At 61.8% G+C, this 56,335-nt stretch carries 52 protein-coding genes (2 of these 52 running past the window's edge); 16 read left to right on the top strand and 36 right to left on the bottom strand.

The annotated features are described in order from the left end of the window. Positions 1 to 652, top strand: the 3' portion of a protein-coding gene (locus tag ABVQ20_RS07040) for a YopT-type cysteine protease domain-containing protein (RefSeq protein WP_354458819.1). It extends 56 nt beyond the left edge of the window; the window shows 652 of its 708 coding nt (coding positions 57-708); the start codon falls outside the window, past its left edge; its stop codon occupies positions 650 to 652. Between the two features lie 881 nt (positions 653 to 1,533). Here the strand turns inward: ABVQ20_RS07040 and ABVQ20_RS07035 are convergent. The 12 genes from ABVQ20_RS07035 to ABVQ20_RS06980 all read right to left on the bottom strand — a co-directional run bounded on the left by ABVQ20_RS07035 (position 1,534) and on the right by ABVQ20_RS06980 (position 14,672). Next, entirely contained in the window at positions 1,534 to 1,740 is a 207-nt protein-coding gene (locus tag ABVQ20_RS07035; RefSeq protein WP_354458818.1) for a hypothetical protein, read from the bottom strand. A 58-nt stretch (positions 1,741 to 1,798) separates the two neighbouring features. Next, a complete protein-coding gene (locus tag ABVQ20_RS07030) occupies positions 1,799 to 2,104 on the bottom strand; it encodes a DUF1236 domain-containing protein (RefSeq protein ID WP_354458817.1) in 306 nt (101 codons plus the stop codon). A 458-nt stretch (positions 2,105 to 2,562) separates the two neighbouring features. Beyond that, the gene (locus ABVQ20_RS40685) at positions 2,563 to 2,892 is read right to left on the bottom strand and encodes a hypothetical protein (protein ID WP_494337952.1); all 330 of its coding nucleotides are present in this window, start codon (positions 2,890 to 2,892) and stop codon (positions 2,563 to 2,565) included. 37 nt (positions 2,893 to 2,929) lie between these two features. Further along, a complete protein-coding gene (locus ABVQ20_RS07020) occupies positions 2,930 to 5,407 on the bottom strand; it encodes a GcvT family protein (protein ID WP_354458816.1) in 2,478 nt (825 codons plus the stop codon). A gap of 82 nt (positions 5,408 to 5,489) precedes the next feature. Beyond that, complete coding sequence (locus ABVQ20_RS07015; RefSeq protein ID WP_354458815.1) at positions 5,490 to 6,278, bottom strand: DeoR/GlpR family DNA-binding transcription regulator; 789 nt, start codon at positions 6,276 to 6,278, stop codon at positions 5,490 to 5,492. A gap of 275 nt (positions 6,279 to 6,553) precedes the next feature. Next, positions 6,554 to 7,540, bottom strand: a complete 987-nt coding sequence (locus ABVQ20_RS07010) for an ABC transporter ATP-binding protein (protein WP_354458814.1) — start codon at positions 7,538 to 7,540, stop codon at positions 6,554 to 6,556. Between the two features lie 8 nt (positions 7,541 to 7,548). Next, positions 7,549 to 8,508 (bottom strand): ABC transporter ATP-binding protein, encoded by a 960-nt coding sequence (locus ABVQ20_RS07005; protein ID WP_354458813.1) that lies wholly within the window; start codon positions 8,506 to 8,508, stop codon positions 7,549 to 7,551. Further along, complete coding sequence (locus ABVQ20_RS07000) at positions 8,505 to 9,476, bottom strand: ABC transporter permease (protein WP_354458812.1); 972 nt, start codon at positions 9,474 to 9,476, stop codon at positions 8,505 to 8,507. Before ABVQ20_RS07000 ends, ABVQ20_RS07005 begins: the two co-directional genes overlap by 4 nt. Beyond that, on the bottom strand, positions 9,476 to 10,498 hold the full coding sequence (locus tag ABVQ20_RS06995) for an ABC transporter permease (RefSeq protein ID WP_354458811.1): 1,023 nt from the start codon (positions 10,496 to 10,498) through the stop codon (positions 9,476 to 9,478). The genes ABVQ20_RS07000 and ABVQ20_RS06995 overlap by 1 nt, the downstream gene beginning before the upstream one ends. A 21-nt stretch (positions 10,499 to 10,519) precedes the next feature. After that, positions 10,520 to 12,181: an ABC transporter substrate-binding protein gene (locus ABVQ20_RS06990; RefSeq protein ID WP_354458810.1), complete on the bottom strand. Its 1,662-nt coding sequence runs from the start codon at positions 12,179 to 12,181 to the stop codon at positions 10,520 to 10,522. Between the two features lie 16 nt (positions 12,182 to 12,197). Continuing rightward, positions 12,198 to 13,103 (bottom strand): proline iminopeptidase-family hydrolase, encoded by a 906-nt coding sequence (locus ABVQ20_RS06985; protein ID WP_354458809.1) that lies wholly within the window; start codon positions 13,101 to 13,103, stop codon positions 12,198 to 12,200. 54 nt (positions 13,104 to 13,157) lie between these two features. After that, positions 13,158 to 14,672, bottom strand: a complete 1,515-nt coding sequence (locus ABVQ20_RS06980) for a leucyl aminopeptidase (RefSeq protein ID WP_354458808.1) — start codon at positions 14,670 to 14,672, stop codon at positions 13,158 to 13,160. A 276-nt stretch (positions 14,673 to 14,948) separates the two neighbouring features. Here ABVQ20_RS06980 and ABVQ20_RS06975 point away from each other — a divergent pair, with 276 nt between their 5' ends. Beyond that, positions 14,949 to 15,851 carry a LysR substrate-binding domain-containing protein gene (locus ABVQ20_RS06975; protein WP_354458807.1) on the top strand — a complete coding sequence of 301 codons (903 nt, stop codon included), beginning with the start codon at positions 14,949 to 14,951 and terminating at the stop codon, positions 15,849 to 15,851. Between the two features lie 81 nt (positions 15,852 to 15,932). Here ABVQ20_RS06975 and ABVQ20_RS06970 read toward each other — a convergent pair whose 3' ends face one another. After that, positions 15,933 to 16,100 carry a hypothetical protein gene (locus ABVQ20_RS06970; RefSeq protein ID WP_354458806.1) on the bottom strand — a complete coding sequence of 56 codons (168 nt, stop codon included), beginning with the start codon at positions 16,098 to 16,100 and terminating at the stop codon, positions 15,933 to 15,935. A 202-nt stretch (positions 16,101 to 16,302) separates the two neighbouring features. After that, on the bottom strand, positions 16,303 to 16,605 hold the full coding sequence (locus ABVQ20_RS06965; RefSeq protein ID WP_354458805.1) for a DUF982 domain-containing protein: 303 nt from the start codon (positions 16,603 to 16,605) through the stop codon (positions 16,303 to 16,305). Positions 16,606 to 16,909: 304 nt separating this feature from the next. On the opposite strand from ABVQ20_RS06965, the gene ABVQ20_RS06960 reads away from it, so the two are divergent. Next, positions 16,910 to 18,367, top strand: a complete 1,458-nt coding sequence (locus ABVQ20_RS06960; RefSeq protein ID WP_354458804.1) for an NCS1 family nucleobase:cation symporter-1 — start codon at positions 16,910 to 16,912, stop codon at positions 18,365 to 18,367. Positions 18,368 to 18,406: 39 nt separating this feature from the next. Here the strand turns inward: ABVQ20_RS06960 and ABVQ20_RS06955 are convergent, their stop codons facing one another. The 3 genes from ABVQ20_RS06955 to ABVQ20_RS06945 form a co-directional block, all read right to left on the bottom strand. Continuing rightward, complete coding sequence (locus ABVQ20_RS06955) at positions 18,407 to 18,946, bottom strand: DUF1697 domain-containing protein (protein WP_354458803.1); 540 nt, start codon at positions 18,944 to 18,946, stop codon at positions 18,407 to 18,409. Between the two features lie 20 nt (positions 18,947 to 18,966). Then, entirely contained in the window at positions 18,967 to 20,604 is a 1,638-nt protein-coding gene (gene pyrG, locus ABVQ20_RS06950) for a CTP synthase (RefSeq protein ID WP_354458802.1), read from the bottom strand. A 141-nt stretch (positions 20,605 to 20,745) separates the two neighbouring features. Continuing rightward, positions 20,746 to 21,873, bottom strand: a complete 1,128-nt coding sequence (locus ABVQ20_RS06945) for a L,D-transpeptidase (protein ID WP_354458801.1) — start codon at positions 21,871 to 21,873, stop codon at positions 20,746 to 20,748. 68 nt (positions 21,874 to 21,941) lie between these two features. Between ABVQ20_RS06945 and ABVQ20_RS06940 the strand changes: the two genes are divergently transcribed. Continuing rightward, positions 21,942 to 22,100 carry a hypothetical protein gene (locus tag ABVQ20_RS06940; protein ID WP_354458800.1) on the top strand — a complete coding sequence of 53 codons (159 nt, stop codon included), beginning with the start codon at positions 21,942 to 21,944 and terminating at the stop codon, positions 22,098 to 22,100. Here ABVQ20_RS06940 and secG read toward each other — a convergent pair. Next, a complete protein-coding gene (secG, locus tag ABVQ20_RS06935; RefSeq protein ID WP_354458799.1) occupies positions 22,082 to 22,576 on the bottom strand; it encodes a preprotein translocase subunit SecG in 495 nt (164 codons plus the stop codon). The genes ABVQ20_RS06940 and secG overlap by 19 nt on opposite strands. A 174-nt stretch (positions 22,577 to 22,750) precedes the next feature. Continuing rightward, positions 22,751 to 23,515: a triose-phosphate isomerase gene (gene tpiA, locus ABVQ20_RS06930; protein WP_354458798.1), complete on the bottom strand. Its 765-nt coding sequence runs from the start codon at positions 23,513 to 23,515 to the stop codon at positions 22,751 to 22,753. A 144-nt stretch (positions 23,516 to 23,659) separates the two neighbouring features. Here tpiA and ABVQ20_RS06925 point away from each other — a divergent pair, with 144 nt between their 5' ends. The 5 genes from ABVQ20_RS06925 to ABVQ20_RS06905 are packed head-to-tail and all read left to right on the top strand — an operon-like array spanning position 23,660 to position 29,082. Continuing rightward, a complete protein-coding gene (locus tag ABVQ20_RS06925; protein ID WP_354458797.1) occupies positions 23,660 to 25,552 on the top strand; it encodes a SurA N-terminal domain-containing protein in 1,893 nt (630 codons plus the stop codon). Beyond that, the gene (trpD, locus tag ABVQ20_RS06920; protein WP_354458796.1) at positions 25,549 to 26,559 is read left to right on the top strand and encodes an anthranilate phosphoribosyltransferase; all 1,011 of its coding nucleotides are present in this window, start codon (positions 25,549 to 25,551) and stop codon (positions 26,557 to 26,559) included. The genes ABVQ20_RS06925 and trpD overlap by 4 nt, the downstream gene beginning before the upstream one ends. 4 nt (positions 26,560 to 26,563) lie before the next feature. Then, positions 26,564 to 27,376, top strand: a complete 813-nt coding sequence (gene trpC / locus ABVQ20_RS06915; protein ID WP_354458795.1) for an indole-3-glycerol phosphate synthase TrpC — start codon at positions 26,564 to 26,566, stop codon at positions 27,374 to 27,376. 2 nt (positions 27,377 to 27,378) lie between these two features. Further along, positions 27,379 to 27,876: a cyclic pyranopterin monophosphate synthase MoaC gene (gene moaC, locus ABVQ20_RS06910; RefSeq protein ID WP_354458794.1), complete on the top strand. Its 498-nt coding sequence runs from the start codon at positions 27,379 to 27,381 to the stop codon at positions 27,874 to 27,876. Continuing rightward, entirely contained in the window at positions 27,877 to 29,082 is a 1,206-nt protein-coding gene (locus tag ABVQ20_RS06905) for a molybdopterin molybdotransferase MoeA (RefSeq protein WP_354458793.1), read from the top strand. It abuts the gene before it with no gap. A 48-nt stretch (positions 29,083 to 29,130) separates the two neighbouring features. Here ABVQ20_RS06905 and ABVQ20_RS06900 read toward each other — a convergent pair whose 3' ends face one another. Further along, positions 29,131 to 29,961 carry a hormone-sensitive lipase gene (locus tag ABVQ20_RS06900; protein WP_354458792.1) on the bottom strand — a complete coding sequence of 277 codons (831 nt, stop codon included), beginning with the start codon at positions 29,959 to 29,961 and terminating at the stop codon, positions 29,131 to 29,133. A 322-nt stretch (positions 29,962 to 30,283) separates the two neighbouring features. Here ABVQ20_RS06900 and ABVQ20_RS06895 point away from each other — a divergent pair, with 322 nt between their 5' ends. Together ABVQ20_RS06895 and kynA are read left to right on the top strand one after the other, a co-directional pair. Then, on the top strand, positions 30,284 to 31,909 hold the full coding sequence (locus tag ABVQ20_RS06895; protein WP_354458791.1) for an AMP-binding protein: 1,626 nt from the start codon (positions 30,284 to 30,286) through the stop codon (positions 31,907 to 31,909). After that, entirely contained in the window at positions 31,906 to 32,742 is an 837-nt protein-coding gene (kynA, locus tag ABVQ20_RS06890) for a tryptophan 2,3-dioxygenase (protein WP_354458790.1), read from the top strand. The genes ABVQ20_RS06895 and kynA overlap by 4 nt, the downstream gene beginning before the upstream one ends. Positions 32,743 to 32,826: 84 nt before the next feature. On the opposite strand, the gene kynU is transcribed toward kynA, so the two are convergent. The 4 genes from kynU to ABVQ20_RS06870 form a co-directional block, all read right to left on the bottom strand. Further along, positions 32,827 to 34,074: a kynureninase gene (gene kynU / locus ABVQ20_RS06885; RefSeq protein ID WP_354458789.1), complete on the bottom strand. Its 1,248-nt coding sequence runs from the start codon at positions 34,072 to 34,074 to the stop codon at positions 32,827 to 32,829. A 17-nt stretch (positions 34,075 to 34,091) separates the two neighbouring features. Further along, positions 34,092 to 35,015, bottom strand: a complete 924-nt coding sequence (locus tag ABVQ20_RS06880; RefSeq protein ID WP_354458788.1) for an ABC transporter permease — start codon at positions 35,013 to 35,015, stop codon at positions 34,092 to 34,094. Positions 35,016 to 35,020: 5 nt separating this feature from the next. Then, entirely contained in the window at positions 35,021 to 35,800 is a 780-nt protein-coding gene (locus tag ABVQ20_RS06875; RefSeq protein ID WP_354458787.1) for an ABC transporter ATP-binding protein, read from the bottom strand. A gap of 65 nt (positions 35,801 to 35,865) precedes the next feature. Continuing rightward, a complete protein-coding gene (locus tag ABVQ20_RS06870; RefSeq protein WP_354458786.1) occupies positions 35,866 to 36,852 on the bottom strand; it encodes an ABC transporter substrate-binding protein in 987 nt (328 codons plus the stop codon). 153 nt (positions 36,853 to 37,005) lie between these two features. Here ABVQ20_RS06870 and ABVQ20_RS06865 point away from each other — a divergent pair, with 153 nt between their 5' ends. The 3 genes from ABVQ20_RS06865 (at position 37,006) to lexA (ending at position 39,940) form a co-directional block, all read left to right on the top strand. After that, positions 37,006 to 37,779, top strand: a complete 774-nt coding sequence (locus ABVQ20_RS06865) for a GntR family transcriptional regulator (protein ID WP_354458785.1) — start codon at positions 37,006 to 37,008, stop codon at positions 37,777 to 37,779. After that, positions 37,776 to 38,750, top strand: coding sequence for a pyridoxal-phosphate dependent enzyme (locus tag ABVQ20_RS06860; RefSeq protein WP_354458784.1), 975 nt, complete (start codon positions 37,776 to 37,778; stop codon positions 38,748 to 38,750). The genes ABVQ20_RS06865 and ABVQ20_RS06860 overlap by 4 nt, the downstream gene beginning before the upstream one ends. A 467-nt stretch (positions 38,751 to 39,217) precedes the next feature. Beyond that, positions 39,218 to 39,940, top strand: a complete 723-nt coding sequence (gene lexA / locus ABVQ20_RS06855) for a transcriptional repressor LexA (protein WP_354458783.1) — start codon at positions 39,218 to 39,220, stop codon at positions 39,938 to 39,940. Here the strand turns inward: lexA and ABVQ20_RS06850 are convergent. Beyond that, on the bottom strand, positions 39,934 to 42,396 hold the full coding sequence (locus ABVQ20_RS06850; protein ID WP_354458782.1) for a ComEC/Rec2 family competence protein: 2,463 nt from the start codon (positions 42,394 to 42,396) through the stop codon (positions 39,934 to 39,936). The two genes, lexA and ABVQ20_RS06850, sit on opposite strands and share 7 nt — an antisense overlap. Before the next feature lie 101 nt (positions 42,397 to 42,497). Here ABVQ20_RS06850 and gltX point away from each other — a divergent pair, with 101 nt between their 5' ends. Together gltX and gltA are read left to right on the top strand one after the other, a co-directional pair. Continuing rightward, positions 42,498 to 43,922 carry a glutamate--tRNA ligase gene (gene gltX, locus ABVQ20_RS06845; protein WP_354458781.1) on the top strand — a complete coding sequence of 475 codons (1,425 nt, stop codon included), beginning with the start codon at positions 42,498 to 42,500 and terminating at the stop codon, positions 43,920 to 43,922. A gap of 183 nt (positions 43,923 to 44,105) precedes the next feature. Beyond that, positions 44,106 to 45,434 (top strand): citrate synthase, encoded by a 1,329-nt coding sequence (gene gltA, locus ABVQ20_RS06840; RefSeq protein ID WP_227347210.1) that lies wholly within the window; start codon positions 44,106 to 44,108, stop codon positions 45,432 to 45,434. Between the two features lie 33 nt (positions 45,435 to 45,467). On the opposite strand, the gene lpxB is transcribed toward gltA, so the two are convergent. From lpxB to pyrH, 11 genes are all read right to left on the bottom strand, one after another. Continuing rightward, positions 45,468 to 46,640, bottom strand: coding sequence for a lipid-A-disaccharide synthase (lpxB, locus tag ABVQ20_RS06835; protein WP_354458780.1), 1,173 nt, complete (start codon positions 46,638 to 46,640; stop codon positions 45,468 to 45,470). Next, complete coding sequence (locus ABVQ20_RS06830; protein WP_354458779.1) at positions 46,630 to 47,532, bottom strand: LpxI family protein; 903 nt, start codon at positions 47,530 to 47,532, stop codon at positions 46,630 to 46,632. The genes lpxB and ABVQ20_RS06830 overlap by 11 nt, the downstream gene beginning before the upstream one ends. Continuing rightward, on the bottom strand, positions 47,519 to 48,352 hold the full coding sequence (lpxA, locus tag ABVQ20_RS06825; RefSeq protein ID WP_354458778.1) for an acyl-ACP--UDP-N-acetylglucosamine O-acyltransferase: 834 nt from the start codon (positions 48,350 to 48,352) through the stop codon (positions 47,519 to 47,521). Before lpxA ends, ABVQ20_RS06830 begins: the two co-directional genes overlap by 14 nt. Positions 48,353 to 48,366: 14 nt before the next feature. Continuing rightward, the gene (fabZ, locus tag ABVQ20_RS06820) at positions 48,367 to 48,834 is read right to left on the bottom strand and encodes a 3-hydroxyacyl-ACP dehydratase FabZ (protein ID WP_354458777.1); all 468 of its coding nucleotides are present in this window, start codon (positions 48,832 to 48,834) and stop codon (positions 48,367 to 48,369) included. Then, positions 48,827 to 49,885, bottom strand: a complete 1,059-nt coding sequence (gene lpxD / locus ABVQ20_RS06815) for a UDP-3-O-(3-hydroxymyristoyl)glucosamine N-acyltransferase (RefSeq protein WP_354458776.1) — start codon at positions 49,883 to 49,885, stop codon at positions 48,827 to 48,829. The genes fabZ and lpxD overlap by 8 nt, the downstream gene beginning before the upstream one ends. Before the next feature lie 76 nt (positions 49,886 to 49,961). Then, positions 49,962 to 52,331 carry an outer membrane protein assembly factor BamA gene (bamA, locus tag ABVQ20_RS06810; protein ID WP_354458775.1) on the bottom strand — a complete coding sequence of 790 codons (2,370 nt, stop codon included), beginning with the start codon at positions 52,329 to 52,331 and terminating at the stop codon, positions 49,962 to 49,964. Positions 52,332 to 52,549: 218 nt separating this feature from the next. Next, positions 52,550 to 53,692 (bottom strand): RIP metalloprotease RseP, encoded by a 1,143-nt coding sequence (gene rseP / locus ABVQ20_RS06805; RefSeq protein WP_354458774.1) that lies wholly within the window; start codon positions 53,690 to 53,692, stop codon positions 52,550 to 52,552. A gap of 103 nt (positions 53,693 to 53,795) precedes the next feature. After that, positions 53,796 to 54,611: a phosphatidate cytidylyltransferase gene (locus tag ABVQ20_RS06800; protein WP_354458773.1), complete on the bottom strand. Its 816-nt coding sequence runs from the start codon at positions 54,609 to 54,611 to the stop codon at positions 53,796 to 53,798. Beyond that, positions 54,608 to 55,342: an isoprenyl transferase gene (locus ABVQ20_RS06795; RefSeq protein ID WP_354458772.1), complete on the bottom strand. Its 735-nt coding sequence runs from the start codon at positions 55,340 to 55,342 to the stop codon at positions 54,608 to 54,610. The genes ABVQ20_RS06800 and ABVQ20_RS06795 overlap by 4 nt, the downstream gene beginning before the upstream one ends. A 33-nt stretch (positions 55,343 to 55,375) precedes the next feature. Next, on the bottom strand, positions 55,376 to 55,930 hold the full coding sequence (gene frr / locus ABVQ20_RS06790) for a ribosome recycling factor (RefSeq protein WP_354458771.1): 555 nt from the start codon (positions 55,928 to 55,930) through the stop codon (positions 55,376 to 55,378). A 108-nt stretch (positions 55,931 to 56,038) separates the two neighbouring features. Further along, positions 56,039 to 56,335, bottom strand: the 3' end of a protein-coding gene (gene pyrH / locus ABVQ20_RS06785; RefSeq protein ID WP_354458770.1) for a UMP kinase. It continues 426 nt past the right edge of the window; 297 of the gene's 723 nt are visible here — the last part of the coding sequence; the start codon falls outside the window, past its right edge; it ends in the stop codon at positions 56,039 to 56,041.

Here is a 56,335-nt window from a genome sequence, read left to right as displayed (position 1 = left end):
CAATATCACCGACGAGGAAGTGGCCTACGGAGTCTGCGTCGGTCTGAGCGCTGACTGGATCGCGCGCCACAAGAACTTCAAGTCCGAAGGGTCGCAAAAGCGCATCGCCTTCATTGCCGCGCATGCCAAGGCGAGTTCGATCGTTCGCCAGAAGGCCTATCTGTCCGTTCTCAAGGCATCGCGTTCAGGCCCGATAGGTGGCCAGACGACCGAAATCGACGCGGCGCTGGCGGAAGTCGAGTGTGGGCTGGCCGCAACCTGCGTCGATTCGAGCGCATACAGCGGCAGCAGCGCCGACGACTCGCTGCATCCGCTCTTCACCCACACCTCCGGCATCCACAATTACTACATGATCCTGTTGAGTTTCGGCGGCGATCACCATTGCATCGCCGCCTATCACTCCAGCGGCAAGCTTTTCGGCTACGGCTCGCATCTCTATGTGTTCGAGCCAAATTTCGGCGAGATCAAGATTGCCGGCAGCGAAACCGCGGTGAAAGGATTCTTCAAGGCGCTTGCTGCGGCCTATATGGGATACGTCACCAGGGCCGGCGCGGCGAGCCCGAAGAAACTCGACCGCGTCACCATCAACACGCTCGCCGATGCGTTCGGAGGCAGCCGCGGCCGTTCTGCGACGGTCACAAGCCGCCGCTAACACCTGGGTTCGCGGCGCATCAATCTGTCGACCCTACCTGGCGTCAGTTGTCGGGCCGGACCCTGCCTTCCTTCGCAAAACCGCTGTCATCGACCATCTCGATGACTTTGGTCAGAAGCAGACCGGCACTGCCTAGCAGCCGGCTCCACCAGGCAATCACAACGAGCGGTCAGCATTGCGAATTGGCGAGACCGTGACCGACCGGCCTGCGATAGTGGTGAAGCAGGATCGGCAGGCCGGGCTTGACGGGGACATCGGCCGACTAAATACGCGTGATCGTCTCAAGCCCTAGTCGTAATCGCTGGTCCTCCGAACCATTCGCCGCAGGCTTCGACCACTTCAATTTTGGGGGATTTGGCATCGTTACTCTGGACGCTATCCATCGCAGCTCTCCTCAGAAGCAATGGGAAACGTCGGTTTTCATAAGGTCAGTTCGAGAGGGTTTTCAATATCCAGATTGAAGGGGCCGGTCAGAAGCGCGCATGCACATGAGCGTTAGAGCCGCACGGGGGCATGCGCGGACACCTGTAATCGCCAGCGATGTCGTCTGTGGATGGCTCCCGCGCAAGGGGAGACCGTTCGGCAATGTGGCGGGAACGATAAGAGCAGATAGCGAGATGACCTTCCCAATCAGAGTGCCCAAATTCAGTTGCGCCGAAGGAATAGAAAGTAAAAGGCTCCAAACGCAGAAACTATTCCAATATTCACGAACAACCGCTCCCAGAATCGATCCCTGAAGAACAGGAAATCTACGCCGATTATGATCAGTATCATCGCCACCACGTAAAGCGAGATAGCTACATGTCGGCCCATTACAGGAAACTCTCCCTATTAGGTCGTTCAGTAGGTGGTCACCTTCGCATATCGTGCATCATTGACCTTCAGTCCCGGTCGGACAAAACCGCGACACCGAAGACCGCTGCCTTTTTAGTGATCAAGCCCTCCAAATCCGCGTCTGACCGCTCCGTCCCGGTGCGTTCCCGCAGCATCGCAATTGCCGCCTTCATTGAAAGGAGAGCGCTACGCCGCTCGTTCAGGAGCTGGTCAACAGCGGCGGCCACCTCGCCCGTGTCAACATGATGCAACATTGGAATGGCTCCTCCATTGAGTGTACGCCTGCCGTTCTTGGAAACGGCGGGCGTATCGTCAGTCAATAACCTTCACAATCTTGCGTGTGCCGGGTTCGACAAGGGCCGTGTGATCGCCGACAACGACGTATCTGTATTTGACATCGGGAACATCGATCGGCCGAAGTTCGACCGTGTCAGGCAAAATGGAACCAACACTGAGTTCCACCCCCAGAAGGTTGATCGACGCCATTGGATGTTGGTGCACATACTCGCGGATGACCGTCTGCTGTTCGGGTGTAACAACCACCTCGTCCGCGATGGCGGCGCCAATGCCTCCCAGCAGAATTAACCCTGCCGTGGCGGGAATCAGGTGAATTTTCATTGTCTTCTCCTGTTCTTGGCCTCGGGCTTCGCCTTCCGCACTTTGTGAAAGGCGAACCATATTACCAACGCTCTCGGACCCCCCTTGTTCCGTGAGTGGTGACTAATGGAGGCGGTGAACAGGCCATTCTCTAGAGCGATGCGCCTGCCCCGGCAGATCGGGCCATATTGGAACTGTGTCATCGTAGAGGGCGGGCGTTGGCAGGCTTTCAGGCGAACTCCGCGATCGACGTCTCGCCGGGCAGAGGTTGTCTTTCGGCAAACCGCACGCAGGGAGGCGGTCATGAGCGATGATCGGCCCGACTGCGGTGATAGCGGGCACAGTGATGATGGACCTGTCTTTTCGGCGGAACAGGCACGACAGGTCAGGAACCTTAGCCAAGGCTCTTCCGTTGACCTGCGTCTGCCGCTGCGGACATCTCCCTCCAGCTGAAAGTTACTTCCGTTGGATGCGAAACCTCACACAACGATGCTCGTACGATAATCATCAGCGCCGAAATCGCTGGGCGTATCACCGACCTCGCGGTTATCGACAACCAACCGGTTCAGGCCGGTGACGTCCTCGTGCGCATCGACAACAGCGACTATCCGGCGAGCCTCAAACAGGCCGATGCCAGCACGGCCTTGGCGCAAGCGGGTATTGTCGGCGTCGGAACTCAGATAGTCGCACAAAACGCAAAGATCGACGTAGCGCAAGAACAAGTTGCACAGGCCCAGGCAGCAGTCGATTTCGCGACGGCAGAGGACCAGCGCAACCGTGAACTTCTGGCGAGGGGCGCGACCACCCAAGCAGCTGATCCGCTGCGTGTCCTGGGAGCTGACTTGCTTATGCCGCCACGCGAACCTCCAACACATCCGCTTTCACCCGCTCAGACTTCGGATCGTATGGACTGCGCAGATGCCCCGTTGCGGCATGGCGCACGCCGGCAAGGTCGATCTCGAAGCGCCCACCGGTGAGGAACGCGCCATCAACGCCGGCTTCGTTCTCGATCAGCGCGAGCGCCACCGACCGTCCCAGCGTGTGGCCATAGGCAGCGGAGCGGACTTCGCCCACGGGCTTGCCGTCGCGCAGGATGAGCTCGCCGCCCCACAGCATCGGCTCGGCATTGTCGAGCGTGAACAGCACGATGCGCCTGGCCGGCGCCGCCGCCGACTTCGCCTCGACAAGCGCATCGCGACCGATGAAGCCGCCCGGCTTGTCTATCGTGACGGCGAAGCCAAGCCCGGCCTGCCAGGGGTTGATATCCGGCGTCAGCTCCCGGCCCCAGGCGCGAAAACCCTTTTCGATGCGAAGGGCGTCGAGCGCGTAGTAGCCGGCATCGATCAGGCCGAACTCCCGCCCCGTCTCATGCAGCGCCTCGTAGACGCCGACGGCAAATTCGGTCGGCACGATCAATTCCCAGCCGAGCTCGCCGACATAGGTCATGCGGTTGGCGTAGGCGGTGGCGTAGCCGATATCGATCTCGCGGATGGTGGCGAAGGGGAAGCCGGCGTTGGAGAGATCAGCCGACGACAATTTGGCGAGCAGATCGCGCGAGCGCGGCCCCATCACAGCCAGCACCGCATAGGATGAGGTGACGTCGGTCAGGGTGGCATGGGCATCGGCTGGGATGTTCTTGACGATCCAGTCGGCATCGTGAACCGCCTGCGCTGAACCGGTGACGACGAGGAATTTTTCGGCGCCGAGCCGCATCACGGTGAGATCGCTTTCGTAGCCCCCGCGCGCGTTGAGCACGCCCGTGTAGACGGAGGTCCCCACCGGCACGTCGACATTGCCGGCGCAGATCCGGTTGAGCACGGCACAGGCATCGCGGCCCTGGACGAGGAGCTTGGCGAACGACGTCTGGTCGAAGATGGCGACGGCTTCGCGCGTCGCCTTCATCTCGCGCCTCACCGCCTCATGCCAGTTCTGGCGCCCGAAGGCGTATTCGTTCTCGGCCTTCTCGCCTGGTGCCGCGAACCAGTTGGCGCGCTCCCACCCCATCTTGGAGCCGAAGCAGGCCCCCTTGGCGGCGAGCCGGTCGTAGAGCGGAGAACGGCGGAACGGCCGTGCGGTGTCCAGTTCGCGGTTCGGCCATGGCATGGCGTAGTGCAGGCCGAGCGTTTCCTTGACCCGGTCATGCAGCCAGCGCGGATTGTTGTTGAACGAGGCGAAGCGGCGGATATCGACCGGCCAAAGGTCCATGGTCGGCGCCCTGTTGACGATCCACTCGGCCAGCGCCCTGCCCGCGCCGCCAGCACTGGCGATACCCATCGAGTTGAAGCCGGCGCCGACATAGAAGTTCTTCAGTTCGGGCGCCTCGCCGAGAATGAAATTGTTGTCCGGCGTGAAGCTCTCGGGACCGTTGTAGAATTTCTTGACCTCGGCCTGTGCCAGCTGCGGCACGCGGATAAGCGCGTTTTCCATCAGGATCTCGAACTGGTCCCAATCATCCGGAAGCAGTGCGAACTCGAAATTTTCGGGAATGCCGTTCATGCCCCAAGGCTTGGCATGCGGCTCGAAACCGCCCATGACCAGGCCGCCGACCTCTTCCTTGAAGTAGATGAAACCGTCGGGGTCACGCATCACAGGCAGATCCGGATGCACGCCCTCGATCCTGCCGGTGACGATGTACATGTGCTCGGCCGAATGCAGCGGCACCGAGACACCGCACATCAGCCCGATCTTGCGCGCCCATTGGCCGGCGCAGTTGACGACGATCTCGGTGGCGATGTCGCCACGGTCCGTCTCGACGCCGCAGGCGACGCCGTTCTTCACTTTGATGCCGGAGACCTTGACCCTCTCGAATATCTTGGCGCCACCGTTGCGCGCGCCCTTGGCCAGCGATTGCGTCAGGTCGGTCGGATTGGCCTTGCCATCGCCCGGCAACCAGACGGCGCCGACCAGATCGTCCGTGGCCATCACCGGCCAAAGATCGGCCGCCTCCTTGGGCGAGATGACGTCGATCTCCACCCCTTGAGCACGCGCCGAGGCGGCTGTGCGCTTCAGCACCGTCATGCGGTCGGCCGTGCGTGCCACCGACAGCGAGCCGCAATTCTTCCAGCCGGTGGCCAGCCCGGTTTCGGTCTCCAGTTCGCTGTAGAGCTGGGTGGAATATTTGATCAGGCTGGTCATGTTGGAATGGGCGCGCAACTGCCCGACGAGGCCAGCCGCATGCCAGGTGGTGCCGCCGCTGAGCTGCCCCTGCTCAAGCAGGACCACATCGGTCCAACCCAGCTTTGTCAGATGATAGGCCACCGAGCAGCCGATAATGCCGCCACCGACGATGACGACGCGTGCCTGCGTTGGGAATTCATGTGCCATGAGCGTTCCGCCATTTGAAGAATGGGCGGCACCCTAACACAGCAATGCAAAATATCAACTCAAAAAGTCACAAAACATCACATCACGTCGCAACAATAAGCTCAGGCCCCTTTTGCGAAAGCGCTTCCTCAAGGGCGAGGCCGGGATTGGCGTCGACGATCACGCCGGCGGCACGTTCGAAATTCCGAATCCTGAGCGGCGTCAGCTTGCCGAACTTGCTGCTGTCGAGCACGAAATAGGCCTTGCCGGCGAGCGTGATCATGCGGCTGCGCTGCTCGGCGCCAGCCCGGGTGAAATCGGTCACCTCGCCATCGGGTGAGAGCGCACCGCCGCCAAGGAATGCAATGTCGACGCGAAAGCGCGAAATGGCCTCAAGTATGTCAACGCCGGCGGCGGCTTCCTCGCTAGGGTCGATTTCACCACCCAGCATATGCACGCGCATGCCAGGGACGTGGCACAGCTGCAGCGCTATCTTCAGGCTGGCCGTGCAGATGGTGAGATCGCGCAGGTTGGTCATGGCCTGCGCGACGGCCAAAGTGGTGGTGCCGGAATCGAGAAAGACCACCATCCCATCTTTGATCAGGCCGGTGGCCGCCTTGGCGATCGCCGCCTTGCCCTGGGCATTTTCCTGGCTGCGCAAGGTCATCGCCGGTTCGCTCGGCTCGAAGCGGGCAGCACCACCATGCACGATGTCGAGTTGTCCCTGGTCCGACAGCAGCTTCAGATCACGACGGATGGTTTCGCGCGAGACATCGAAGAAGCCAGCGAGTTCAGCAATGCTGACTGACCCCTGGGCGCCAAGGCGCTTCAGAATCTCAGCGTGGCGACGGGGGGCAAGGGCGCGGCTGACAGCAGGTTGCGATTCAGACATGCTCCACTTTGGCCAAACCTTGGCAATGTTGCAAGATGCGGCATTGCGTGGAAAGCTTGACTTGTTTCCTTCCGCTATTGCCATGTCCGAATTCGCCAGGCAATTTTGCGGTGTGGTATGGGGAGTACGCTCACTCCCGTGCCTGCCGTATCTCAATGGCAACTAGCGTATCTTAGACTTTTTCCCTACATTTCGACGGCTGAATGCGCAGAACGCCACGAGGCGGCGCTTCACTTTGCCGAACGAGAATCTCTTCAGACTGTCCCCGGCCCTTGCTACATCGTCGGGAAGTGACAGGCCACTTTGCGACCGTGTCGATATTCCCTAACCTCTGGGCGCTCCGTACGGCAACGCTCCACCGCGACCGGGCATCTTGGATGGAAGCGGCACCCGGACGGGGGCTTGAGCGGGCTCGGCACGTCGCCGGTCAGGATGATGCGCTTGCGGGTCCCGCTGGGCGTCGTCTCCACGACGGGAACAGCAGAGATCAGCGCCTGGCTGTAGGGATGTGCCGGTGTTGCAAACACCTCTTCCGCAGGACCTTCTTCGACGATCGAGCCGAGATACATGACCGCGATGCGGGTCGAGACCTGACGCACCACCGACAGGTCGTGGGCGATGAAGATGTAAGTGAGGTTCAGCTTCTCCTGGAGGTCGGCAAGCAGGTTGACGATCTGCGCCTGCACCGACACGTCGAGCGCGGATACAGGTTCATCCAACACCACCAGATCGGGATTGAGGGCGATGGCCCGCGCGATGCCGACACGCTGACGTTGCCCGCCGGAGAATTCGTGCGGATATCGCATGACATGGTCTGGCAGCAATCCAACGAGGTCGAACAGCTCCGCGACCCGCCTGGTGATCTCGCGCGACGAAAGCCTGCTATGGATGCGCAGCGGCTCAGCCACCAGATCGCCGACGCGCCGGCGCGGATTGAGCGAGGCCGACGGGTCCTGGAAGACCATTTGCAGGCGGCGCCGCAGCGGCCTGAGTTCGGACAGCGATTTCGAGGTGATGTCGTCACCCTCGAAAAGCAGCTTGCCGTCTGTGATGTCGTAGAGCCTCACCAGGCAGCGCGCCAGCGTGGACTTGCCGCATCCGGATTCTCCGACCAGCCCGACCGTCTCGCCGCGCCGCACCGACAGCGAAACATTGTCGACAGCATGGACGGTGCGCTTTCCTTCGGCGGAAAACCGTGAGCCGATCGAGAAGCGCTTGCCCAGCGAACGCGTTTCGAGGATTGGCTGGTCTTTGTCGATCATCGGTCCGCTCATGCCTGTGCCACACGGAAGCACGCCGCGGCGTGCGTGCCGACGCCAAGGTCGGGCTTGCCGGTCACGCAGGGCTCGTATTGAGCCGGGCAACGCGGGCCGAAGGCGCAGCCTTGCGGCAATCGCAGCAGCGATGGCGGCGAACCGGGAATGGCCGGCAGGCGGCGCGGCTTTGCGCCGGTCAGCGGCGGGATCGAACCAAGCAGCGCTCGCGTATAGGGGTGTCGCGGGTCGGAAAACAGTTCCATGCGGCTGCCGCGTTCCACCACGCGTCCTGCATACATGACCATGACACGGTCGGCGAGCTCGGAGACCACGCCCATGTCATGGGTGATGAAGACCACCGCCGAGTTGTATGTCGCGCGCAGCTTGCGCACGAGATCGAGAATGCCGGCTTGCACCGTGACATCGAGCGCCGTGGTCGGTTCGTCGGCCACCAGAAGGGTCGGATTGCAGGACAGAGCCATGGCAATCACCGCCCGCTGACGCATGCCGCCGGAGAGCTGGTGCGGGTAGCGCGACATCGCCTCGTGCGGGTTGGGGAAATTCACCTCGGCCAGCAATTCTTCGACACGCTCCATCGCCTTGGATTTGCTGATGCTGCGATGCGCGCGGATCTGTTCGGCGATCTGCCAGCCGATCGTGTAGACCGGTGTCAGCGCCGTCATCGGATCCTGGAAGATCATCGCGATCTCGTTGCCGCGCAGGCGCCGAAGCTCGCGCGCGGGCAGTCCCACCAGCTCGCGGCCCTTGTATCGGATCGAGCCTTCGATAATGGCGTTGGGATCGGTGATGAGACCCATCACAGCCAGCAGCGATACGGTCTTGCCGGAACCGGATTCGCCGACGACGCCAAGAATCTCGCCCTCTTCGAGGTCGAAGGAAACGCCGTCGATGGCCCGCACCAGGCCGTCATCGGTACGGAAGGACACTCTGAGATCGCGCACCGACAGTATCATGATGTCCTCAGGCGCGGATCGAGAAGGATGTAGATGAAATCGACGACCGCGTTGGCGATGACCACGAACATGGAAGCGTACATCACCGTTGCCATGATCATCGGCAGATCGAGGTTCTGCAGCGCGTCATAGGTAAGCTTGCCGATGCCGTGCAGCCCGAACACCACTTCCGTCAGCAGTGCGGAACCGCCCACCAGCGCGCCGAAGTCGAGGCCGAACAGAGTGATGAAGGCGATGAGTGATGTGCGCAGCGCATGGCGCAACAGGATGCGGGTCTCCGACAGGCCCTTGGCGCGGGCCGTACGGATATAGTCTTCCTGAAGGGATTCGATGATCGCCGCGCGCAGGACGCGCCCGTAAATGCCGATGTAGAGAATAGCCAGCGTGATCCAGGGAATGACCAGGGTCAGGAACCAGCCCTTGGGATCGTCGGAGAAATTCTTGTAGCCGAGCGGCGGCACCCAGGAGAACGCCCAGCTGTCGTGATAGCGGCTTTGGGTGATCAGGTTCATCACCTCGCCCAGCCAGTAGACCGGCATGGAAATGCCAAGCAATCCCAGCGCCATCAGAAGCTTGTCCAGCCAGCTGTCGCGGGTGGCGGCGGCGACGATGCCGATGATGATGGACACCACCACCCAGAGGATCGCCGCCCCGAACACCAGGGAGAGCGTGACCGGGATCGAATCCAGCACCGCCGGCACCACCTTCCAGCCGCGATTGACGAAGGAGGTCAGATCGCCGGTGACGAAGATCTTCTCCATCATCTTCACATATTGGACGTAGAGGGGCCGGTCGAAGCCAAAGCTGTGACGCACTGCTTCCAGCACCTCGGGCGATGCGTTTCGGCCGGCGATGCGCGCGGCGGGATCGGCGCCCGGCGTCGCGAAGAAGATCAGGAAGACGATGACCGAGATGCCGAACATCACGAACAGCATCTGACCGAAACGGCGCAGGATTGCGTAGATCATCAGTCGCGCCCCAGCCGAACCTTGGAGCGCGGGTCAAGCGCGTCGCGCAGGCCGTCGCCGAAGACATTGAGCGCCATGACGGAGATGGCGATCGCCAGCCCGGGCGCCAGGGCCACCAGTGGCCGCGTGTAAAGCAGTGCCTGCCCGTCCTGGATGATGGTGCCCCAACTCGCCGCGGGCGGCTGCACGCCGATCGAGAGGAAGGAGAGCGCCGATTCCGTAAGCATGTTCAGCGCCATCATCAGTGGCACGAAGACGATGAGCGTGGTGGAGATGTTGGGCAGGATGTCGCGCCATAGGATCCGTGATCCCGGCACCCCCAGATTGATCGCGGCCAGCACGAATTCGCTGTTGCGCAGCGACAGGACCTGCCCGCGTATCGGGCGCGCCACATAGGGCACGTAGACGATGCCGATGATGATGACCGGCAGCCACAGGCTGCCGGACTCGATCTCGATCGGCCCGATCGCGATGCCTTGCGCGATGGTGACGATGGAAAGCGAGATCGCCAGCAGATAGATCGGGAACGCCCACAGGACATCCAGCAGGCGCGACAGCACCGTGTCGGTGATGCCGCCGAAATAGCCGGCAATCAGTCCCGCCGCCGTGCCGATGAGCAAGGTGAAGATGGTCGCTGCCCCGGAGATCAACAGCGAACTGAGCCCGCCATAGAGCATCCTGGCCATGACATCGCGGCCCTGGCTGTCCGCGCCGAGGAAATAGTTGCCAAGCTGCCAGGTCGGGCCGAGCGGCGTGTAGCCGAGACCAAGCCCTTCCGTCGACGGCTCCATCACCGCAACGTCGGCGCCGTCGATCTGGATGACGGCGTCGAGCGTCGAGGCGAATGGGTCCACGCCTGCCCATTTTGCATAGAGAGGCGCGCTGAGACAGGCAAAGGCAATGAGGAGGAACACGGCCAGGGACGCCATGGCGGCCCTGTTCCTTGTCAGCTTCGCAAGCGCGGCGGCCCAGGGCCCTCGCGTCTTGCGCGGCATGGCAACCGCAATGGCTTCGTTCGACACGGACGTGCCCTCCACAGTTCGTTACTGCACCCAGGACTGGGTGATCATCCAGTTGAACTGCCGGTTGAACTTGAAATTGCCCAGGCGCTTGCTGACGAAGTCGAGCCGCTTCGGCGTGAAGAGGCCGACAGCCGGTGCCTTGTCCGTGACCTGCTTGTCGATTTCAGCCCACATCTTGTCGGCCGCTTTCTGATCGGTCACGCCGAGGTCCAGGGCCTTCTGCATCTTGGCGTCGATCTCCTTGTCGCAGAAGCCGGCTATATTGATCGAAGCGTCCGAGCCCTCGCGGTAGGAGGCGCAGCTGAACAGAATATTCAGGAAGTCCGATGCCGCGGGATAGTCCTTGTACCATTGGGTGACGGACATCTGCACCTTGTTGTTGGAGTTCTGAATGTAGGTGAACTGGATGTTGGCAGAGATCGGCTTGACGTCTGCGGCATAGCCAATGCTGGTCAAGACGCTCTGCAGATAGACGCCGATCGACCGCGATACGGCGGTGTCCTCTACAATGATGGTCACCTTCTGGCCCTTGGTGCCCGATTCCTCGACGAGCTGCTTTGCCTTGTCGAGATCAGGCGCCGACCACTTGGCACCGGGGTTCTTGGTGTAGGGGCAGTAGTCCTCATGACCAGGGAAGTCCGGAGGCAGGACCTGGCAGACCGGGGAGGCCAGCACCTTGCCGCCAAACAGCTTGACCAGCGTGTTGCGGTCGATCGCGTAGGCAACAGCCTGGCGGGCCTTTTCGTTGTCGAACGGAGCAAGACGGGTGTTCAGCGGTGCGTACCACCACGCCGAAAGCGGCGAGATATGCAGCTGGTCCATGAACTTGCTGCCAAGTTCGCCCAGGCGGTCGCTGGGCAGTGCGTCGAACATCCAGTCGGCCTCGCCGTTCTGGATCGCGGTGACGGCAGCCTCCTCGGACAGGCCGAAATCATATTGGACGACATCCGGATAGCCGTCCGGCTGGGCTTCCTCGCTCCACTGCTTGAAATTGGGGTTGCGCGAGATCGTCATGCCCTTGTTGGGATCGAAAGTGGAGATCATGTACGGGCCGGTGCTGGGAATGGGCGTCGACCCCATGTCCTCCGCGGCCGTGTCCGCCGGCAGGACCACGGCATGCGGCAAGGCAAGCTTGTAGAGGATCTCGGCATCTGGCTTGGTGATGTTGATGGTGACCGTGCCAGCCGCCTCGTCACCGACAACGCCGCCTTCCAGCGTGCAGCTCTTGGTGTCGGCCAGGCATTTGTCGGCGCCGACGATGCCGGCATAGAAAGTACCGGAGGTCGGGCCGGAAACCTTGAAGATTCGCTGGAAGGAGGCGACGACGTCCTTCACGCCAAGGTCCTGGCCGTTGGAGAACTTGATGCCTTTGCGCAGCTTGAAGGTGAAGGTCTTGCCGTCATTGCTGACCTGCGGCAACGCCTCGGCCAGGTCCGGCACGATGGTGAAGCCGTCCATGCCCTCGGCTTTGCGGAAGGCAACCAGGCCGTCATAGATCGGCTGGTACAATTGCCAACCCTGGTCGGTGTAGTTGATGTGCGGATCGAGCGTTCCCGCGGCAGAGCGGGCCAGCAGGCGAATGGTGCCGCCGCGATGTTCCTTGAGATATTCGGCTTGCGCCGGAGCCAACAAGGTGCCGGCCAGCAACGCGGCGGCTGACGCCGCCAAAAACAGTTTCTTCATGCTTGATCCCCTTTTCTCAGTTGTCGTTGCGGTCCAGGAAGTCTCCCACCACCCGCATGCACGCATCCTGCTCTTCGACATGCGGCATGTGGCTGGAATGCTCGAATATCTCCCAGCGCGATCCCTTGATGCCGTCATTGAAGGGCTGCACGGTCGCGGGCGTCGCCTCGTCATGACGTCCGGAGATGATCAGTGTGGGAACATCGATGGCCGGCAGGCGGTCGATGATGCTCCAGGTCTTCAGCGTTCCGATGACGTGGAATTCGTTAGGCCCGTTCATCACATTGTAGACGGTCGGATTGCGGGCAACCTGGGCGAAACTCTCGGTCACTTCGGGTGGAAAAGGCACGACCCGGCAGACATGTCGCTCGTAGAAGACCATCGTCGCCTCTTGGTAGGCGGCATCCTCCGTCGTCCCGGCCTGTTCGTGCCGGGTCAGCGTCTCCTGCACATCCCCAGGCAGGTCGGTGCGCAACCGGTTGGCCTCCTCGACCCACAGCTTCATGGAAGCCGGCGAGTTGGCGATGGTCAGCGACTTCAACCCCTTCGGCCGCGTTACCGCATATTCGGCACCCAGCATGCCGCCCCAGCTCTGGCCGAGGACGTGGAAGCCCGCGCGGATGCCGAGATGGTCGACGAGGTTTTCAAGCTCGTCGATGAAAAGCCGGGGCGTCCAGAAGTCGGCGCCCTTCTCGGGCAACAATGTGGAATTGCCGCACCCCAACTGGTCGTAGTGGATGACGGCGCGATCCCTTCGGGCAAGGAGCTTGTAGGCATCGACATAGTTGTGCGCGACGCCTGGACCACCATGCAGGATCACCACCGGGGCTTTGCCAGAATCGAGTTCGCCGCTGATTCGATACCAGGTTTCGTAGTCACCGAAGGCGGCCCGCCCTTCCCTAGCAATGATCTCAGTCGACATCCCAATTCCCAGCGTGTTTGAAGGCATCTCGTCTTTGTCCGTAGAGGCAGGCGCCTAGTTCGCCTTGCGGCTGGCCTGCACCCATTCTTCCAGCACTTGCACGCCGAATGCCGTGGCGCCTTGCCTGGCCAAGGGCCGATCGGAGTCAGTCAATTCCTTGCTGGCGATATCGAGATGCACCCAGGGGCGGTCTGCCGTGAAATGGCGCAGGAAGGCCGCGGCATAGGGAGCGTCGCCATCTTCCATATCCTTGGCGTGGTGCCGGAGGTCGGCGAATGGCGATTGCAGTCCTTCGTCATAGGCCCGGTCGAGCGGCAGCCGCCAGAACCGCTCGCCGACCGTTTCTCCGGCTGCGATGATCTGTGACGCGATGGCATCGTCGGTGCTGAACAGCCCGGCGAATATCGACCCCAGGCCGCGCGTCACCGAATAGGTCAGCGTAGCCAGATCGACGATCACCGACGGGTTGAAGCGCGTCGCCGCATAGTGGAGGCAGTCGGCCAGAAGCAGGCGTCCTTCCGCATCCGTGTCGAACACTTCCACGGTCTGCCCCGAGGCTGTCGTGATGATGTCGCGTGGTTTCAGCGCGGTACCCGATGGCATGTTCTCGGCGATACCCAGCACGCCGACGGCGTGGACCGGGCTGCCCTGTCGGGCGAGCGCTATCATCAGGCCGACGACCGCGGCCGCCCCACCCATGTCGGCCTTCATGTCGAACATCTGCGCCCCGCCCTTGATGCACAGCCCACCGGAATCAAAACAGACGCCCTTGCCGACAAAAGCGAGCGGCTGGGAGGGAGCGCCCTTGCCGCGGTAGCGCAGGACCGCGACCCGTGGCGCTCGCGCCGAGCCCGCTCCGACGGCCAGGAGCGCGTTCATGCCGAGCTCTTTCAGCTGCGCGGCGTCGAGCATTTCGACGTCGATGCCGGCTTCGCGAAGCGGTTCGAGATGATCGTGGAAATTGTCGGGATGGAGATGGTTCGGCGGCAGGTTGACCAGGGTCCGCGCATATTCGACGCCATCGGCGATGGCATTGATCCGGACCAGCGCCGAGGTCACACCATCCCCGCTTGCTCCGACCAGTTGAACCCGCAAGGTTCGATCCGCCCCCGCGCCTTGCCGCTGGTTGCGCATGTCGAAACGATAGCGCCGCAGCCGCATGCCAAGTGCGACGCGCGCCAGGATTTCCGCACCGGGCAGGTCAACGCCGGCGATGGGATCAAGGACGATCGTGGCCGAACATTCCCCTTTGCTTTCCAGATGCGCGGCAAGCAACCCGCCGGCGCGCGCCAGGGACAGGGTGGTTACGGCTTCGGCTTTGCCCAATGCCAGGACGATCACGCGCCGGGCCGATACCGCCTGCGGGGCGATCAGATCGATGCAGGCGCCTGATTCTGCCAGGGCAGCCGGGTCTGAGCAGGCCCGGGAAAGAATCCCGCCCATGTCAGCGTCCAGTGCCGCTGCCCGAGGACCAAAGCCGTTCTGGGCAGTTTGCAGGATCACGACGACAGAGGTTTCCGCGGAAATCTCGTCAGCCGTTTCGAAGACCGGCACTGGCGATTGAGGCATAAGCGGGCATTCTCTCCTATTGCGGCGATACCGGCTGAGGGGTCGGCCACGACATGCTATTTTGTCATGCGGCCAAGCTGCGCCCGCCACCGGTGGAAACCGGCCAAACCGGTCTCTGCCGCTGGTGGAATGGTGCCGGTGTCCCCAAATAGTCGTTTTCTTAAGACGACTTAGTTGCTCTTGCCTTTTCGGTATCCCCGAACAGGGCACGCGATCAAACGCCAATTTTGTCCATATCGATTGACAAAAACTCAACTGACAATTCATGATCAGCCAATGGCCTTACCTTCACTCAATGGCATGCGCGCTTTCGAAGCCGCGGCGCGTCTCGGCAGCGTCAAGGATGCAGCGGAAGAGCTGCATCTGACACCCTCGGCTATCAGCCGCCACATCCGCGCGCTTGAAAGAAATCTCGGCCAGGATTTGTTCGAGCGCGGCTTTCGCCAGATAACGCCGACCACGAGAGGTTCTTACTATGCGCGCAGCCTCTCGGAAGCGTTCGAGGCCATCTGGCGCGCCACGGACGATGTCAGCCTCTCCGATGGCCCGCGCCACAGCAGAGCCCAACGTGTCAGGGTCTTGTGCGTGCCGGCTGTTCTGAACCTCTGGCTGGCGGACCGGTTGCCGAATTTTCGGCGACTGCACCCGTCCGTCGATCTGGAGATCTCGACATCAGGCAAGCGCGCCAACTTCGACTTGGCCATCGTCGACGAGTTCGTCTACAAGGCCGGCCCGGCTTTGACGCTGTTGATCCCGTTGGTTCTGACGCCGGTCTGTGCGCCCTCGCTGCTCAATGGGCCGGTGCCGCTGCGATCGCCCGCTGATCTGGTCAATCACCACCTCATCCATGAATGTGAGAGCATGAGATGGAGGCGTTGGCTGGAGCAGGAGGGCGTTTCGGACACGACGCCGAAGTCCAGCACAACTCTGGATGATTGTACGCTCATCATGCGCGAGGCGATCAATGGCGCCGGTATCGCGCTTGCCGACACGATGATGGCCCAGGATTTTCTGGAGCAAGGCAAACTTGTCGCCCCGTTTCGCGCCCGCCACACCTATCCGGCCGGGATTTACCTGCATCAGCGTCGCAGCATCGGCAACAAGCCGGGCACCGGGCTGTTCCAGGATTGGCTGCTCTCCGAAGTTGCCGACCACAAACGGGTGATGGCCATCGCTTAGGCGAAATGCCGTTGTGGATAGGTAACGCTGGAGAGTCGCTTCAGATTGAACGCTTTGGCTGTCGCTTCAGGCGGATAGCCATCAGCTCGAGCCTTGGCCAAAGTAGGTGTAAGTCCCCGCCCCTATCGCGACCGCTCCGACCGTGATCAGGATGGATGGAGCCCCCATCCATGTGGCCGCTATTGCCCATACCAATGCGATGGCGATGGCGCCAACCGTTCCCAAAACCATCTTGAGCCATTTGGGCATTGTTCTTTCTCCCGATCGTGCCGTGATCGCCGCCAGCCGATCATTTGGACCAGCAACATGGCGCCACGCGCGAGGCGACGCATCAAAGGCGCGCACTAGCGTAGCACAGGAGACACTCGCAGGTGAGCAGCGGGGGCAAAGACCACCCACGTCTGCACCCTCTACGAGCGCAGACGTTGAAGTAGCAATCCGGATCAGGCGTTTACCGCCGCAGGGCGTATACATGCCCCATGCTTTCACCGCCCATGGGCATTGCCGACTCATCGTCCAGCAAGCGCGTAATCCGGGCAAAACCCGTGAAAGCCTTCCTCGCTTCCTCGGGCGACATCTGTCCCGACAAAGCCGCGGAACAGCAATTCAGCGCGCATTGATACACCGGCCCGCGCCGCCCGGTTGGCCATTTCCGCAGAAATACCATTGCTTCGGCTACGCTGTCGACTTCTTCCAAGGGGTGTCCTTGCCCGCGCGTAATTCGCACCGGCGAAAAGAAATGCAAGCGATCCATAGTTTCCTCCCGTCGATCGCGTTGCGATCGAACACCACCAAACTCGCAGCCGGCCATTTGGTTCCCAACAAAATGGCGGTTGGCTGAAAAAAATTTCGGATTGGCCGAACCACGGCGAATTGGCCGCGAATCATTGGCGAGAGAGAATCACGGCAACCCGCTCGCTGCCGATAACAGTGATTCCCATTGAATATCTTTAAGGCCAAAGCCGGCAAATCACTCCGTTGCCGCTTCCCTTGCGTCAGGCTTAACCTGCGTGGCCAACGCGTGAGGGCGCGTCCGGCAAAAAGGGGAACACATCACAATGACAATACAAGGCGCATCACCTGGCCTGTACAATGAGGATCTCGCTCCGGCGAAGGTTCGAAACTGGGGGCCATTCTCGATTTTCAACGTCTGGACGTCGGACGTCCACAGTCTCTGGGGCTACTACCTGGCTGCCAGTCTCTTCCTGTTCTGCGGTGGTTTCGTCAATTTCATCATCGCCATCGGCATCGGTTCGCTCATCATCTACGCATTGATGAACATGGTCGGTTATGCCGGTGTGAAGACCGGGGTGCCCTACCCCGTGCTTGCCCGCGCTTCCTTTGGCATCTGGGGGGCCAATGTGCCGGCCCTGGTGCGTGCCGTCGTTGCCTGCTTCTGGTACGGCGCACAGACAGCAGCGGCGTCCGGCGCCATCGTGGCGCTGCTGACCCGCTTGCCGTGGTTCGACGACTTCAACAAGTCGACGCATTTCCTGGGCCATTCGGGCCTGGAAGTCATTTGTTTCGTGATCATCTGGGCACTGCAGCTCCTGATCATCCAGAGAGGCATGGAAACGGTGCGCCGCTTCCAGGACTGGGCTGGGCCTGCCGTGTGGGTGATGATGCTGATCCTGGCCGTTTATCTCTGCTTCAAGTCTGGAAGGTTCGCCCTCACCAGCGACATTCCGATGGACGTGCTCCTCGAAAAGACCAAGGATGCCGGCGTGCCTGGCACACCGGGCTCGTGGACCTCGCTGTTTGCGGTGGCCGCGATCTGGGTGACCTATTTTTCGGCGCTCTATCTCAACTTCTGTGATTTCGCCCGCTATGCGCCCGACAAGGCGTCGCTGCGCAAGGGCAATATCTGGGGCCTGCCGATCAACCTCATCCTGTTTTCGCTGGTCGCCGGCGTCACCACCATTGCCGCCTTCGACGTCTATCACGAAGTGCTGCTGCACCCCGACCAGATCTCGGCGAAGTTCGACAGCTGGTTCCTGGCGGCACTCGCGGCCCTGACCTTTGCCGTGGCGACGCTTGGCATCAATGTGGTTGCGAATTTCGTGTCGCCGGCGTTCGACTTCTCCAACGTCTTTCCCCGTCAGATCGACTTCAAGAAGGGCGGCTATATCGCCGCGGTGATCGCACTGGTGCTCTATCCCTTCGCGCCGTGGGAAGGCAGCGCTGCCTCCTTCGTCAACATCATCGGCGCGACGATGGGGCCGATCTTCGGGGTGATGATGGTCGACTACTACCTGATCCGGAAGGGTGAGGTCGACGTCGACGCACTCTACCGGGAAGACGGCGAATTCCGCTTCCAGGGCGGCTGGCATGTCAATGCCTTCATCGCGGCTGGCATCGGCGCGATCTTCTCGTCGATCCTGCCCAACTTCACCAGCCTGCTGCCATCCTGGTGGGGTGTCTATGGCTGGTTCTTCGGCGTCGCTATCGGCGGCGTCATCTACTATGTGATGCGAACCGCGGCCCTGGGCGCAGGCGCCAGGACAGCCAAGGCCTGACAGACAATCTCGCGGGGCGGCGGCAATGCCGCCCCGTCTCTATGCTCCGACCATTTCGGCCAGCCGGCGCACGGTGTTCCAGTTGCGCGAGGTGCCGATACCCAGGCGTTTGTGGCTTGTCGCCGTGAGTAGCCGTGAGTTCGGCGTCTCTCGCGAAAAGACAATCCAGATGTCGCCGCCGACCGCCTGCATCTTCTCATCTCGGCCGACATAGGCCTCCAGATCAGCGACAGATTCGGCTGGAACCGGCCTACGCATCACCCGAACCGCAACCTGATCCCCTGCAGCCGCCGATTCGGCGGGAAACGGGTTTCCGGACGCCAGCATCCGCCAGCCAGCTGCGTCGCGCACGATGATGTCGACATGCCGGCCAAAAGTCTTTTCGAACGCGGTCTCCAGCAACAACTCCAGCCCGGCAATCTCGGTCTCGTCGGTGTCGAAAACCAGATTGCCGGTCGCAACGAGTGTACGCGGGTTCTTCAGGCCAAGACCTTCCGCCACGGCCTTGAGATCGGACATGACCACCCTGCGCCCCTCGCCCAGGATGATGCTGTAGAGGAGCGCGACATAGGTTTGCATCAGGTGAACCGGTGCCTTGCCTACACCAGCCGCGACTGCTCCACGGCGGCCTCGATGAAGCTGGCAAACAGCGGATGCGGATCAAGCGGCCGGCTTTTCAGCTCCGGGTGATATTGCACGCCGATAAACCAGGGATGATCCGGATATTCGACCGTCTCCGGCAACACGCCATCGGGTGACATGCCGGCAAACACCAGGCCGCAATCCTCAAGCTGCTGCTTGTAGTCGACATTGACCTCGTAGCGGTGCCGGTGGCGCTCCGAGATGCGGGTGTCACCATAGATCTCGGCAATCTTCGATCCCTGGGCGAGGTCGGCCTCATAGGCGCCGAGCCGCATCGTGCCGCCGAGATCGCCGGTTGCACGACGCTTCTCCAGCATGTTGCCCTTCAGCCATTCGGTCATCAGACCAACGACGGGCTCCTTGGTTGGACCGAATTCGGTCGACGACGCATGCTCGACGCCGGCCAGTGAGCGCGCCGCTTCAATGCAGGCCATCTGCATGCCGAAGCAGATGCCGAAATACGGTACCTTTCGCTCGCGTGCGAATTTCGCCGCGAGAATCTTGCCTTCGGAGCCACGCTCGCCAAAGCCGCCGGGCACAAGGATGCCGTGCACCTTTTCAAGCCAGGGCGTCGGGTCTTCCTTCTCGAATATCTCGCTTTCGATCCAGTCGAGCTTGACCTTGACCCGGTTGGCAAGGCCGCCATGTGACAGCGCCTCGATCAGCGATTTGTAGGCATCCTTGAGGCCGGTGTACTTGCCGACCACGGCGATGGTTACTTCGCCTTCCGGGTTGTGAATGCGGTTGGAGACAGCCTGCCATGGATCCATGCGCGGCTTCGGCGCCGGCTCGATGCCGAACGCGGCGAGCACTTCCGAATCAAGCCCCTCATTGTGGTAGGCCATCGGCACGTCGTAGATGTGCGGCACATCCAGCGCCTGGATGACGGCACTTTCCCGCACATTGCAGAACAGCGACAGCTTGCGCCGTTCTTCCTTCGGGATAGGCCGGTCGGCGCGAACCAGCAGGATGTCCGGCGCGATGCCGATGCCGCGCAGCTCCTTGACCGAATGCTGCGTCGGCTTGGTCTTCAGCTCGCCGGCGGTTGGAATGTACGGCATCAGTGTCAGATGCACATAGACGGCGTTGTTGCGTGGCAAATCGTTGCCAAGCTGACGAATCGCTTCGAGAAACGGCATCGCCTCGATGTCGCCAACGGTGCCGCCGATCTCGCACAGCACGAAGTCGTAGTCGTCATTGCCGTTGAGGACGAAATTCTTGATCTCGTCGGTGACGTGGGGGATGACCTGCACGGTGGCGCCAAGATAATCGCCGCGCCGCTCGCGCTCGATGATGTTCTTGTAGATACGCCCGGTGGTGATGTTGTCTTGCTGGTTGGCAGAGCGGCCGGTGAAGCGCTCATAGTGACCAAGATCGAGATCGGTCTCGGCCCCGTCATCGGTAACGAACACCTCGCCGTGCTGATACGGCGACATCGTTCCGGGATCGACATTCAGATAGGGATCGAGTTTTTTGATGCGTGCGCGATAGCCTCGCGCCTGCAAGAGAGCCCCAAGGGCCGCTGCGGCTATGCCTTTTCCAAGTGAGGAAACCACGCCGCCTGTGATGAATACATATCGCGCCATGGGAGTCATCGCTTAACGCGGCCGAATTGATTCCGCCAGAGAAAAAACGGCCGCTAGGGTTTTTTCCCAAAAAGGCATGGTGCCCCGCAGGGCAAGTCAAAACAAAAGGGCCGGCGAAAGCCGGCCCTTTCGGCAATATCGTCGAAGGCGTCAGATGATGACGACCTTGGTTCCGACCTTCACGCGGCTATAGAGATCCATGACGTGCTCGTTGATCATGCGGAAGCAGCCATTGGAGGCGCTGGTTCCGATCGACTGCGGCGCAATGGTGCCGTGAATGCGAAGATGGGTGTCCTTCTTCCCGTCGTAAAGATAGATGGCGCGTGCTCCGAGCGGATTCTCGCCACCACCGGGCATGCCATCCTTGAAGCGGCCATAGTGACTGGGCTCGCGCTTCTGCATGTCGAGCGTCGGGATCCACCGCGGCCATTCCTGCTTGTCGCCAACGGCAACGGTGCCCTTGAACTGCAGGCCCTCGCGGCCGACCGCGATCGCATAGCGGCGCGCGGTGGTCGACGATTCGACCAGATAGAGGCGGCGCGCGCTGGTATCGATGACGATGGTGCCTGCCTCATATCCGGTGAACGTCACATCCTGGGGGACGAATTCCGGCTTTACCTTGAACTGCCTTTTGGCTTCCTTCTTGGCGAGCGCGGCATCGAGAGCGCGCGTCTCGGGAAGATATGCAATCGAGGAAGAGGAGGAGGTGCCGCCGAACAGCCCGGCAAAGAGGCCGGCGCTCTGCTGCTTCTGCCCAGGCGCCTCGCTGCGCAGTTCGCTGTTGTTACCCGTCAGTGCGACATTCATAGCCTCCGCCGGGATCGGCTCTGCCGATTGGATCGGCGCGATAGGCGCGACCGGCTCCGCCTGCTCGATGATCTTGACGGTTTTCTTGGAAGGCTTGGCATCGGCCACCTCGGTCGCGGCGGGCTTGCCCTTCGAAGCAAGGAAGGCCTGCCGTTCCGCGTCAGCCCTGGCCTTGGCCGCTTCGCGCATCGCCAGCTTCCTGGCCTCGAGCGCCTTGGCCTGAGCGGCCTCCTTGTCGGCAGCTATCTTGGCCTCGAGCTTGCTGATCTGTGCGAGGTCCTCGGACGTCGGGTTCTTCTTCTTTTTAAGAAGCCTCAGTTGCGCCGCGTCACTTTTGACGGCGACGTTGATGACATCGGTTCTCTCGACCGAAGGCGATGCGGTCATGTTTACCGGCGTACCGGCGAAGGCCGCGGAACTCAGGCCGAGTGCGGCGCAAAGTCCCAGGAAAATGAAGCTGCGAAGCTGCATGGCGAAGATCCGATCGTTCTATGCTTGTTGCCCACGGCGTCGCCCGGCGCCCCCCAAGGACGCCGAAAATGCCGCTTGCAATCTATAGTCGATTAAACGGCGGCGTCTCAAGCGCGCTGTTGCGCTGCACGCAGTCGAATCTTCGTGATAGCGCGGCATTTGCCGCGACTGTGTTCTATCGACAACAGATCGCGGCGGAAGACCCGGCCTACTGGTTCGGAACCTGAGGCGTGACCGGCAGCGTAACGCCATTTGTCGCCGGCTGCGTCGTCGAACCCGCTGCCGGCGGCGTCGCGGGCGCTGTTGCCGGCGGCGTCGCAGCCGCGTCGTTGCCCGAGGGCGGCACCGGCTTGGCAGGCGTCGCGGGTGCCGTAGTGCCCGAAGGCGGCGTTGGCGTCGCGGTGCCGGGCAGTTGGTTGAGCACACCCTTGCCTGCGTTATCCGAGGTTGCCGGTACGCGATCGAGGATGTCGGTCGGCTTCTCGCCGTAGCGGGCAACGATGGACAGGGTCAGTGACGTGACGAAGAAAGCCGCCGCCAGGATCGCCGTTGCCCGCGTCAGCGCGTTGGCGGCACCGCGCGCGGTCATGAAGCCCGATCCGCCGCCGATGCCAAGACCGCCGCCTTCAGAGCGTTGCAGCAGCACCACGCCGACAAGGGCGAGCACAACCATGAGGTGAACGACGATCAGTACGGTTTGCATAGTTTATCCTGGCAAGGCTTCGCCCAGTCGTGGACAAGGCCGGTGATTTGGAGGCGGCTCAATACAATGCTTTAACGGCATTTCCAAGCCCGTGGGCCGAATATGGGAAGCAATACGTCCTTTGCAACGACTTACGCCGCCGCGTAGGCCCCAACCGAGGTCTACGACCGGGCTTCAAATACTGCGATACGCTTCCGCGATTGCGAGAAAGTCCGCCGCTTTCAGGCTGGCGCCGCCGACCAGCGCGCCATCGACGTTCTTCACGCCGAGCAGTTCGACGGCGTTGGATGGCTTGACCGAACCACCGTAGAGAATCCGGATCTTCGCCGCCGCGGTCCCGAGCTTCTCGGTCAGTCTTTCGCGGATGTGCGCGTGCGCCTCGGCAACATCAGCGGCGGTCGGCGTCAGCCCTGTCCCGATCGCCCACACTGGCTCATAGGCAATGACTGTATTCGACGCGGTTGCATTTGACGGTACGGAGCCGTCGACCTGGCGGGACAATATGTCGAGCGTCGCGCCCACCTCGCGCTCGGCCTTGGTCTCGCCAATGCAGACGATGGCGATCAGCCCGGCGCGCCATGCGGCTGACGCCTTCGCCTGCACTGTGGCGTCGTCGTCGCCGCACTGCTCGCGACACTCGGAATGGCCGACGATGACGTGGCTGGCGCCAGCATCCTTCAGCATCTCAGCTGAAATGCAGCCGGTATACGCACCGCTTTCCTTGGGGTGGCAATCCTCGCCGCCCGCCCGCACGGGGGTACGCGAAAGGATCTCGGCGGCGTGCGCAAGCAGGGTCGCGGGAACGCAGACCAGCGCTTCGGTATCCGCGTCCAGCCCACTCATGAAACCATTGCCGATCATCCTGAGCTCATTGAGAGAGGCGCTGGTACCGTTCATTTTCCAGTTGCCGGCGATCAACGGGCGGATTCCTAGCGTCATGGGTTTGTTTCTCCGGGCAATATTCGGCTCTCGCCCTCACTACCAAAATCAAGCCACAAAGCAATCGACAGTGGGCCGGAAGGGCGCTATTGCGCTTGTTTCAGACTCGGCGCATGCGAAAATGCGCATAAATCGGAAGTAACCATGCTTGGTATCTTGAGAAACGCGGCGGGGACCTGGGTCGCGAAGACACTGCTTTCGCTGCTTGTGGTGAGTTTCCTCGCCTGGGGCATTTCCGGGCGGCTGATGGGCGGATTCGCCGGGCACGACTCGGTGATTACGGCTGGCGGCACCAAAGTGTCGATCAACGAATATCGTCTGGCCTATGATCGCCAACTCAGCGTGATGTCGCAGCAATTCGGCCAGCGCATCACCCACGAGCAGGCGAAAGCACTTGGCATCGACAATCAGGTGCTGGCGCAGCTGGTGTCTGGCGCCGTTCTCGACGAACAGGCGCGCAAGCTCGGCCTCGGCCTTTCCAAGGACCGGCTGGCTGAGCTGACGCGCGAAGATCCCGCCTTTAAGGGACCTGGCGGCACATTTGACCGCAGAACATTCGAATACCTGCTGCGCGAGGTCGGCATGCGGCCGGAAGACTACCTGAAGAACCGAGCCCAGGTGGCGGTGCGCCAGCAGATCGTCGAAGCGGTTTCCGACGGGCTCAAGGCCCCGGACACGTTCTTCAAGGCAGTCGCTCTCTATCGCGGCGAAGACCGCACCATCGACTATCTGACCTTGCCGAAAGCCTTGGTGGAGCCGGTGGAGGCACCGTCCGACAGCGTCCTTTCGGCCTATTTCGACGCAAATAAGAAGGCCTACGCGGCACCCGAATACCGCAAATTCTCTTATGTCCGGCTCGAGCCGGTCGACATCATGGATGTGACTTCCGTGACCGACGCTCAAGTCAGCGACGACTACAACAAGAACAAGGGCCGCTACACAACGCCCGAACAGCGCACCATCGAGCAACTGGTGTTCAAGACTCCCGAGGCCGCCAAGGCAGCACTCGATTCGCTCAAGACTGGCGCCACCTTCGACAAGATCATCATCGCTGAAGGCAAAACGCAGGCCGATACGCTGCTTGGCACACTCACCAAGGACAAGATCGCCGACAAGGCTGTTGCCGATGCGGCCTTCGCGCTCAACGTCAATGAAGTCAGCCCCGTGGTACAGGGCACCTTTGGTGCAGTTTTGCTGCGCGTCACCGAGATCAAGCCTGAAGTGACCAAGTCCCTGGCCGAGGTCTCCGATCAGATCCGCAAGGACCTGGCGATGGGCGAGGCGAGCCGCATCCTGCTGGACGTACATGACAATTACGAGGACGCCCGCGCGGCTGGCAGTTCGCTTGCGGATTCGGCGGCCAAGTTGAAACTGAAGGTCGTCACCATCGATGCGATCGATCGCATGGGCTTGAGACCGGATGGAACGATCGTCAAGGACCTGCCGGAATCGCCCGACCTGATCAAGGCGGTGTTCGCCGCCGAACCGCACACGGAGAATGATGCGCTGACGACAGGCGACAACGGCTTCGTTTTCTACGAGGCCGATTCAATCACGCCCGCTCGTGACCGCACGCTCGATGAAGTGCGCCAGAAAGTGGTCGCGGACTGGACGGCGGCGGAAACGACAAAACGTCTCGCGGCCAAGGCGGACGAACTCGAAAAGCGCCTCAAGGCCGGCACCACGCTCGACGCGATTGCCGGCGAGCTCAAGCTCGAGAAACAGACCAAGCGTGGCGTCAAGCGTGACGCCGACGACGTCGATTTCGGCAAGGCAGGGGCAGCGGCGATGTTCGGCGTTGGCGAAGGCGGCACCGGACTGATCCCCTCGCCCACCGGCGATGGCCAGATCCTGTTCAAGGTGGCGGAGGTGTTCGAGCCCGCCGGGGCCGATGCCAGCTCCGTGCCGGAAGATGCCCAGAAATCCTTCAACGCCGGCATGTCGGATGACCTGCTCGATGAGTTGGTGGCACAGTTGCAGACGCAATACGACGTTCGCATCGATCAGGCCGCCGTTGCGCAAGCCTCGACAAGATGAGCGCGCTGAAGACACATATCGCCAAGGTCGCCACCGGGACCGCCCTTTCCTTCGAGGAAGCGCGCGAGGCCTTCGATATCATCATGTCGGGCGATGCCACGCCTGGCCAGATCGGTGGCTTCCTGATGGCGCTGCGTGTGCGCGGCGAAACGGTGAGCGAGATTTCCGGCGCCGTCGCGACCATGCGTGCCAAGATGCTGCGCGTAGAGGCACCTGAGGGCGCCATCGATATCGTCGGCACCGGCGGCGACAATTCGCATAGCGTCAACATTTCCACGGCATCTGCTTTCGTCATCGCCGCCAGCGGCGTACCAGTGGCCAAGCACGGCAACCGCGGCCTGTCCTCGCTGACCGGTTCCGCCGACGTCCTGATCGCGCTTGGCGTCAAGATAGACCTTCCTCCCGAGGCGATCAGCCGCTGCATCCACGAGGCCGGCGTCGGCTTCATGTTCGCGCCGGCGCACCATCCGGCGATGAAGCATGTCGGCCCAACCCGGGTCGAACTCGGCACGCGCACGATCTTCAATCTGCTTGGACCGCTCTCCAATCCGGCCAGCGTCAGCAGGCAGATGGTTGGCGTGTTCCTGCCCGAATGGATCATGCCTGTGGCCGAGACGCTGAAAGCACTGGGCGCCGGTCATGTCTGGGTCGTTCATGGCGACGGCTATGACGAGATCACCACCACCGGCGAAACGCATGTGGCCGAGCTGGTTGGCGGCGAGATCCGCAGTTTCACATTGACCCCGGAAGCCGTTGGGCTGAAGCGGCATACCAAGGATGAACTGCGCGGTGGCGACGCCGCCTATAACGCGAAGGCGTTGCGTGACATGCTGGGCGGTGCTGCGGGTGCCTATCGCGACACCGTGCTGATGAATGCCGGCGCCGGACTTGTGGTCGCGGGCAAGGCAACCACGCTTGCTGATGGCATTGCCGCGGCAGCGCAGGCCATCGACAGTGGCCGGTCGCTTGCCGTGCTCGACAGGCTGATCGAGATTTCGAACGGTTAGAAGAATGTCCGACATCCTGCGCAAGATCGAGACCTACAAGCGCGACGAGATCGCGGCGGCAAAGGCATTGATACCGCTTGCCGAAATCAAGGCGCGGGCAAAGGACGCCTCTGCGCCGCGTGGCTTTCTCGCGGCACTCGAGGCGAAGCGCAGATCGGGCAACTTCGCCCTGATCGCCGAGATCAAGAAGGCTAGTCCTTCCAAAGGGCTGATCCGTGCCGATTTCGATCCACCGGCGCTCGCGCAGGCCTATGAGGCAGGTGGCGCCGCCTGCCTTTCGGTGCTGACCGACGCACCCTCCTTCCAGGGAGCGCCGGAATTTTTGACCAGTGCAAGAGCAGCCGTCGCCCTGCCCGCACTACGCAAGGATTTCCTGTTCGATCCCTACCAGGTGTATGAGGCACGGGCCTGGGGCGCGGATGCCATCCTGATCATCATGGCCAGCGTCGATGATGCCTTGGCGAACGAACTTGAAGCGACGGCATTCGAACTCGGCATGGACGCACTAATCGAGGTGCACGACGAGGCCGAGACGGAACGCGCGCTGAAACTGTCATCGCAGTTGATCGGCATCAACAACCGCAATCTCAGGACGTTCGAAACCAGCCTTGAGACATCAGAGCGGCTGGCGTCGATGGTGCCGGGCGGCCGCCTGCTGGTCAGCGAGAGCGGTATCTTCACCCATGACGATTGCCTCAGGATGCAGAAGACCGGCATCGGCACCTTCCTCGTCGGCGAGAGCTTGATGCGGCAGCAGGATGTTAGCGCGGCAACCCGACTGCTTCTGACTGGCAAGGCGCCGGCCGAGGCGATCTGACGATGAAGGCCGCCCTCACCCACCTTGGCGCACAGGGCGAGGCCAACATGGTCGATGTCGGCGACAAGGCCGAGACGACGCGCACGGCGATCGCCGAAGGCTTTGTCTCGATGCTGCCTGAAACGCTCGAAATGATTCTCGCCGGCAATGCCAAGAAGGGTGATGTCCTAGGTACGGCGCGCATCGCCGGCATCATGGCCGCCAAGAAAGCGCATGAGCTTATTCCGCTCTGCCATCCCCTGCTTCTGACCAAGGTTTCGGTCGACATAGAACCGGACGCGAAGCTGCCCGGCCTGAAGGTCACGGCACTGGCCCGTGTGACCGGCAAGACCGGTGTCGAGATGGAGGCGCTGACGGCGGCCTCGGTTGCGTGCCTGACGATCTATGACATGGCCAAGGCGGTTGATCGCGCCATGGTCATTTCCGGCATAAGGCTAATCGAAAAGACCGGCGGCAAGTCCGGCGACTACAAGGCCGGCGAATCCGGGGGTGACGCATAGATGGCACTGGTTCCGGTTGCCGAAGCACTCGAACGCCTGCTGGATGGCGCGGGCTCATCCGGCCGTGAATCCGTCGCCCTGATGGACGCGGCCGACCGCGTGCTGGCCGAACCGGTCGTCGCGCTGCGCACCCAGCCGCCTTTCAATGCCTCAGCCATGGACGGCTATGCCGCGCGCGCCGCCGATGTGGCATCCATGCCGGCGCGCCTTTCGGTGATCGGCATGGCACCGGCCGGACGTGGTTTTGATGGCGTTGTCGGCAAGGCGCAGGCCGTGCGCATTTTCACCGGAGCGCCGCTGCCCGAAGGCGCCGATACCATCGTCATCCAGGAAAACGTCCGCGACCTTGGCGGCGGCGGCATCGAAGTGACCGAACCGACTGCCGAGGGGCGCAACATCCGCCGCATTGGGCTCGACTTCTCGAAGGGCGATATCCTGCTCGAAAAAGGCCGCCTGCTCGATCCGGCGGCGTTGTCGCTGGCGGCGTCCGCCAACCATCCGTATGTGAATGTGGTCAAGCGGCCGCTGGCGGCGATCATCGCCACCGGCGACGAATTGTTGCCACCGGGCAGCGAGCTTGGCCCCGACCAGATCATCTCATCCAACGCGTATGGTGTTGCCGCGGCCGCCCAGTCGGTCGGCGCCCGCGTCCTCGACCTTGGTATCGCCGCCGACCGCAAGGAGGCCATCGCCGCCTTGGTGAAAAAGGCCGTAGAGGCAGGTGCGGATGTCATCGTCACGCTTGGCGGCGCCTCGGTCGGCGACCACGACCTCATCCATGACGTGCTGACCGGCGAAGGCATGACACTCGACTTCTGGAAGCTCGCCATGCGCCCCGGAAAGCCACTGATGTTCGGGCGAATGGGCAACATCCGCTGCGTCGGCCTGCCCGGCAATCCGGTGGCGAGCCTCGTCTGCTCGCAATTGTTCCTGAAACCTCTTTTGGCGCGGCTTGGCGGCCGCGACCATCGGCAGGATGTGCGTGAAGCACGGCTGGGCGCCGCCATGTCGGCCAACGATCTCAGGCAGGACTATGTGCGGGCTGTCGTCAAGGAAGATGCCGACGGGCTGGTGGCGACGCCTTTCGGCATCCAGGATTCATCGATGCTGAGAATGCTGGCTGACGCCAACGGTCTGATCGTTCGTGCACCGTTTGCTCCCGCAGCCGCCGCAGGCGCGCCTTGCAGCGTGTTGATGCTGCGCTGAGCAAAGCGCGACAAACCTCTGATAAGAAATTGGAAAAGAAGGTCGCGCCTATTCGGCGACCAAGGTTCGCGTGAGCGCATGCTTCGGATCGGCAAGGCCGTCGACAATGCTGAAATGATGACGATCCGGCTCTACGACCGTGGCTATCGTGGCTCCAAGGCCCGTCCAGATATTGGCAAGCAACGCGCTCTGGCGCAGGAATTCGGCGCGCTCGCCGCCGCCGACCCAGCAGGTGATGCGCGCATTGTCCATGGGACGCAGCAACGCCGGGCTTTCAGACAGTGCCTCAGCCTCGTCGAGTTTCAATGCGGTGTTCATGTCGGTTCGCATCAGCGGGCGCAGATCATGCACGCCTGAGATCGACACGACATGGCGAATGCGCCGGCTAACAACCGACGCCAGGGGCGTGGTCGCGCTCACCATGCGGCTGACAAGATGGCCGCCCGCCGAGTGTCCGGTCAGCATCAAAGGCCCTTCGACAAGTTCCGCCGCCGTGCCAATCGCCGCGCCGACTTCCCGCACGATGCCGGCAATGCGTATCTCCGGGCAGAGTGTGTAGGAGGGCATCGCAACCGCATAGCCATGACCAACTGCGCCGGCGGCAAGATGCGACCAGAAACTCTTGTCGAAGGCTTTCCAGTAGCCGCCATGGACGAACACCACGAGCCCTTTGGGATGGGTTGCTGGAAGGAAAAGATCGAGCCGATTACGCGTCCTATCCCCATAGGCGACGTCGAGCCGCGCCCTGCCCTCCGCTGAAAGCGCATCCCGAAACGCTTGCGCTGGATCTACCCACGCGGCTGGCCAGCGGTCGCTTGCGGCGATGTTCGCGCCATTGGCATAGGCATTGTCCCAATCGGTGATTCGATGTTCGTGCACCGGCACCCTCCCCCAAAAAGCGCATCGTTCAGTCGCGTAGCAATGAGCATCGAATCCGATGGCGTCAATGCTTCGGGACAAAAACCTTTAGGCTTGAAACAAATTTCGGCAAGTGCGATGCTGTGTCATGTTCAGTCGAGAACGGGAGATCTCACTGTGCCATCCGATAGACCCACATACCGTCGCTCAGCCACGGCTGTGCCAATGGCGTCGCGCTCGGATCCGGGGCCGGCAGGACCGACCTTCCACCTAAAACAGTAGACGCAGAATGGAGCCGGGCAACCTCGTGCCGCGGCCATAACGACAGGGGAAAGTCGCGAAAATGCTCGGGCCATCAGCGCATGTGGACACCTTTACGCGTGACAACCTTCCGCCGCCGGAGCAGTGGCCGGATTTCCTGCTTGACGGCTTCGACTATCCCGAGCGCCTCAACGCCGGTGTCGAATTGACGGACAGGCTGGTTGAAAAAGGCCTGGGCGACCATACGGCGCTGATCGGCAACGGCCGCCGCCGCACCTACAAGGAATTGTCCGACTGGACGAACCGGCTGGCCCATGCGCTGGTCGAGAACTATGGCATCAAGCCGGGCAACCGGGTGCTGATCCGCTCGGCCAACAATCCCGCCATGGTCGCCTGCTGGCTGGCTGCCACCAAGGTCGGCGCCGTGGTTGTCAACACCATGCCGATGCTGCGCGCCGGCGAGCTTGCCAAGATCGTCGACAAGGCGGAAATCACGGTTGCTCTCTGCGACACCAGGCTGATGGATGAGATGACCGCATGCGCCAAGGACAGTGCATTCCTCAAACAGGTCATCGGCTTCGACGGCACCGCCAACCATGATGCAGAACTCGATCGCGCAGCTCTCGACAAGCCGGTGATCTTCACCGCCGTCAACACCGGCCGCGACGACGTCGCCCTGCTCGGCTTCACCTCGGGCACGACCGGCGTGCCGAAGGCGACGATGCATTTCCACCGCGACCTCCTGATCATCGCCGACGCCTATGCGCGCGAAATTCTCCAGGTGACGCCAGACGACATCTTTGTCGGCTCGCCACCGCTCGCCTTCACCTTCGGCCTTGGCGGCCTGGCCATCTTCCCATTGCGCTTCGGCGCGGCGGCAACGTTGCTGGAACAGGCGACGCCGCCCAACATGATCCACATCATCGAGACCTATAAGGCGACGGTCTCCTTCACCGCACCCACCGCCTACCGCGCGATGTTGAAGGCCATGGACGAAGGCGCTGACCTCTCATCGCTGCGCGTCGCCGTTTCGGCCGGCGAGACGCTGCCAGCGCCAGTCTTCGAAGAGTGGACGCAAAAGACCGGCAAGCCGATCCTCGACGGCATCGGCGCCACCGAAATGCTGCACATCTTCATCTCCAACCGCTTCGACGACATGAAACCTGCGTCGACCGGCAAGCCGGTAGGCGGCTACGAGGCGCGCATCGTCGACGATGAGATGAACGAACTGCCGCGCGGCATGACAGGCAGGCTCGCGGTGCGCGGGCCGACCGGTTGCCGCTACATGGCCGATACCAGGCAGAAGGAATATGTCCGCGACGGCTGGAACCTCACCGGCGACACCTTCACGCAGGACGAGGACGGTTTCTTCCACTTCGCCGCGCGATCCGACGATATGATCGTCAGCGCCGGCTACAACATTGCCGGGCCCGAGGTCGAGGCGGCGCTGCTGTCGCACGCGGATGTTGCTGAATGCGCGGTGATCGGCGCCGAGGATGTCGAGCGCGGCCAGATCGTCGAGGCGTATGTCGTGCTCGTGCAAGGCGTGGCGCCCGATGCATTGACCATCAAGCGCCTGCAGGACCACGTCAAGGCGACGATCGCCCCTTACAAATATCCGCGATCAGTCAAATTCATTGCCGCCCTGCCCAAGACCCAGACCGGCAAGATACAGCGCTTCCGGTTGCGCACGGAGAAAATCCATTGAGCGAGCCATACGATCCTTCGTCCGAAGGCGCTGAGATGTCGTTCAAGGAGCGCATGTCCTACAGCGACTATCTGCACCTGGAGAAGATCCTCGACGCCCAGGCGCCGCTGTCGTCAGCGCACGACGAGATGCTGTTCATCATCCAGCATCAGACGTCGGAATTGTGGATGAAGCTCGCTTTGCATGAGATCGGCGCCGCGATCCGCTCCATCCGCGCCGACCGGCTCGAGCCGAGCTTCAAGATGCTGTCGCGCGTCGCCCGCATCTTCGAGCAGCTGAACAATGCCTGGGACGTGCTGAGGACGATGACGCCCAGCGAATACACCGAGTTCCGCGATTCTCTCGGCCAGTCCTCGGGCTTCCAGTCCTGGCAGTACCGCGCCATCGAGTTCATGGCCGGCAATCGCAACCTCGCCATGCTCGGCCCGCACAAGCACAGGCCGGACCTGACCGAAAAGCTGGAGGCGATTCTTGCGGCGCCTTCGCTCTACGACGAAGCGATCCTGCTGCTTGGCCGCAACGGGTTTGACATCGGCGCCGATGCCAGGCGCACGGACTGGCGTGAAACCCGCACCGAGAACGAAGAAGTCCTGGTCGCCTGGCAGTCCGTCTATCGCGATCCGCAGCGCTACTGGATGTTCTACGAACTGGCCGAGAAGCTGGTCGATTTCGAGGATTATTTCAGGCGCTGGCGCTTCAACCACGTCACGACGGTCGAGCGCATCATCGGCATGAAACGCGGCACCGGTGGCACGTCTGGTGCGTCCTATCTGAAGAAGATGCTGGAGGTCGAACTGTTTCCCGAACTCTGGAAGGTTCGCACAAGGTTATGACGCCCAAGGCCCATTCGACGTAATGGGCCGGCCCGCCAAACAGCCTCGCCATCTCAAGCGAGGCTGAAACGACCTCTCCTCGCCTCAGGTCACGGCTTCCTTGGTGGCGAAACGTGGATCCTTCCAGGCGCCGGTGCGCAGGATGTCTTCCAGCACCTCAACCGCCTGCCACACATCCCTGTAGCTGACATACAGTGGCGTGAAGCCGAAGCGGATGGTCGACGGCGCGCGGAAATCGCCGATCACGCCGCGGTCGATCAGTGCCCGCATGACCTGATAGCCGTGGTCGTGAAGGAACGACACCTGGCTGCCGCGTCGGCTTCCATCGCGGGTGCTCTCCAGCGTGAGGCCGAAAGCGCCGCATTTCGCTTCGACGAGTTGGATGAACAGGTCGGTCAGCGCGATGCTCTTCTTGCGCAAGGCCGCCATGTCGACATCATCCCAGATGTCGAGCGCGCCTTTCAGTGCCCGCATCGACAGGATCGGCTGCGTGCCACACAGGAACCGGCGAATGCCGGTGCCGGCCACATAACCCCGCTCGAAGGCAAAAGGCCGTGCATGTCCCCACCAGCCGCTGAGCGGCTGGCGGACCTCCGCAAGATGCCGCTTGGCCGCATAGATGAAGGCTGGCGCGCCCGGGCCGCCATTGAGGTATTTGTAGGTGCAGCCGACGGCGAAATCGGCATTGGCCCGGTCGAGTTCGACCGGCAGCGCCCCGGCGGTGTGGCACAGATCCCAGACGATCAGCGCCCCGACCTCATGCGCCCGGCGCGTCAGCGCCACCATGTCGCGCAATTCGCCTGACTTGTAGTTGACGTGGTTGACCAGGATGACCGCGACACGCTCGTCGATCAGCTCCTCGATGCTTGGTGCGTCGACGCCTTCGAGGCGCAGCACCGCGCCCGGCCGGGTCGAGGCAACGCCCTCGGCCATGTAGAGATCGGTGGGAAAACTGTCGCCCTCGGCAACGATGACCGACCGGTCCGGCCGCATCGCCAACGCAGCATGCAACACCTTGTAGATGTTGATCGACGTCGTGTCACAGACCACCGTCTGGCCGGCGGCGGCACCAATCAGGCGGCCGAGCTGATCGCCTAGGGTTGTCGGGGTGTCGAACCAGCCGGCCGTGTTCCACGCTCGGATGAGGTCCTGAGCCCATTCCTGGGTGGAAGCCTTCTGAAGCTCATCGAAAACAGCGTGTGACGCCGCACCCAGCGAGTTGCCGTCGAGATAGATTACCCCCTTCGGCAGGATGAAGCGGTCACGCATCGAACGCAGGGGATCGGCCGCATCCATCGCCTCGATCGCAGCGAGATCGGGAATTGCACTCATGATCAGTCAGTCCTTGGTTATTCGCGAATGGTTTCCCGCGCGAGCGCAGGCCCTCGGCTGCGCTTCAGGCTTGGCAGTGCCAGCATGGCAAGCACGAACAGGCCGGTGGCGAGCTTGAGATCCGGTGGCGGCATTCCCGCGGCAAGGCAGAACGACACCAGCTGGTAGTAGACGATCGCTCCGACAAAGGGCGCCAGCAACTGGCGCCGCACGGTCTGCTTGCCGATAATGGCCTCGCCGATCATCAGGGCGGCAAGACCGTTGATGAGAATGCCGAGACCCATATTGACGTCGGCAAAGCCTTGCGACTGCACCATCAGCGCGCCGCTGGTCGCCGAGAACGCGCTCGCCAAGCCGACACCGCCAATCGTGGCCGCCCAGACATTGATGCCCTGCGCTTCGGCCATGTCGGGATTGGCGCCCACTGCGCGGACCGCCGTGCCTTTCTCGGTCTTGAAGAACATGTTGAGCAGCAGGAAGACAGCAAACGCGATCAGGCCTGCAACAACGATCTTGCTGGCCGGAAAACCTGGCCGGGCGAACGGCACCCAGTCGAATACGGTGGGTGAACCAAAGACGGAGAGGTTGGACTTGCCCATGATACGCAGGTTGATGCTGTAGAGCATCGTCATCATCAGGATGCCCGCAAGCAGCGTGTGGATGCGGAAGCGCAGATGGATGAAGGCCGTGCAACAGCCCGCCACAAAGCCCGCCGCAAGGGCGACGGCGATGGCTATCAACGGTGATGTGCCGGCGGCAAGAAGCACACCGCAGACGCAGCCACCCAGTGGGAACGCTCCCTCGCTGGTGAGGTCTGGAAAGTTCAGCATCCGAAATGGGATCATGATCCCAAGCACGACGAAGGCCAGCAAGAGGCTTTGCGCCAAGGTGACGGGAATGATCGAGACGAAGCTCGTCAGAATTTCCTGAACAAAATCCATGATGATCAGCTCGCCAACAACATGCGGTCGGTCTTGACGGAGAAATGGCCGATGAGGTCGATGACCGTAACCCCGGCTTTCGCCTCACCGGCGACTTCCAGGCGGACCCGGCCCGCGTCGAGCATGATCACGCGGCTGCCATAGTCCACGGCGTGCTGCATGTTGTGGGTCACCATCAGGGTGGTAAGCTTTAGTGCATTTACGGCACGCACCGTAGCCTGCATGACGATCTCCGCGGTGCGCGGGTCGAGTGCCGCCGTATGTTCATCAAGCAACAGCAGGTCCGGCGATCCGCCGACGGCCATGATCAGCGACAGTGACTGTCGCTGCCCACCCGAGAGCAGGTCGACGCGGGTATCCAGCCGATTTTCAAGGCCAAGGCCCAGTATCGAGAGGCGCTCCTTGTAGGATGCGAGCCGGGTGGGGTTAAGCCCTTGCCGCAGGGTGCGCTTGTGGCTGCGCAGGTCGGCCAGCAGCATGTTCTCCGCCACCGTCATGCTGGCAGCGGTGCCGCGCATCGGATCCTGGAAAACACGGGCCAATTTCGTGGCGCGCTTGTGCACCGGCATGTCGGTAACATCAGCGCCATTGATCAGTATTCTGCCGGAATCGAGGACAAGGGCACCAGAAATGGCGTTGAGCATGCTGCTCTTGCCGGCCCCGTTCGAACCGATGACGACACCGAAATCGCCGGTGGCGAGGGACAGGTCGAGGCCATCGAGCGCGACCTTCTCGTCGGCCTGGCCCTTGTAGAAAACCTTGCGTGCGGATCGGATCTCGAGCATCAGGCCCTCCCGAAAACGGTGGCGGCCCCTTCAAGGTGCCGCCACCTGCTTGATGAAGCTCGATGTCAGTCGACGATGCAGCCGCAATCCGCCAGCGAAGCCGGGATTTCGATGCCGAACGCGGCCATCGCCTTCTTCGAGATCAGCGCTGCGTGGTCCTTGTAGGCCGGGCGCGAAGGCGGGATCGCCTTCGGGTCCTTGCCCTTCAGGACTTCCGCCGCGATGTTGCCCGCGTTGACGCCAACCTGCTCGTAGTTGACCGCGAAGCTCGCCGGCACGACACCGCTACGCACCGCATTGTCGTCCGCATTGACCACGGGGATGCCGGCCTGACGCGCTGCTGCCGAGACAGCCGCGATCGCCGGCTGGATGAGGTTCGATGTGGGTCCGTAGATCACGTCGGCCTTGCCTGCCAGCGAAGCGATGCGCTGCTGGATGTCGTTGACGTTGTCGATACCGACCTCGACGACTTCGAACCCTGCCGCGGGCGCCGCTTCCTTGATCTTTTCAAGCAGCGCGACGTCGTTCGCCTCGCCCGGATTGTAAGGCACGCCAAAGCGTTTGGCGTTCGGCAGCAGCTTCTTGGTGAAAGCCATCACCGCTGCGACATCCTGGAGATCGGTGGCGCCAGTCATGCCTTCGTCACCAGAGTCCCATGACGGAACGAGCTTGGCCGCGACCGGATCGGTCACTGCCGCGAAGACGATCGGGATGCCCGAGCCGGCAAGCGCCTTCTTGGCGATCTGCGAGACCGGCGTGGTGATGGTGTACATCAGCTTGGGCTGCTCCGCCTGCAGCTTGGCGATCATCTGCGGAACCAGCGACGCATCGAAATTGGTGTGGCTTTCGGAGTAGACGACATCCTTGCCCTCGACGAAGCCGTTCGCGGTGAGCGCCTTCTTGAAACCGGCGATGGCGGCGTTCAGCTGCGGATGCTCGCCGAAATTGGCGATGCCGATGCGGATCTGATCGGCGGCGGCACTCCCGGCGCTGACCATCAGCGCGCCAGCCAGGGCCAATCCCGACAGCCAAGCGGACTTCGACTTCATCATCATTTCCTCCCAGATTTGATTAGCGCCGCTATAGGACGGCAACTGCGGCGATCATGGTCAGTCCCTCCGCGCATGTCAAACATTATATATAATTCTTGCCATGCTTCCGTATCATATATAATTTTGCCCACACCAGATGATGAATGGACCGCGATGCAGGACCAGAAGAACTCGACAAAGACGGAGGCGGCCTATCAGCTGCTGCGGCGGGACATCCTCACCACGCGGCTCATGCCGGGCGCACCGCTCAAGCTGAGTGCGCTGCGCGGCATCTATGGCGTCGGTTGGACGCCGCTGCGCGAAGCATTGTCTCGGCTCGAAGCTGAACGCCTGGTCACGGCCATCAGCAACCGCGGCTTTGCCGTCGCGCCCGTGTCGCGGGCCGAACTTGAGGATCTGGCACGCGCAAGAATGGTTGTTGAGATCCCCCTGTTCCTGGAATCGATCGAGAAAGGTGGCAGTGCGTGGGAAGATGCGGTGGTCACCGCCCATTACCGGCTGTCGCGTTGCAAGACCGCGGTCGATGATCCTTCCGACGCGGCCGTCGACAGATGGGACGAGAACCATGAAGCTTTCCACGCGGCCCTGCTGAGTGCCGCAACATCGAGTTGGCTGTTGCGATTCCGCTCGACAATCTCGGATCAACTGCGCCGGCACCATCGCTTTCTTGGGCTCGCGCCGACGTTGCGGGCCGCCGCCGGCCTCAAGGATGGCTACGAAGAGGCAATGGACGCGCTGCGTGAGGCGATTGCAATCGAACACCACACTGCAATCATGGAAGCGGCGCTCGATCGTGACGTCGAACGGGCAAAGGCGCTGATGACCGCTCACGTCGGCTACACGCTGCATGTCTATGTCCACAGCGAAGACGTCGGTGCAAACAAATACGCGGCGCGTGCTGGCAGCCTGAAAGCTGTCGGCGGATGATTTCAGCGCCTCCGCGCCGTCCAACGCTTGACGAGATCGCTGCCGCCGGCGACCGGCTGGCTACCTGGTTGCCGCGAACGCCATTGCTGCGGGTCGATCTTGGCCGGGCCGATCAACGGATATTCCTCAAGCTCGAGACCTTGTCGCCCATCGGGGCCTTCAAGGTCAGGCCGGCGCTCAATGCCTTGCTCTCTCGCGACGCGGAGGCGCTGAGGCATGGCGTCGCGACCGTCAGTTCCGGCAACATGGCCTATGGCATGGCCTGGGCAGCAAGAGCGCTTGGCGTTCCAATGGCCGCCTACATGTATTCCGACGCCCCACGAACCAAGATTGACGGGGTTCGCCGCCTCGGCGGAGAGGTGCGTTTCGTCTCCCATGAGACCTGGTGGCGCTACATCACCGGCGTTGAACAACCGGACACCGATGAACTCCTCGTGAATCCCGTCACCGATCAGGCGGTGCTGGCGGGCAATGGCACGATCGGCCTGGAGATCGTCGAGGATCTGCCGGAGGTCGACTGCGTGCTGACACCCTATGGCGGCGGCGGCATGACAACCGGGGTCGCAAGCGCGCTCAAGGCACTGCGGCCGCAGGCGAAGGTCTTTGCGGTCGAGGACGAGAACGCGGCTCCAGTCACCGCCGCACTGGCAGCCGGGCGCATTGTCGAGATCAAGACACGACCGTCCTTCATCAAGAGCATTGGCGGACCGTCCCTGGTGCCCGCGCTATGGCCGTTGGCGAACCAGTCTATCGACGGAGCCATTGCCGTCAGCCTTGAGCAGGTAACGGACGCGATGCGGCTCCTGTTCTCGACCGCAAAGATCGTGGCCGAAGGCGCGGGCGCCGCATCGCTGGCCGCCGCCCTTTGCAGCGAGCACGCGACCGGCAATATCGTCTGCGTTATTTCAGGCGGAAACATTGATGCCGGCGCCTATGCGCAAGTGCTGGCCGGGGCAATCCCGCCTGCCTGAAATCCCGCCCTGGTTCACCCAAGACGATGAGCCTGATGTTCGCCCACTCGAGGCGGAGCAGTCTCTCTGCCCAAGGGGCCACTTGCGGCAGACCGGAAATGAGATTCCGCAATTGCCAATGGTTGGCAGTTTGGCTTCGTTTCGTTCACGTGCGGGCTAGGCAACCCGCGAGGCAAACCGCTTCGCAAATGGATTATTTTCCGTTGTCCGGGCGACGAGGCGAGGACTGCTGTACGGTTGCGCAAGAGGCAAAAAACGAAATGATTTCAATTTGGCCAAGCCAAAATTTGGAACCACGGCCCGCTGTCGTGGTAACCGTCGCGGGCATTGCATGGTTTCCACCCTCTGAACATATTCATTAAACTTTAAACGGTTGCGGAACACAACTGGAACAGATAGTGTTTGTTCTGGGTTTGTTTTTCTGATTCTGGTTTCAGATCCCGTCTTCGAATCCCTTGGGGGCCGCCATGCTGACGCGCAAGCAACATGAACTTCTGATGTTCATCCATGAACGGCTGAAGGAAAGCGGAATTCCCCCGTCGTTCGACGAAATGAAGGAAGCGCTCGACCTCGCTTCCAAGTCCGGAATTCACCGGCTGATCACTGCGCTGGAAGAGCGCGGGTTCATTCGCCGGCTACCCAACAGGGCTCGTGCGCTGGAAGTGCTGCGTCTTCCCGATTCCATTGCACCCGGCCTCAACGCGGCGCGCAAATTTTCACCGAGCGTCATCCAGGGCAGCCTGGGTCGACAGATCAAGCCAGCCCCCACCCGCATGCCTTCCGCTGGCAATGACGATGACGCGGTCTCCGCGATATCCATCCCGGTGATGGGCCGCATCGCCGCCGGTGTGCCGATCGATGCCATCCAGCACCAGACCCATTCCATCTCGGTGCCGCCAGACATGATCATGGGCGGCGACCACTATGCGCTGGAGGTCAAGGGCGATTCGATGATCGAGGCTGGCATCTTCGACGGCGATACTGTCATCATCCGCAACGCCGACACCGCAAGTCCCGGCGAGATCGTCGTGGCGCTGGTCGACGATGAAGAAGCGACGCTGAAACGCTTCCGCCGCAAAGGCGCCTCGATCGCCTTGGAGGCCGCCAACCCTGCCTACGAAACCCGGATCTTCGGACCCGACCGCGTCAAGGTGCAAGGCAAGCTCGTCGGACTGATCCGGCGTTATTGAGCCGGCGCAGCAACGGGTTTGTCGGGCTTGCGATAGGGCGGCAGCCCCCTCGCCTCGCGTGAGAATTTTCGTTGCTGGTGCCAAGGCCGGTACGGTCTGTCGACCGCGAAGCTTATTTTCGGTCGCGAAGTCGCTGATTGCGGGTCGAAGAAGACGGCGGCACTTCCCGTGCGGGCGAGTTGTCGTTTGGTGACGACGAGGACCGTCGGATTGCGGCAAGGGTCGTAGCCTGTCGCGTCGTTGATGACGATCAGATCAGCAAAACGACAGGCTTTCCAAGCTTTCTTGCGATCCTCCACATAAACAACGATCGCGCCGGACGGGTGTCGGGCAACGCATAGATCGTCACTGCAATAGAATGAGAATGGCGCGCCCGGCGGCAGATCAGCGGCATCAGCGATGTCGAATTGTGGATCGCTTTGGCCGAAGCTCTCCGGCTTGATGATGGTTTCGGATTGCAGCGCACGCTTCCAGTTGTCCGCCGTGAATTCGTTGGGGCGCTCGCGGCTCACTGCAAGTTCGCCACCGCCGATCGGCAACGCCACCAGCCGCGCATCTTCCGAAATCAGTACATCCGGCGCGCGCGTGTCGGAAATCGTCAGCAGGCCGGCAAGCGCGAAAGGCAGTGACGCCAGCCGCAGCCAGGTTGTCGCCATCGTCGCGATGATCAGGGCGACTGTCACCAGCAAGACCGATTGCAGCGAAATCAACCCGACCGCGTCGATCGGCGAACGTTCAGAGAACCAGGCTGACAGCGCGATCATCGCTGTCAGCCCCTTGCCCATGACATAGAGGAACGGCCCATCCGCTCCGAATGGCATGGCCAGCGAACTGAAGACCGCAAAGGGCATGACGATCACCGACACGATCGGCATGATGGCCAGATTGGCAAACAGGCTGAACGGTGACACCCGCTGGAAATGCCAGATCGCAAAGAGTGCCGTCGCGCTTCCAGCTATGATGGACGTCATGGCGAGGCCTCCGGTCGCCAGCAGCAGTTTTCGCATGAGGAAGCCGGGCAGAGATCGTCGCGGCGGCGGCGTGCTGACCTTGCGCGCGCGATAGTCGGACCAGCCGGCATAGGCACCAACGAGAGCAGCGGTCGCCGCAAAGGACATCTGGAAACTGGGGCCGACCACCTCGTGCGGCGAGACGACGATAACGGCAATGGCTGAGATTGCGAGATTGCGTATGGTCAATGCCGCCCGATCGAACAGCACAGCGACAAGCATGACCGAAAGCATGATGAAACTGCGCTCAGCCGCGACCACAATGCCGGAAATCACGAGAAAGGCGGCGATCGAGACAAGCGCGGCCGCGGCTGCGTATTTCTTGACCGGACGGCGCGAGGAGAAATCCGGAAACAAGGCGAATGAACCGCGCAGCAGCAGCATGATCGTGCCGGCAACCAGCGCCATGTGAAGTCCTGAAATGGAGATGACATGATAGATGCCGGTGCGCCGCATCGCCTCGTTGATCTCTTCGGGGATTCCGGCACGAACGCCGACGATAAGCGCGGCGGCAATCTCGCCCTCGGCGCCACCGATGCTGGTGCGGATATGATCGGCGATGGTTTCGCGCGCGTTTTCGATCGACGACCCAAGCCGCGCCGCAAACGGCATATCGTCGGAAGGAACGATCGTCGGATTGCTGAGGAAGAAGCCGCTGGCGCCAATGCCGGTGAAATAGCTGTCAAACGAGAAGTCATAACTGTCCGGACGGACCGGACCGGTGGGTGGCAACAGCCGAACATAGCCCGCGACTTGGGAACCGGCGGTCATGTCGGAGGGTATTTTTCGCGCGGAAAGGCGGACCCGTTCGGGCGCGTAGCGCAGGGTCGGTCTTGTCGTCGAGAGAACATCGATCGTCAGCCGGACGCGGCCATTCGGCATCTGGTCGAGCGAGACGACACGCCCCGTCAGTCGCGTCGAGATTTCGGAACCGAGGATCTGCGTTCCGGCGCGCCATGTCTCAACCTTGGCGGCAAGCACACCCAGCGCGCAAAGCAGCGCCATCATGAAACACAAATGGGTTTTGCGGTAGGATCGCGAGACGAATGCGCATGATGCCGCCAGGAAAACGACAGCGACAATCTTCGGAAAACCGGGTTCCTCACCCAGCGAAAAGTATCCGATCACGCCGAGTGCAAGGAATACCGGCACCAACAGAAAGGCAACGCCGCGATCAAGCTCAAGGTTGGCTGCGGACACCACCATGCCGCGGAAACCGGATAACGAAAGGCGGCCGAACTGCCGGTGCAAACGCACGACAGCACCGGCCTCCGGAACTGGATTTGCCGAGGGTATGGCAGGAGGCGCACGATCGTCACCGGGACGCGATAGGGGTGGCGCCACCGGCGTCGGCGGAACCGCCACGGTGGGTGCAAATAGTAACCATTCGCTGACGCCGGTGACGGCATCCTCGCTCTCGTCGGTACCCCGGCTTCCTCCAGCCATCGGGTCTGCCCCTTGCGCCCTCGACCTCCTATGCTACATGAACGCGCAACGCGCGAAAGTCCGCGAAACCAGACAAGCCTCACACGCCTTCCGAGAGTCCCATGTCCGACAAGGTCATCACACGCTTTGCTCCCTCGCCCACCGGCTACCTGCATATTGGTGGCGCCCGCACGGCGCTGTTCAACTGGCTGTATGCCAAGCATACCGGCGGCACGATGGTGCTGCGTATCGAGGATACCGACCGCGAACGTTCCAGCGACGCGGCGACGGCGGCCATTCTCGATGGGCTCACCTGGCTCGGCCTTTCCTGGGATGGTGAGGCCGTGTCGCAATTCGAGCGCGCGCCGCGCCACCGCGAGGTGGCAGAAGAGCTCGTGCGCATGGGCAAGGCCTACTACAGCTACGAGACACCCGCCGAGCTCGAGGCGATGCGCGAGGCGGCGCGTGCCAAGGGTCTGCCGCCGCGCTACAATGGCCAGTGGCGCGACCGCGCCCCGTCCGAGGCACCTCCCGGCGTCAAGGGCGCCATCCGCATCAAGGCGCCGACTGAGGGCGAAACCGTGGTGCACGACCGCGTGCAGGGCGAGGTACGATTCCCCAACAAGGATCTCGACGATTTCATCATCCTGCGCTCGGACGGCAATCCGACCTACATGCATGCCGTCGTCGTCGATGACCACGACATGGGCGTCACCCATATCATCCGTGGTGACGATCACCTGACCAATGCCGCCCGCCAGACCGTGATCTACAACGCCATGGGCTGGGACGTGCCGTCGATGTCGCACATCCCGCTGATCCATGGCGCCGATGGCGCCAAGCTGTCGAAGCGGCATGGTGCGCTCGGCGTCGAAGCCTATCGTGCCATGGGTTATCTGCCCGAGGCTCTTCTCAACTACCTGGCGCGCCTCGGCTGGAGCCACGGCGATGACGAGATCATGTCCATCAAGGACATGATCTCCTGGTTCGACATCGGCGACGTCAACAAGGGCGCTGCCCGCTTCGACTTCGCCAAGCTCGAGGCGATCAACGGCGCGCACATGCGTCGCATGGCCGATGCCGAACTGTTCGATATCTTCATTGCCACCTTGCCCTATCTCGAGGGCGGTCCGGCAATGGCCGCACGCCTGGACGACCACAACAAGGCGCAACTGCTGACCGCATTGCCGGGCTTGAAGGAGCGCGCCAAGACGTTGGTCGAACTGGTCGATGGCGCAGCCTTCCTGTTTGCCACACGGCCGCTGCCGATCGACGACAAGGCCGCACTGGTGCTCAATGACGACGCCCGCAAGATTCTACGGGGCGCTCACGAAGCTTTGAACGCGCTTACGGGCGACTGGACGGCGGCCACGGTGGAGGCCGCGATTCGCGACTACGCACTGGCCGGCGGTCACAAGTTAGGGGCTGTGGCCCAACCGTTGCGCGCTGCACTGACCGGGAAAAGCACTTCGCCGGGAGTGTTCGACGTGCTTGCAGTGCTCGGGCGCGAGGAGAGCCTGGCGCGCATAGCGGATCAAATCGATTAGGAGCAAACTGGCCCAAGAAGATTGGCATTGAAAGGCGCGTTTCGCAGTGCAACATTAGGCCTTGGCCCAATCTGGCACGCACCCCCCAAAATGCGGTGGCGAATACGCGCATTCCGGTGATTTCGACGTGTCGCTTTGCAGAATTTGCCTTTGCCGGCATGAGGAAACAAGAAGGAGTTTGCAATGACCGAAGCTGCGACAAAACTGGAATTTGGCGGCAAAACCCAAGAGGCTACGGCAAAGCTTGAATTCGCGGGCAAGACTCATGAATTCAAGGTGCGAAGCGGCTCTGTCGGTCCCGATGTCATCGACATCGCCACGCTCTACAGCACCACCGGCGCCTTCACCTACGATCCCGGCTTCACCTCGACGGCAAGCTGCGAGTCGGAAATCACCTTCATCGACGGCGACGCCGGCATCCTCCTTCATCGCGGCTATCCGATCGACCAGTTGGCCGAACATGGTGACTTCCTCGAGGTCTGCTATCTCCTGCTCTACGGCGAATTGCCGACCAAGGCGCAGAAGGACGATTTCGACTACCGCGTGACGCGCCACACCATGGTGCACGAGCAGATGTCGCGCTTCTTCACCGGCTTCCGCCGCGATGCGCACCCGATGGCTGTCATGTGCGGCGTGGTCGGCGCCCTGTCGGCCTTCTACCACGACTCCACCGACATCTCCGACCCGTACCAGCGCATGATTGCCTCCATGCGGCTGATTGCCAAGATGCCGACGATCGCGGCCATGGCCTACAAATACCACATCGGCCAGCCCTTCATTTATCCGAAGAACGAGCTGAACTTCGCCGCCAACTTCCTGCATATGTGCTTTGCCGTGCCGTGCGAGGAATACAAGATCAACCCGGTGCTGGCACGCGCAATGGAGCGCATCTTCATCCTGCACGCCGATCACGAGCAGAACGCCTCGACCTCGACGGTCCGCCTTGCCGGCTCGTCGGGCGCCAACCCGTTCGCTTGCATCGCCGCAGGCATCGCCTGCCTGTGGGGCCCGGCTCACGGCGGCGCCAATGAAGCGGCGCTGAACATGCTGGGCGAGATCGGCCATGTCGATCACATCCCGGAATTCATCGCCCGCGCCAAGGACAAGAACGATCCGTTCCGGCTGATGGGCTTTGGCCACCGCGTCTACAAGAACTACGATCCTCGTGCCAAGATCATGCAGAAGACAGCGCATGAAGTTCTGGGCGAACTCGGCATCAAGGACGATCCGCTGCTCGACATCGCCATGGAGCTGGAAAAGATCGCTCTGACCGATCCCTATTTCATCGAGAAGAAGCTCTACCCGAATGTCGACTTCTATTCCGGCATCACGCTGAAGGCATTGGGCTTCCCCACCACCATGTTCACCGTGCTGTTCGCGGTCGCCCGCACCGTCGGCTGGATCGCGCAGTGGAAGGAAATGATCGAGGATCCGCGCCAGAAGATCGGCCGTCCGCGCCAGCTCTATACCGGCGCGCCGGAGCGTGACTACGTGCCGATCGCCAAGCGCTGATCGGAGAGTTCTCTTGATTGAAAAAGGCGCCTTTCAGGGCGCCTTTTTTATATGGCGAAGCACAACGCCTGCCGCGATCTCGCCGGACGGCTTGTCGGTGGCCATGCGCCTCGCGACTTCGGCAAAGCCGTCCTTTTGCCAGGCGCGATAGGCGGTGTCTGAAAAGAGACTTTCAAGCTGGCGCGCCAGATAGCGCGGCCGCACATATTGGTTGTAGTGCTCAGGCACAATCGCCTGATCGGCGATCAGGTTGGGCAAGGCGGCACTCCAGATGGTGACCAGCCCCTGAACCACTCGCATGACCGGATCAAGCCGGTAGCACGAGATCATCGGCACTCCAGACAACGCCAGTTCCAGCGACACCGTTCCCGACGCGATCAGCGCAGCATCCGCCTTGCCGAAGGCCTGCCATTTGCGTTCGGGATCGAGGATGATCTCCGGCTTCTCGTCCCAGCGCGCGACCGAAGTCCTGACCAGGTCGGCGACATGCGGCACCGTCGGCAAAAGCAGACGCAAGCGGTGTCCGCGCGCGCGTAGTATCGAGACAGTCTCGCCGAACGGGTCAATTAGCCGGCTCACCTCGCCGCGCCGCGAGCCCGGCAGCACCAGCAGCGTCCTGACACGATCACCCGACAAGTCGCGCGGCAAGCTCTGCGCCTTGGCAGCGCCCAGCACGCCCGGATCGTGCGCAAGGCGGTGCCCGACATAGGTGCCAGGCGGGCCGTTCAGACGGCTGAGTTCCTTCACCTCGAAAGGCAGGATGCAGAGAATGTGATCGACATAGGGCTTCATCGCCGCCGCCCTGCCCGGCCGCCAGGCCCAGACGCTCGGGCATACATAGTGGATGATCGGGATCGACGGATTGGCCGTGCGGACCTTTCTGGCGACGCGCAGCGAAAAGTCCGGGCTGTCGATGGTGATGAGGCAGTCGGGCTTTTCGCCGGCGACAGCACTTGCCGTCTGGTTGATCCGCCGCATCAGGCGCGGCAGATCGCGCAGGATGGCGCTGAGCCCCATCAGGGCGATCTCGGCCCCTTCGAACAGTGGCACCAATCCAAGTGCCCGTAGATGCCGCCCGCCGATGCCGACGAGTTGCACCTCGCGTCCGGTCATGCGCTTCAGGGCTTGCACGATGTCGGCGCCGAGCACGTCACCGGACTCCTCACCGGCCACGATGGCGATCTTCAGGGGCTTCTCAGCTGCCATGCGTCAGCTCCGCGGCAGGCAGGCCGACCACGAACAGGCCGAGCGCATTGGCGCGCTCGACGACGACGGGACCTTCGAGGACCAGCGAACGACCGGCTTCGACGGCAATGCCGGCAAGCCCGGCGGCATGCGCCGCCTCGACCGTCCGCGGGCCGATGGAGGGCAGATCGGCGCGCAACTCCTGACCAGGCTTGGCGCATTTGACCAGGACACCGCGCGTCTTGCCAGCCAGCCTGCCATGGCCGCGCAACTGCTTGGTGCGCTCAAGCAGTCCGCTCGTGCCCTCGATGCCTTCCAGGGCGATCGCGCGGCCGCCGATCGCAATGGCCGCCTGGCCAATGTCCAGCGCGCCGATGGCCTTTGCCGCCGCGTATGCTGCCTCGATATCGCGCCAGTCCGACTTTCGCGGCAATGCCTTGGTCAGCGGCCCCTCGGTCGCGACAAGTCGGGGCACGACCTCATGCGCGCCGACGACCTTGACGCCCCGCGCCTCCAGCCTCCGGGTCAGGATCTTCAACAGGCCGTCATCGCCGCGCGCAAGCGCCATGACCACGGAAGGTATCACGGCCAGCAAGCTAAGGCTCGGCCGCATATCGACCAGCCGCGGCCGGCGCTTGATCTCGCCAGCAAGAACCAGATGGCTGATCTTCCGGCGCCGCAGCAATGCGACCAGCGCGCCAATGTCTTCCAGAGCGAGGCTTTCATGCTCATAGGACGACAGGTCGGACTGACGGTCGGCCTGGCCTTCGATCAGGATGATGACCGGCGGATGTCCGCCCTCTGCCAGGCCTGCAGCGACTTCGACTGGCAGGCTACCGCCGCCGGCGATGATGCCGACCCTGTCGCCCGGCGCGAGTACGAGACCCGTTCCGGCGACCTCAGTCTTCGTCATCGGCATCGTCGCCATCGCCACCCTTGAGCGACGGAACGGCATAGTGCCGCTTGCCGCGGCTGGAGATGAAATCGACGATCTTCATGGCTGTCGGCGACGAACCGAATTCAGCCCTGGCGAATTCAATGTTCTCGCCAACGGTGCGGCTGCGATCGAAGATCGTCCGGTAGGCCTTGCGCAGCAGGTGGATTTCGGAACGCGGCAGGCCGGAGCGCTTCAACCCGATGATATTCAATCCGCGCAAGCTGGCGCGATTGCCGACCGCGATCGCATAGGGAATGACGTCACCGACAATTGCCGAGCAACCGCCCAGAAAGGCATTGTCGCCGACGCGCACGAACTGATGAACGGCGGTCAGGCCACCGATATAGACGTTGTTGCCGATCTCGCAGTGGCCGCCCAGGGTCGCGCCATTGGCGAAAGTCGCGTTGTTGCCGACGATGCAGTCATGAGCGATGTGGGCATAGGCGAGGAAATTGCCGTTGTCGCCGATCGTCGTTTCGCCACGGCTGGAATCCGTGCCGAGGTGCATGGTGACACCTTCGCGGATCGTGCAATTCTTGCCGATGACCAGCGTGGTGCGACCGCCCTTGTGCTTGGTGTTCTGCGGTGGTCCCCCCAGTATCGCCATCGGATAGACCTTGGTGCCGGCACCAATGGTTGTCGCGCCCATCACCGAGACATGGCTGACCAGTTCGACGCCGTCGCCGATGACTGCGTCCGCACTGATGTGACAGAACGGCCCGATGCGAGCGCCCTCGCCTATTTGAGCGCCTGTCTCGACGACAGAGGAAGGATGGATGAATGTCTGAATCTTCATAAGCATTTCGATCGTCAGTCGCTCGTCACCATCATCGCCGAGATATCCGCTTCGGCGGCCTTGGCGCCGTCGACCAGAGCCTCGCAGGCGAATTTGAGAAGGTTGCCGCGTTTCTTGATTTTCTTCACATAAATCTTCAGTTGGTCACCAGGAACGACCGGTTTACGGAACTTGGCATTGTCTATGGTCAGGAAATAGACCAGCGAAGGTTTTGAAGCGCCAAGGCTGCGGATGCAGATGGCTCCGGCCGTCTGCGCCATCGCCTCGACGATCAGCACGCCCGGCATTACCGGCTGATCGGGGAAATGACCTTGGAAATGCGGCTCGTTTATGGTCACGTTCTTGATGCCGATAGCGGATTCGTCGCCATCGATGTCGATGATGCGATCGATCATCAGGAACGGATACCGATGCGGCAGGAGCTTCATCAGCCCCATTATGTCGACCGCTTCGAGCGTCGTCGCCGCTACCATATCAGCCATTGCCTCCGTCACCCTGTTTGCGCGCTCTGGCAAGTTTACGCAGCGCGGCTATCTCCCGCATGGCTTCCGCCATTGGCTGCGCAGGGTATCCCCCCCAAATCTCGCCAGCGGGAACATTGCTCATGAACCCACTTCTCGCGGCAAGCTTGGCCCCTGTCCCGATGGTCAGGTGATCCGCAAGCCCGACACCACCGCCCATGGTGACGTTGTCACCCACGGTTACGGAGCCCGAAATACCCGAAAGCCCGGCCACGATGCAATTGCGACCGATGCGAACGTTATGGGCGATCTGCACCAGATTGTCGATCTTGCTGCCCTGGCCGATGACCGTATCGGACATCGCGCCGCGATCGACCGTGGTGTTCGAACCAATCTCGACATCGTCCTGGATGACGACGCGCCCGATCTGCGGGACACGTTCAGGGCCCTTGGCGCCGGCAACGAACCCAAAGCCATCCTGACCGATCCTGGCCCCGCCATGGATGATCACGCGATTGCCGATCAGGGCGTACTGGATGCTGGCACCCGGGCCGATATAGCCGTCGCGGCCGATCTGGCAGGACGGGCCTATGACTGCGTTGGGGGCGATGACGGTTCCGCTGCCGATGGACGCGCGAGGTCCAACGACGGCGCCGGCTTCGATGATCACGCCCGCCTCTATATGGGCAGTCGGATCGACATGCGCCTGTGGCGAAACGCCGGTTTCGCTGGTGATCGGCCCCGGTGTCGCTGCTGTCGGAAAAAGCAGGCGTCCAACAAACGCAAAAGCCTGCTGCGGGCGTGGATGGATGAGAACCGCGATGCCCGCGGGCGCCTTGCCGGCAAATTCGGCGGGACACAGGACGGCTGCCGCACGCAGGGACGGCATGAGCGCGGAGTTGCGCCTGCCGTCAACGAAGACAAGCGCGTTCTCTCCGCCTTCGCTCGCGGGCGCCAGAGCCTCGATCGATACTTGGGAGTGGTCGGAATCGACAAGCACGGAGCCGGTCAGATTCGCGACTTCGCCCGCCGTATACCGGCGTGAGGGCGCGAAGAACACCGGATCGGTCATTCCAGAAGCATTATCCAGCTAGGTCGGGACACTTGCTTCCGGACCAAAATGGTCCGGAAGCACTCTTGCCCGCCGATCAGAAACGGGTCGCTATGCCGAAGTTGAATTCCTGCACATTGTCGGTCGGCTGCTTTTTGATCGGGATCGCATAGTCGATGCGGATCGGGCCAAAGGGTGACGCCCACATCAGACCGACGCCGACCGAAGCACGCAATTGCATATCTGCTGACCCTGGCAACACCAAACCAGATGCAAGCTTGCTGCCATAGAGGGTTGCCGCATCGGCAAACACCGCGCCGCGAAGACCGAAGCTCTCCGGAATTACCGGCATCGGAAACTGTGCCTCGGCCGAAGCATTGAAATAGGTCGTGCCGCCTAAGTGATCACCGCTGTTATCATTGGCAATCGGGCCGATACCACCATAAGCAAAACCACGGATCATGCGGTCTGTGCTCTGGAACTGATCGAAAATGCGCAGCCCATTGCTACCATAACCTTCGACATATCCGGCGCCGCCGGACACGAGCCCGACCAGATCGAGTTGTTCAGACAGCGTTTGATAAACGCTTCCGCGCGCGGTCAGCTTCACGAACTTCGCGTCACCACCGAGACCAGCCACTTCCACGCTCGTATTGGCGTAGAGGCCTTCGTGAGGGTTCTTCATGTCATCGATGGTGTTGTAGACCAGTCCGACACTGACCGACGACTTGAGCCACGGGCTTTCTGCCACGCCCTGCTGGATCGCCTGGGACACCGTACACAGCGAGGGATCGAGAGCCCCATTTGTCAAACAGCCGTCCGCAAACGAATACTTCTCCTGCGCGATATTATACGCCAGCTGTGTCGAGATGCTGTTGGTAATTGGCAGACCGAACCGCACGGTCGCACCCAGCGTCTCAGTGTTGTAGTGATCGTAATTCCTCGTCTGATTGAAGATATCGAAGCCCGCCGCAATGCGCCGCCCGAGGAAATAGGGTTCAGTAAAGGACAGACCGTAGTCGCGCGAGTTCTTGCCGCCGCCCGCCGAGAGCTTGATGAACTGGCCACGACCGAGGAAGTTGCGCTCGGTGATCGAACCTTCGACTGACGGGCCGGGTGTGTCACCACCGGTCGAATAGCCGGCGCCGATCGAGAACTCACCGGTCGACTTCTCGACGACGTCGACGACCAGCACGACCTGATCGGGTTGGGAGCCCGGGACCGTCGAAATGTCGACTTTTTCAAAATACCCAAGGGCTTCAAGACGCTTCTTCGCGCGCTGGATGAGAACCTGGTTGAAGGCATCGCCTTCGCTGACGTCGAACTCGCGGCGAATGACATAGTCGCGCGTACGATCATTGCCCCGGATTTCGATGCGCTCGACATAGGCCTTGGTGCCCTGATCGATCGTATAGACAACCGAAATGGTGTGATTTTCGAAATTACGGTCGCCGCGCGGTGTCACCTGCGCAAAAGCGTAGCCAGAACCCGCGACCTTTTCGGTCAGCGCGATGATCGAGTCCTCAACCTTCTTGGCGTTGTAGACATCGCCCTTTTGCGTCTCGACCACCGACTGCAGCGCCTTGCCGTCGACTTCAGGGATCGTGCTCTCGACGCTGATATCGCCGAAATTGTAGCGATCGCCTTCCTGCACGGTGATGGTGACGGTGTACTTGTTCGTGGCGCTGTCGAGCTCGCCGACGGCGGACACGACCTGGAAGTCGGCATAGCCGTGATTGTAGTAGAAGCGGCGCAGCAGCTCCTGGTCAGCGCGCAGCTTGTCCTCGTCATAAACGTCATCACGCAGCACGAAGGACAGCCAGGATGAGCGCTTGGTGTTGATCAGGTCCGACAGGCGGCGGCTCGAATAGGCGCTGTTGCCGACGAAATTGATCGCTGTGATCTGGGTGCGGCCGCCCTCGTTGATGTTGAACACAACATTCACGCGGTTATCGCCGAGCTGCATGACCTGCGTCGTCACAGCGGCGTCGTCACGGCCAATGCGCTTGTACGCGGCCTTCACCGCCTCGACGTCGGAATCAAGGGCAGCCTGCGAGAACGTGCCGCGCGACTTCAACTGCACGGCGGCTTGAAGCGCGTTGTCCTTGAGCTTCTTGTTGCCCTGGAACAGGACCTGGTTGACGACCTGATATTCGGCAACCTTGACGACCAGGGTCGAACCGACTTGGTTGATCTGCACATCCGAGAACAGACCGGTGCCAAAGAGAGCCTTCACGGCGGCGTCGATATCGGCGCTGGAAAACGGCTTGCCCGGCTTGATCATGATGTAATTGCGGATGGTCTCGGCGTCCATGCGCTGATTGCCGCTAACCTCAACCCTGCTGACAACGGCCGCCTCGGCGGCGGATGTGGCAACAAACTGAACAGCGAGCGCGCCAGGCACGACCAGAGCCGCGGACATGGCAACCGCGGACGCGGCGCTCAGAAACTTGGATGCTGCCTTCATCGGGCTTTATAACCTTTTTCTCGAAGTCCCCACGGCGAGAAAACCGGACGTGCGGTCATTTCCCCTACCGTATTAACCGGATTTTCCCTACACGCAAGGCTTCTGGTTAATTTGTATTTACTTAACCCTGATGCGTGGCTTTCGCGTCACGCATATCCCCACGCATGGTAAACGCCGTCTCAACATTGGCCGTATCAAAGCCAAATTTCTTCATGATTTCAGCATCCAAACAGATCGTTCCAGAAAACGAAACCCATAAAACACAGCACGAGAATCATGCCGGCCCTATAGGCCATTTCCATCATCCGCTCCGACACTGGCCGCCGTATGACTGCCTCCACGCCGTAGAACAAGAGATGCCCGCCGTCGAGGGGGGGAATCGGCAAAAGGTTTAAAATACCTATGCCGACAGAGAGCAGCGCGACCAGTTGCACCAGCCATTCGAAGCCCAGCTTTGCCGCCTTGCCTGCCATGTCCGCGATCTTGACCGGGCCGCCAAGCTGGCATTTGTCTTCACGCCCAACGACAAACCGCTGCAGGAACTGGCCAGTGCGCTGGATGATGTGGCCGGTTTCCTCGACCGCGGCCGTCAATGCGCCGGCGGGACTGTAGGTGATCAGCCGGGGCTGGCCGAGTTCCTTGTTGTTGACGACGCCGATCACCGCCACCTTGACCTTGTTGCCCAGCGCGTCGTCCTGCTCCATCAACCGCGGCGTCGCCGTCACGGTGACTTCCTTGCCGTCGCGCAGCATGACGAAGGTGATCATGTCGCCGGCGCGCCCCGAAACCAGGCGCTGGACGTCGGCGAAGGTCTCGACCTTGCTTCCATCGACACTGACGAATCGGTCGCCAGGAAGAATTCCGGCCTTCGCCGCCGGGCTTTCAGCCGTGACCTCGGCCACCATCGGCTCCGAGACATAGCGGCCGTAGGCGGCAAACAGCACGGCAAAGACCGCGATCGTCAGCAGGAAATTGAACAGCGGCCCGGCGACCACTGTCGCCGCGCGCTTCCAGATCGGCTGCGTGTGGAACGCCACCTTGCGCTCTTCGTCGGTCAGCGTTTCGATATCCTCGGAACTAGGCTGACTCGACGTGGCGTTCATGTCGCCAACAAATTTTACGTATCCGCCGAGCGGTATGGCGCAGAGTTTCCAGCGCGTGCCATGGCGGTCGTTGAAACCGAATATCTCCGGGCCGAAGCCTATCGAGAAGGCCCTCACGCCTATGCCGCACCAGCGGCCAACCAGATAGTGCCCCATCTCATGGACGAACACCACCACCGTCAAAACGAAGAGGAAGGGCACGAGCGTGCCGAGGATAAAGCTCTCCGTGCTGAAAACCGCGTGAAGAATATCGTTCAAGTCATGCCCTCAAATTCTTCCGCGGCGCAGGCCACGCCGCGACTGTCACATCAATCGAGGCGAATCCATGGCGCCTGTGCGCCTAATCTTGGAACGGTGCCACTCAAGCCGGAAACAGCCCGTGTGCCGGATGATCGGCGGTCGCCGAAATCCATCCAATGAGGTACAGGGCGAAGGCTGCTGCGACAAGCCCGTCGACCCGGTCCATGACGCCGCCGTGACCGGGTATCAGTGTACCCGAATCCTTGCGGCCGTGCCGGCGCTTGACCCATGATTCGAAAAGATCGCCAGCCTGTGCCACGATCGAAAGCACGAGTGCCACAAGGCCAAGCAGCGCCAGGTTGCCGGCCCCGGCAACGGCAGCAAGGACGAGCCCCGCGACAACGCCACCGACAGCGCCGCCAACTGCGCCGCTTCGTGTTTTGCCAGGCGAGATCGACGGCGCCAGTTTGGGTCCGCCAACAGAGCGGCCGACGAAATAGGCGAAGATATCGGTCGCCCAGACCACGGCGAACAGGAACAGGATGGCGATGAGGCCGGATCGGTCGCCGTCACGCAGCAGGGCAAGCGACAGGCCGGAAAAAGCTGCATAGGCAACGCCGGAGGCATCCCATTGCCCTGCCCCTCGTACGTGGGCAGCAACAGCGGTGATGACGACCACGGTCGCGACAAGAGGCAGCAGCAAGGGTGCGGACAGGCCTGAAATCAGGGCGCCTATGAAAACCAGCACAAGCGCTTCCGGAAGCGCGCCAAGCCCGCCACCGCCGGCAGGACGGCTCATGCGCGTCCATTCGTAGAAGATCACGCCGGCGATCACGGCGCATAACAGCCGGAACGGCAATCCACCAAGCCAGGTCAAGCCAAGCGCAACAATAGCAAGCACGACAGCCGAAATGACACGCAGCTGAAGATTGCTCATCCGGCGGCCGGCCGCGAAGCGACGTCTTGCGGGCCCAGTCCGCCGAAGCGGCGTTCGCGGCCGGCAAAGTCGCGCAAGGCCTCCGCGAGGTGCTCACGGCTGAAATCGGGCCAGTAGCAGGGCAGGAAGACGAGCTCGCTATAGGCGGCCTGCCACAGAAGGAAGTTCGATAGCCGGAGCTCGCCGCTGGTTCGGATAACCAGCTCCGGATCGGGAATACCTTGCGTGTCGAGACAGCCGGCAAAGCTCTCGGCGGTGATCGCCTCGCTGTCGATCTCGCCGCGCGCCACGGCCTGCGCGAGCTTGCGCGCGGTCCGCACGATCTCATCACGCCCACCATAGTTGAAGGCGATGACCAGCGTCAGCGAGGTGTTGTGGATCGTCAGCGATTCGGCCTCGTCGAGAAGGCCTCTGATGTCGGCCTGCAGCCCTGCCCGGTCGCCGATGATTCGCACCCGTACGCCGCTCTGGTGCAGTTCAGCGAGATCGCGGCGGATGAAGAGTTTCAGCAGCCCCATCAGGTCGCTGACTTCAGCCTTCGGCCGTGACCAGTTCTCGGACGAAAAGGCGTAAACAGTCAGGAAGGAGATGCCGAGGCCAGGCGCTGCCCGCACCGTCTTGCGCAACGCCTCGACACCGGCGCGATGGCCGGCAAGCCGCGGCAGGCCGCGCGCCTTGGCCCAGCGTCCATTTCCGTCCATGATAATCGCGACATGCGCGGGCGTTGCCATGTTTTCGCTTTCGGGCCAGCCGATGGCCGGACCCTAAACCTGCATGATTTCAGCTTCCTTATCGGAAAGCAGATGGTCGATGGTGCTGATCGTCTCGTCTGTGAGTTTCTGGACCTGATCGGACCGCTTGCGCTGATCGTCCTCGCTGATATCGCCGTCCTTCTCAGCCTTCTTCAGGAAGTCCATGCCGTCGCGGCGCACGTGACGCACGGCGACCCGGGCATTCTCGGCATAGCCGTGCGAAATCTTGACCAGTTCCTTGCGGCGCTGCTCGTTGAGCTCGGGCAACGGAATCCGGAGATTGGTGCCGTCCACGATCGGATTGAAGCCAAGATTGGATTCACGGATGGCACGGTCCACAGCGCTGACCATCGACTTGTCCCATACCGACACCGAAATCATGCGCGGCTCAGGCACAGAGACGTTGGCCACCTGGTTGATCGGCATGCTGGTGCCGTAGGCTTGCACCTGGATTGCATCAAGCAGGTTGCTCGACGCACGACCGGTCCGAAGCGAAGCCAGGTCGTGCTTGAACGCAGCGATCGCCCCATCCATGCGCCGCTTGAGGTCTTCGTACTCACCACTCATAATTGTCTCCTCGACCCGGCTGCCCCGGATTCACTGCTTCAGGGGAGAACCCCGCGTTCGAGCCAGATTGCGAAAACTGGTCTCTCGTTTTCGCAACTATGCTCCGGATCAACTGTCCGCGACGACCGTACAGCGGCCGCCACCCCTCAGAATATCGCCAAAACCACCTTTTTCGTGGATCGAATAGACGATTATCGGAATGTTGTTTTCGCGCGCAAGTGCAATCGCTGCTGTATCCATGATGGAAAGCCCGCGATTTATGACTTCGGCATGGCTGATGCGCTCGAAACGCGTCGCGCTGGGATCTTTCTTGGGATCGGCCGAATAGACACCATCGACCTGAGTGCCCTTGAACAGCGCGTCGGCGCCGATTTCCGCCGCGCGAAGAGCTGCTGCCGAATCAGT

The sequence above is a fragment of the Mesorhizobium shangrilense genome, assembly GCF_040537815.1.
GTDB lineage: Bacteria > Pseudomonadota > Alphaproteobacteria > Rhizobiales > Rhizobiaceae > Mesorhizobium > Mesorhizobium shangrilense.
The sequence above is the reverse complement of the archived record's forward strand: the minus strand, read 5'-3'. Positions and strand labels throughout refer to the sequence as shown.

What these genes read in the sequence shown, in the direction of transcription:
- ABVQ20_RS06990 (WP_354458810.1), bottom strand. Translation starts at nt 12,181, where the DNA reads ATGAAGAAACTGTTTTTGGCGGCGTCAGCCGCCGCGTTGCTGGCCGGC.
- bamA (WP_354458775.1), bottom strand. Translation starts at nt 52,331, where the DNA reads ATGAAGGCAGCATCCAAGTTTCTGAGCGCCGCGTCCGCGGTTGCCATG.
- ABVQ20_RS06875 (WP_354458787.1), bottom strand. Translation starts at nt 35,800, where the DNA reads ATGCTCGAGATCCGATCCGCACGCAAGGTTTTCTACAAGGGCCAGGCC.
- ABVQ20_RS06830 (WP_354458779.1), bottom strand. Translation starts at nt 47,532, where the DNA reads ATGACGAAGACTGAGGTCGCCGGAACGGGTCTCGTACTCGCGCCGGGC.
- ABVQ20_RS07035 (WP_354458818.1), bottom strand. Translation starts at nt 1,740, where the DNA reads ATGTTGCATCATGTTGACACGGGCGAGGTGGCCGCCGCTGTTGACCAG.
- ABVQ20_RS06850 (WP_354458782.1), bottom strand. Translation starts at nt 42,396, where the DNA reads ATGGCTGGAGGAAGCCGGGGTACCGACGAGAGCGAGGATGCCGTCACC.
- ABVQ20_RS06905 (WP_354458793.1), top strand. Translation starts at nt 27,877, where the DNA reads ATGGCACTGGTTCCGGTTGCCGAAGCACTCGAACGCCTGCTGGATGGC.
- lpxD (WP_354458776.1), bottom strand. Translation starts at nt 49,885, where the DNA reads ATGACCGATCCGGTGTTCTTCGCGCCCTCACGCCGGTATACGGCGGGC.
- ABVQ20_RS06980 (WP_354458808.1), bottom strand. Translation starts at nt 14,672, where the DNA reads ATGCCTCAATCGCCAGTGCCGGTCTTCGAAACGGCTGACGAGATTTCC.
- ABVQ20_RS06795 (WP_354458772.1), bottom strand. Translation starts at nt 55,342, where the DNA reads ATGGCAACGCCCGCGCATGTCGCGATTATCATGGACGGAAATGGACGC.
- ABVQ20_RS06880 (WP_354458788.1), bottom strand. Translation starts at nt 35,015, where the DNA reads ATGGATTTTGTTCAGGAAATTCTGACGAGCTTCGTCTCGATCATTCCC.
- ABVQ20_RS06800 (WP_354458773.1), bottom strand. Translation starts at nt 54,611, where the DNA reads ATGAGCAATCTTCAGCTGCGTGTCATTTCGGCTGTCGTGCTTGCTATT.
- ABVQ20_RS07015 (WP_354458815.1), bottom strand. Translation starts at nt 6,278, where the DNA reads ATGTCTGAATCGCAACCTGCTGTCAGCCGCGCCCTTGCCCCCCGTCGC.
- ABVQ20_RS07020 (WP_354458816.1), bottom strand. Translation starts at nt 5,407, where the DNA reads ATGGCACATGAATTCCCAACGCAGGCACGCGTCGTCATCGTCGGTGGC.
- ABVQ20_RS06925 (WP_354458797.1), top strand. Translation starts at nt 23,660, where the DNA reads ATGCTTGGTATCTTGAGAAACGCGGCGGGGACCTGGGTCGCGAAGACA.
- lpxA (WP_354458778.1), bottom strand. Translation starts at nt 48,352, where the DNA reads ATGAAGATTCAGACATTCATCCATCCTTCCTCTGTCGTCGAGACAGGC.
- gltA (WP_227347210.1), top strand. Translation starts at nt 44,106, where the DNA reads ATGACCGAAGCTGCGACAAAACTGGAATTTGGCGGCAAAACCCAAGAG.
- ABVQ20_RS07000 (WP_354458812.1), bottom strand. Translation starts at nt 9,476, where the DNA reads ATGATCTACGCAATCCTGCGCCGTTTCGGTCAGATGCTGTTCGTGATG.
- trpC (WP_354458795.1), top strand. Translation starts at nt 26,564, where the DNA reads ATGTCCGACATCCTGCGCAAGATCGAGACCTACAAGCGCGACGAGATC.
- fabZ (WP_354458777.1), bottom strand. Translation starts at nt 48,834, where the DNA reads ATGGCTGATATGGTAGCGGCGACGACGCTCGAAGCGGTCGACATAATG.
- ABVQ20_RS06945 (WP_354458801.1), bottom strand. Translation starts at nt 21,873, where the DNA reads ATGCAGCTTCGCAGCTTCATTTTCCTGGGACTTTGCGCCGCACTCGGC.
- ABVQ20_RS06985 (WP_354458809.1), bottom strand. Translation starts at nt 13,103, where the DNA reads ATGTCGACTGAGATCATTGCTAGGGAAGGGCGGGCCGCCTTCGGTGAC.
- secG (WP_354458799.1), bottom strand. Translation starts at nt 22,576, where the DNA reads ATGCAAACCGTACTGATCGTCGTTCACCTCATGGTTGTGCTCGCCCTT.
- ABVQ20_RS06870 (WP_354458786.1), bottom strand. Translation starts at nt 36,852, where the DNA reads ATGATGAAGTCGAAGTCCGCTTGGCTGTCGGGATTGGCCCTGGCTGGC.
- moaC (WP_354458794.1), top strand. Translation starts at nt 27,379, where the DNA reads ATGAAGGCCGCCCTCACCCACCTTGGCGCACAGGGCGAGGCCAACATG.
- tpiA (WP_354458798.1), bottom strand. Translation starts at nt 23,515, where the DNA reads ATGACGCTAGGAATCCGCCCGTTGATCGCCGGCAACTGGAAAATGAAC.
- ABVQ20_RS07005 (WP_354458813.1), bottom strand. Translation starts at nt 8,508, where the DNA reads ATGATACTGTCGGTGCGCGATCTCAGAGTGTCCTTCCGTACCGATGAC.
- ABVQ20_RS06860 (WP_354458784.1), top strand. Translation starts at nt 37,776, where the DNA reads ATGATTTCAGCGCCTCCGCGCCGTCCAACGCTTGACGAGATCGCTGCC.
- ABVQ20_RS07010 (WP_354458814.1), bottom strand. Translation starts at nt 7,540, where the DNA reads ATGATCGACAAAGACCAGCCAATCCTCGAAACGCGTTCGCTGGGCAAG.
- gltX (WP_354458781.1), top strand. Translation starts at nt 42,498, where the DNA reads ATGTCCGACAAGGTCATCACACGCTTTGCTCCCTCGCCCACCGGCTAC.
- lpxB (WP_354458780.1), bottom strand. Translation starts at nt 46,640, where the DNA reads ATGGCAGCTGAGAAGCCCCTGAAGATCGCCATCGTGGCCGGTGAGGAG.
- ABVQ20_RS06940 (WP_354458800.1), top strand. Translation starts at nt 21,942, where the DNA reads ATGCCGCTTGCAATCTATAGTCGATTAAACGGCGGCGTCTCAAGCGCG.
- ABVQ20_RS06970 (WP_354458806.1), bottom strand. Translation starts at nt 16,100, where the DNA reads ATGCCCAAATGGCTCAAGATGGTTTTGGGAACGGTTGGCGCCATCGCC.
- trpD (WP_354458796.1), top strand. Translation starts at nt 25,549, where the DNA reads ATGAGCGCGCTGAAGACACATATCGCCAAGGTCGCCACCGGGACCGCC.
- ABVQ20_RS06895 (WP_354458791.1), top strand. Translation starts at nt 30,284, where the DNA reads ATGCTCGGGCCATCAGCGCATGTGGACACCTTTACGCGTGACAACCTT.
- pyrG (WP_354458802.1), bottom strand. Translation starts at nt 20,604, where the DNA reads ATGACTCCCATGGCGCGATATGTATTCATCACAGGCGGCGTGGTTTCC.
- ABVQ20_RS06965 (WP_354458805.1), bottom strand. Translation starts at nt 16,605, where the DNA reads ATGGATCGCTTGCATTTCTTTTCGCCGGTGCGAATTACGCGCGGGCAA.
- lexA (WP_354458783.1), top strand. Translation starts at nt 39,218, where the DNA reads ATGCTGACGCGCAAGCAACATGAACTTCTGATGTTCATCCATGAACGG.
- kynU (WP_354458789.1), bottom strand. Translation starts at nt 34,074, where the DNA reads ATGAGTGCAATTCCCGATCTCGCTGCGATCGAGGCGATGGATGCGGCC.
- ABVQ20_RS07030 (WP_354458817.1), bottom strand. Translation starts at nt 2,104, where the DNA reads ATGAAAATTCACCTGATTCCCGCCACGGCAGGGTTAATTCTGCTGGGA.
- frr (WP_354458771.1), bottom strand. Translation starts at nt 55,930, where the DNA reads ATGAGTGGTGAGTACGAAGACCTCAAGCGGCGCATGGATGGGGCGATC.
- ABVQ20_RS06975 (WP_354458807.1), top strand. Translation starts at nt 14,949, where the DNA reads ATGGCCTTACCTTCACTCAATGGCATGCGCGCTTTCGAAGCCGCGGCG.
- ABVQ20_RS06955 (WP_354458803.1), bottom strand. Translation starts at nt 18,946, where the DNA reads ATGCAAACCTATGTCGCGCTCCTCTACAGCATCATCCTGGGCGAGGGG.
- ABVQ20_RS06865 (WP_354458785.1), top strand. Translation starts at nt 37,006, where the DNA reads ATGCAGGACCAGAAGAACTCGACAAAGACGGAGGCGGCCTATCAGCTG.
- ABVQ20_RS06960 (WP_354458804.1), top strand. Translation starts at nt 16,910, where the DNA reads ATGACAATACAAGGCGCATCACCTGGCCTGTACAATGAGGATCTCGCT.